This window comes from Prevotella sp. C0209C1 (assembly GCF_056583855.1).
The window spans coordinates 1-55,089 of the sequence record NZ_JBWPJP010000017.1; the positions used below are offsets into that span (position 1 = coordinate 1).

Sequence of the window (55,089 nt, forward strand, 5' to 3'; positions counted from 1 at the left end):
TTATAAAGGTGTGAAAGGAGATGCTATCAATGTATTATTAGTTGCGGCAGCATATAACTTCAAAAGAGCTATGAGAGTTCTTTTGTACCTTATAAAAAGAATCAGCATAAAGCTTGTCAATACAAACTTTATGCTGAAATATAGTTTTTAAGGGACGACTAAATAAGGCTTGAATCGCATTATATGGAGTTTTGTCGTGCTTCTTCGCAGTTTCTACAATCGAATGAAGTTCAAGGAAAGCGTCTGCTCCGAAGTCTGAACGAAATGTACAGGAGTTCTTCAGTTTGATTTTTAGCTTGCGTATTCCACGTTCACTTCCATTATTACCTTAGTTCGGGATAAGAAAACGCAAAAAAGTAAATAAAGAATAAGGTAGTCTCATAAATATTTTGTACCTTTATAGTTAATAATCAAACAGTTATAAATATACTTATGCAGACTACCTATTATAAAATTAGAGAATTATTCTGTGTTATAGATGATTTTTGCAAACATTTTGAAGCTGAAAATGGCGGGAAACTGCTTTTAGGTGACGATACCACGAAGCGTAGAAGGCGTAAGGCTTCCTTGTCCGACAGCGAAATCATGACTATTTTATTGTATTTCCATTTCGGAACATTTCGTAATTTCAAGCACTATTATCTATTCTTCATCAAGGGGACTTTTAAGACGTACTTCCCTAACGCTGTCTCTTACAACCGTTTTGTTGAACTTGAAAGTAGAGTGTTTTTCCCTCTTATGTTCTTTCTTAATCTGCGTGCATTTGGAAGATGTATAGGTATTATATTTGTTGACTCAACAATGATTCCTGTATGCCACAATCTTAGACGCTATGCCAACAAGGTGTTCAAAGGTGTTGCAACAAATGGGAAAGGAACAATGGGCTGGTGTCACGGATTCAAACTTCGTCTGGCATGTAATAACAGAGGGGAAATCATAGCTTTCGTTCTTACTGGAGCAAATGTCAGTGACAAAGATACAAAGGTTTTCAAGGTTCTTGTCAAACGTCTGTATGGCAAGCTGTTCGCTGATAAAGGATACATATCACAAAAACTTTTTGACTTTCTTTTTGAAGATGGTCTTCAGTTGGTGACGGGGCTCAGGGTAAATATGAAAAACAAACTCATGCCTTTTATGATAGAATGATGCTGCGCAAAAGATATATCATAGAAACCATCAATGATCTTCTGAAAAACACTGCCCAAATTGTACATTCACGCCATAGGTTTGTGACAAACTTTATCATGAATCTTGTATCTGCCTTGGGGGTATACTGCTTCTTTGAAAACAAGCAAGAAGCTCTCCAGGGATATTGCATAGAAGACACTAAACAGTTAGCGTTGTTTTAAGCAACATTTTTTATCTAAATCATATCCCATTCATGATAGAGTGGGATGTATTATCGTGCACATGATTCTAACAAGGAATAATGCTCCTAACTTATCAAAATATAGACGGCTTAACTCGAACTGGGGTATTTATTATATTGAGAAAACAAAGATAACCAAAAGGGCTGATGCCTCGTGAGATGTGTCAGCCCTAATTTATTTTGTTTGAAAAAGTTTTACCGGACAGCAATATACTTCATTTTAATGATTTTTTAGGTCTAACAATCAAGAAGGGGCTTGCTCGTGATGAGTCGGCCCCTTCAATTATGCAACCCTAATTATTATTTTTCACACAAGATTTTTCGAGCCACTCATACATCTTCTTGCCATGTTCGATAATCGTGTCTTTATTCCAACCAGATGGATAATCCTTATGAATCATCAATAGCTTCAAACTTTCTATAGTGCCTGATTTCGAACCATTATAGTAAGACTGAACATGTGCGGTCTTTATTTCATAAGATGCATTGCTCAAAGCTGAATTGAGACCTTGCGAAATCATCACGAGGTTGCCAAAACTATCCCGAAGCGTGGTATCTTCAGCTGTATCACCCCATTTTATCGTTGAGTCTGTTTGTGGCGTTTGAGGAGCAACATGTTCAATGCTACGATTTCGCTTGAAGATATAGTTTTCCACAATATTCAATTCTGGAGAGTCTTTGTCGAACAACTCCTTTCGATGTTGCCAGATATAGAAATCTAAGCGCCAGAACCAATATCGGTTGTCACCATTATAGGTAAGATCTTCGTAAGGTGGTAACGGGAACTCCTTATCAATGATGTCAAGGAGTGATGCTTTGAATTGTTCCACATTTGGCATTCCGTATTTCTCCACTTCGTCCATTAACCAGTTGAACCATCTGTAATGGGTATAGTTAGAGGATGACACAAAAATCATGGATTGAAGCATCATTAGTTCCTTTAACGCTGCGTTGTCTTCATCTTGATTTAAATCCAAAGAATAACCATAGTCTGTTGGACGAACGAAGCATATGTCAAGTGCTAAACGGGCTCTTACGAGATTTTCCAAAAAAGTCTTGATAGCCTCTTTATTCACATCATTACCGCTAAATGGCAAGTATTCTTCAAAGATACTTAGTAAGTTGCTCGGCTTGAAAAAATCATTTATTTTACAATTAATCTTCTTATCCAACTGACGATAGAGCACTTGAAGCAATAAGTACGGAAAAGACAAGGAACACCGAGAATCTTTGTTAATCTCGCGCTCCGTTTTTGGAGCCGAAGCAGATGGAGAAATTTGAGCTATTGGAAGCTCATTTTCAGCCTCCTCTAGTTGTATGCCGTTAATGAGATTGTTACTAATAATTTCTGCTACAGACGCTTTTAGTGCCTGACGCTTGTTTTCCGCAAGGTTTTCATCCTTTCTTCTTCTAATCAACAACGTATCAACATCTGAAATCTTATTCCAAAGCACCATGTACTTATCAATGTCTCCATCTAAGCAGCTCAATAGTTTCACTTTGAGAATTTCATGTTGCTCAAGATTCTTGCCAGAGGTGTTCATACGTTCAAAGTATTTGTTGAGGTCTCTAGGACTGTAGCCATCAGGTAGGTTTGAGATGAAGAAGCTCAAATGATAGTACACATATGAAGCAAAAGCTTTCTGATCATGTAATGGAAATTTTTCCTCATCCTGTATAAATTGTTGTATCTGCAAATACCCATTGGCCATCTTGTCATTCTGAGATTTTCCAAAATCCTCTTTATCCAAATCTATTAAAAAACCGAGATAGGTATTATCCAACGGACGGGCGGTAAAGTTGATACGCACTTTATTATCCACGATGAGGAACTTTTTCCATTCGTCATCGTAGACTTGTAGGACACTTCCTAACAGTATCATTACAGTGAATCGCTGTTGTCCATCCACAAGTTCATTGTCTTTGGTCGAGGTGAGCATTCCAATATAATAATCGTCTTTGCCATCTGAGAGTTCAAACGCTTTTTTTAAGTCCTCAAGAAGCGTAACAATATTATCCGTGTCCCACTCAAAAAGTCGCTGATAAATTGGAATAGAGTAGAAAAGTTTATTTTCGGTAATGGTATGTGGTGTATAATTCATCGATTTAAATTTTTAAAGGATTCAACAATTATCTTGCTTTTCAAACGCTTGGCGATGTTTGAGGCTTTCAGTCTCATGGCACGCATTATTGGCGACATGTTTTGCCGCGTTGGATAAGAAAGCTCTTTGGCAATGTTTCTTGCTTTGGCAAGGAAGAATGTAGGTGAGGTGGCTTGGTCGATAATGAGCACCAACTCGGAATCACTTGCATACTGTACTATTGATGACTTAATTGCTCTCTGACTAACATATCGATGTTGAAGCAGAATGCGCATTATTACGACAAGCGCATCTGATAGATAGAAATTGCCAAATTTGAGGAAATAGCAGAACAGGATGCTTTCAATGATGTCGCGATACCATTGATGGCTGCCGCCTTGGATAGTTGCGTGAAGCGTTTTGTATTCTATCGTTTGGTTGAACTGGTGATACTTGCTTAAGTGCTGTTCAACGTATGAGAAGAAATGCGTTCCACCTTGGATGGGCTCATTGAAGTAGAATCGTTCACCAAAAGGAGGTATTTCTTCAACGATTGGTGCTGCTTCATATTCTTTCTTCACTCTGTAGTTGCTCATACTATCGTCACATTCTTTCTTACGCATCCATCTTCTGAGGCGATAGATATAAGTATCAAGCGTTCGTACATAGTCAGGCACAGTTGTTTGATTATCATCTTGCCTACCATTTTCTATCATTTTGTTCCAGATTTCAGCGACAAGTTTCGATTGCTGCTCGCAAGTAGATGGAATATATCTGAGGTGATGTGCTTTCAAAAGATCATAATCAGTGAGTTCAACACCACGGGAGTTTTGATTAGAGAAGAAAGTATAAGCTAAATCGATAGAGGTGTTTTGAAGAACAAGTACGCTAAATTGTAATTGGCATAACAACTTCTCGCTCAGTTCTCGTAAGCTCAGACGGTGTTGCACATACTCATGAATGAGATGTTTATTATAAGCTACATAATCAATGGAGCGTTGAGACGAAAATTTTTCATTAAGGAGACTAGTATTCACACCTATTTCAGATAGAAGTAGCGCTAAGGTGACAAGACGTTGCTGTCCGTCTATTATATCATACTTACCGCCATGTGCATGAAGAATAATAGTACCTAAACGATAAGGCGTTTCGCTGGTATTACTGATATGCTCAAACACGTCGTCGAGTAGACATTTCACATTGCTTTCTTCCCAACAATAGATTCTTTGATAATTAGGGATAGACAAAGGAAGACGTAATACGTTATCCAAATTTTGCTCAAAGATATCAACTATTTCGTCTTGAGGCAGTACACCATCACAGGCTATTGTTTTCACATCTGCAGGCATCGTTGATGCAGAACACTTCAATAGTCCATCAAAAAGTTCCATCATATAAGTCATGATTTGGAACAGTTCATTTATTGAATTTATTTTCTTAGAATGTTGGCAACGATAACCATAAGTCCACTCAGACCATGTTAGTTCTTCACAGTTTTGTGTCGCATTCATTAGTCGATCAATTAGGGCACCGTATTTAGCATCCCAATCTCCTTCAAAATGAAGCTCCACGCGACCGTTCCAATGGCTATCAATACGATATTCATAATGTAAATCATCGTCATAACCATCAATAAAGATTTGGATATGACGTGATGTCTGCCATGACCCTGGTGGACTCCAGGAATCTATCTTATAGCTACAAAAATGTTTTTTGAGCTCTTTTATGCTCCAATTGTTTATATATAGCATAGTATTTCTGTTACATTTGTTCTTCTAATTCTTTGAGATACAGCCGTGCGCACATCTCCGCATCATCGCCGGCACGGTGGTGGGTACCTTCAGGGATGCCGAGCTGCTCACACAGGTAGTCGAGGGTGTTGCAGCCGAAGTCGTACACCTGTCGGGCTGTCTTTAACGAGCACTGCCAGTTGATTTCGGGTAAATGCAGACGATAAAGTTTTGCAGAGTGTTCAAGGCAGCTGCGGTCGAAGGGAGCGTTGTGCGCTACGAAGGTGTTAAACTCATCGAGGTATAGGCGCTCAATCTCTTCCCAAACTTCTGGGAAGGAAGGTGAATTCTCTATATCTTCAGGTCGAATGCCGTGGCATTGCATGTTCCAGTAGCTATATAGATTTTCTTCTGGCTGTACCAACCAAGAGCGAGTTTCTACCACTTCGCCACCCCGTACCACGCAGATGCCCACCTCGCAGATGGAGGCATGTTTAGGTGTAGCCGTTTCAAAGTCGATGGCGATAAAATTTAATCTGTCTTTCATTGCTCTTTCTCTTTATAGTACGACATCAGGTTCTTGGCAAAGTTGCGCATCTCATTACGCACCGATGCCGGCTCAAGTACTTCAATTTGATCGGCCTGAGCCAATAGGGCCTGATATAGGTCATAGTTTGGGCGTACGGTCAGCTCAAAATAGGAAGCTTCATCATCCTTCAGTTCTACAAGCTCACGTTGCGACTCGTGTATTGGTAGGGTACGAAGATAATCAGGACCACCATTGTAGGCTTTCAACATAACTCTTATGGGCTCTTCTTTAGAATGGATGATACCACAGCATCCACGGAAGTATTCATCGATGTCGAAGTCTTCCTTCATCTGGAAAGATGAGCCTGTAGGATGTCAGTCGAGAATGCGGTCGAGTGCATAGACCATATATACATCTTCTGGACGGTCGCCACTATCTTCTTTGTTTTTTTGGCGATTGCGATTGGAGTAATACGGACTTCGAGCCAATACATACCAACGACGCTTCACTACTTTGAGGTAGTAAGGCTCGATGTCGAAATACCAAGGCTCAGGTTTTCCAAAACCTTGATGCGTGACATTGAGCACCTGATTATTACGCATCGCATCGGTGATGACATTGAGCCATTTGTGACCAGAAGGAACATTCTCGAAAATGATACGTCCTTTCAGTTTTCGATCTGCCTGAATCTGATTCATAGCCGTATAGGAATCAATGAGTCAAATGCGAAGATTATCTTTCTCCAAGTCTTCGGAATGGTCGATATAATACTTATAACCACCCTTGATGTCACAAGCGATTTCCACCTCAAAAATGTCGAAGATGGCTTTGCGATGGTTATGAAAAGTGCGGAGGGCGAGATCATCATCGTCCCCATAGCTCAACCCGCTTCTATGCCAGAGGTCATTTACCTCCTCTTAGGTCAGTCGGCCATATCGCCTGAATTGTTCTATCAGCCATATGTAACGGCCAAAGATATTTGCTGCCATACGCTATTTGTTATTGTTTGCTTACAAAGGTATATAATATCCTATGAAATATTGTGGCATAGGATAAAAGCTTTGCTTTAGACGTTGATTTTTAACGTATTCGCCCTTTGCAAAACTGCTTCCGTCCACATTTTGCACAGTAATCTCCACGCCAAACTTCATCAAACTGTCCAATAGCAGCGTTTACCAAAGAAGGCTCGTTCGTGAGAATACCTGCTTCAAAGTTTCTTCTTTGAGCGCTTTTCATACCTATTCCAGCTCCTGTCAAGTTAGCTGAGCCGATGTAGGCTGTATCCATATCGAATATCATTAGTTTGAAATGAATGCGTGGACATAGGGTCATTTCCAAGGCCGGCCACAATGCTGGGAATTTATCAAAGTCATCTCGAAAGGCAGGTCCATGCTCTTTGGCATGGAGAATACGGATTGCAATCCCACGTTTAACCAATAAGTCAAGTACAGCAAGTAAAGGCATTGCTTTTGCACCAGCCTTTACATATACATCTTTGATGTCAGCTGTTCCTATCCATAATGTATGTTTGACCGACGCAACTCTTGCCAATACATCATCATAGAGTTGGGTATCAGTGATGTATTTGATAAAAGGCGTATCCATATCAGTAGATGTCGAGGTAGTTTATAATGTCAGGTTCTTGTTTCAGCAACCCTACAGCACCATTCATAATGGCTATACGCCGATGATCATTAGGTTTCCATATAGTGGTGTGACTGGCGAACTGGGTTAGTACATTGTACGTATCCCATATAGTACCTTCTCCTTTCATCAGATGTTCCTTTTTAGCATCGTAAAGACCGGCAATTTTGATATGAGGAGCACACTTCTGCATACGGTATAAGATGTTCAGCTTTTTCAGCATTAATATTTTCGGCAATAAGGATTTTCTGTGCTCTTTTCATTTCTGCTAATTACATTCTGGAAGAGGAAGCTCTTTTCAGTAACTTTCCAAACTGCTCAACGCCGATGGCGAAAAATGACTTGTTTTTCACCTTCCCGATTATAGAATGTATTTCGTTGGCTGAAAGTTTATAGACAGTGTTATCCTTTCGCTATTCCTTCACTGTTTGTCCATTTGAGCAGACTAACCTTTCGTAATAATGTCCCAGTTCCACATTGGTTGGAGTCCATGTGAGATAGAATCCATCCATCATGAAGTCTTCTCCTGGTTCAAATCTATGTGTTCTTCCATTAGGATTGGTATAGACCACCGTAATACGTGGCTTTCCAGCATTGTTGAACCTTACGTCTGAAATTTGATAACCTGTTTCATCGGCCATCATTTCAGCAAAAGCAAAGAAAACGGTAGGCGAAATATATTCATCAACAATGGGTACGATTTCGGCAAGTTGATGGTTCTCTGGCGAAGCTATAATTACCACCGATTTAGGTTTCTGCAGGTTGGAAGCTACATTGATATAGTTGCGGTAATTCGTCAATCCAGTCTCGCCAGATGCTTCCTTCACCATGGCACGTTGGCTGCTGTTTATCCCTAGTGTCTGGTCATACGAGGAAGTGAATTTATCGTCTGCGGGTAGTTCAATGGCATTGAGAGCAAATACTTTTCACCCACATGCTGGAGTTCGCTGAGCTCAATGGTCTTCTGTGCCCATAGCCCATTCATAAAGCGTTGCTTTTCTTGTTGAATATTTGAGTTGTTCATATCATTCTGGAGTGAATAGTTTATCAAATTGGTCAGCGAAGTCACGAATTTGTCCGGCAACTTCGCTTTGCATGTGCTTAATACGTTGGTCCTGACGAAAGCGCTGCTCATCAAAAGAAACATCCCCCGTACTACTCAGGCTATAGAAGAGTTTTACGTCAACATCTCCTCTACGATGCTTGGAAAAGGTGATGTAGCGGTCGGAATAAATGTTCTTTGGATTCTCCAAACGCAGTTCCATCATGGTCGTTATAGAGTGTTTCAAACGATTGGAACCTACAAAATTGCCCGACTTGGTCACTTGCTGGATAGTGAGAAACGTACAATTAAGGTGACGGTCGTTTTGTGCCTTGTTTTGCTTCTTGATGAGTTGTAGAAGCCAACTCTCGGCATCTTTCATTCGGATGTTTTCTTCATCTTTGATTATGCCCTGTAGTTCGTAAAAAGAGTCGATGGCTACAATGTCCCAACCCTGTTCCACAACCTCTTTTACTACCTCCCATTTGTGAATCTCATTGTCGAAATCCGTTTCCACGAATAGAATAGGCAATGTTTGGAATTTAGGATAGTGCTCCACATAAACGGTGAGATCTATTTCATTCATCTCGGTACTAATAAAAAGTATACGTGCCTTGGGATAATGGTTTTGCATATTTGTCAACATATCCAGTATGATGGTAGTCTTACCCACACCGGGGTTGCCTATAATCATGTAGTTCACACCACGAGGCAACCCACAATGAGAACTAAGCAACTCATCCAAGGCTGTTCCGTAGCTGAACGATTCGAAGAGTTTTGGGTCGAAACTCAAATCACACATTCTGACTACATGATCCATAAGGCTTATTTTATTGCTAAGTTTGTTGCCAAGATGCGCACTATAATAGTTTCACCTTTCACGTTCTCATTATCAATAGCCATGTCTGTAATAAGGAGTACCTCCTTCTCAAACATGTCTACAAAAGTATTCACCTCCGCTAATTCATCGACTAATAACGGTTTCTCGCTATTGTATTCAATATGAAGCAGTAGTTTATCGGTACTGAATAGTGTATACGGCTTGGCCGTTCCACAGCAGCGAATTTTAGCATCTTCTATGACATTAGACAAACGTCCGGAACCATTGCCAATGCCTTCAACCAAAATGAAGTTGGCCGCACTTCTCATCATGACTTTTACGCCATTTATATCACACGCCAACAAATGATGACCATTTCGGAAGAGACCAAGTTCATCTGCTACCTCCTTGATGTCCTCTTCTGTTGGCGCGTGGTAATAGAAATGATTCTTCATCTTACGCAATCACTTCTAACTTCAATTCTTTTTCTCTCTGTTCAACAAGGACTGTCCAGAGGCGAGAATCCTGTAACTTGCTTGACGGAATCTTATCTGCATAACGCTCCAAGAAGTCGATGTTGTAGAGATTATCCTCATGCCAACGGTTAATGAGTTCAGGCCAATCCCATTGATCAATGAATCTATCAATCAACTGATAGTTCATTTCGAGGTCTGTATTTTCAGACAACTCTGACCAACCCCAGTAGTCTTTATACTGTTCAAGAGTATCCCCAGTGAGAATGGTTTCGCACCCTGTGCTTGAAAGCTCCTTCCAGTCAATGAGTCTTTTGAACTTTTCCAGCAGGGCAAGTGTCCATACGATGTTACTGTTTTGGGAAATCAATTTCCAATTTACTTGGTTCTTATGCTTGTCAAGCATCTGCTCAGTCCATTCAAAGCTTTCAGAGAGCTCTTTCCAAGCTGAATCATTGAGAATCTTCTCCATGAATTCATTCGATAACTTTTTCATACGCTTTTCTGTTTTAAGTTCATATTATCCACGTTTACGACAAATCCAAGTTCTACCATCATTGGCTGAATAGTACAACCACTTGTTTATAGTTCCAAGGATTTCCTTGCCGGCATCCATCAAGTCGCTGAAGGCGCCAGTGTTCGACGAACCGCTATAGCGAACTATCCAAGTGCGACCTTGATTGGTTGAATACTCGATTTTCTTACTGTCTTTGGGCGAGATACGAAACATCTCTTTCTCACGATTGATCATAATTGGCATGATGTAGAGATTTAATTGTTGTTTGTCACTATTGACAGTGCAAAGGTACGGTGCCCGAATTGGGTTCAAGTACCGCTTCGCTACTACTCCAGAATTGTAATGGCTGCCTTCCGCAAATCAGAGATTTGGGTATTCCATCACAATTCGGGTTGAGTTCCTTGCCTACTCATTCTTTTCGCCCTGTCAGAAATGCACTTAAAATCAATCCCGATAGAGGAGTCGAAAAAGACTTCTAATAAGGGACGTTCTATAAATTAACTTATTATTAATCACTTAATTACTTGCGTATTTTCAAAAAAAAGTCGTACCTTTACATACAAATATTGATATTACTTTAGAAGTATTGGTAGTAAGCATTCTCACTCCATTGAAAAACAACCATTTCATCTGACACATTACGCAAATGTTTTAAAATTAAAAGACCACACATCAGGCGAATAGGATGAGCCGGGCGACCATTGTTGCTGCAATACAAAGGAGAAAAAGCATTTTCAAAACGTTCCCAATTAATCTTATTACTAAGTTGGAAAAGGGGATGTTGATGACTAAGCATGTCCTCTAAAGAAGAGAACATAGAGAGCTGTTTGGATGTACGTTTAAGCATAAATATCTGCAAGAATTATAATGTAAAGGTACAAAAACTTGCAGATATTTGCAAATAATTTATAGCATAATATACTATGAATCAGATGAATATTAGGCTTTTAAGGGTGGACTATTTAAGCTATATTGCATAGTAGTAAAAAGAATATCCAAAAGGCTGGTACTTTGTGAGCAGTATCAGCCATAATTTTGGAAATTTATAAAAGTTGTTACTTGTCAGTAATATAAAATTATTTTATCTTTTATCAGAATTGATTTATATTACTCTATTTGTAAAAATGAAGAAACGATAAGATAGTTATTTTTATCGTTAATATATAATTTTAACATATAATGCAAAGATGAAATATTTATAAGCACCTTTGGAAGCGAAAAAATATATAAAAGCTATGAAATTAGCATCAATTATTGCAAATTTTCGTAGTATCTACTGTAAAAGTTTTATCATCTAAAGGTGTAAATTTCCTTCTTTTTATAAGAAAATCTACAAGTTCGCTTGCACTCATATCAGTGCTTGAGCAAGTATAAAAACGTTCTTCTGCTCCAAAAGTTTTAATAATAGCTTCAATTAACTGTTCTTTGCTTTCATATTTATGTCCTTCCATCATGTGGAGAACTTCATGTCCATGTGTCATATATATATATATTCTTATTAATTAATAAAACAAAAAAAGCCTCACAATAAAATTGTAAGGCTAATCTTATGTGGGCGTTGACGGATTCGAACCGCCGACCCTCTGCTTGTAAGGCAGATGCTCTAAACCAACTGAGCTAAACGCCCTGAAAAGTTTTTCAGATAATTATATTTAGACTTTCTTTTAATGTGGGCGTTGACGGATTCGAACCGCCGACCCTCTGCTTGTAAGGCAGATGCTCTAAACCAACTGAGCTAAACGCCCTAATTATCTGAAAGGAAGCTGCAAAAAGGAATTAATTGATTAATTTATCTGTAACAATATATAAACAGAACTAATATGAGAAATAAATATTTATTCTCTTTTTTTCAATTAGCCTATACAGCAACTTTATGACCTTTGTAGCGGGACGGGGCTACGATCCCCGGACCTCCGGATTATGAATCCGACGCTCTAACCAACTGAGCTATCCCGCCATTTGTTTATGTTGTTTTGAATAACGAGTGCAAAGTTAAGAAAAAACTTAGGAATGACCAAAGTTTATTTAAAGAAAATATTTTCTTAATCTGTTTGTTGAATCAAATTAATACGTATTTAGCCTTATCTTATTATAGGATTATGATAAAAAAAATAGAACATTGCAGTATCGTTAAAGCATTTATAATATAACACTATGAAATGAATTAGATGCAATGCTGTTACAACCATATTATCTTCACTATAGTGTGAAGTTTCAATAATAGTTTCTTCATAACTCTAAACTTTCTCAATGAGAAAAGTACTATCTGTTAGCTAATTAAGTGCGTAGGCAACAGTGTTACACTACAAGAAGCGTATAAATACCATAATAATGGAGAATAGTTCTAAATTTGCAGTACATAAAGCGAAGACTTTATTACATTCTATATTTCTCTGAATTACCAGCTCCGCTTCCTTTGTAGCTGTTCTTTGACAGATTAAAATTATAACGTAGTGTGATACCAACCTCGCGACTGTCATGTCGATTGGTTTGCTGAATGTAGATGTGGTTGCCGTTGAGGTAGTTGGCTTCCTTGAGCAGATATAAAAGGTCAGAACCTTTAACGTTTACTTCTAATGCGCCCTTAAAGAATAGTTTGGTAACTGATAAATCGAGGGCATAAGTGGAGCGGGCAAGGTATACATTCTGGTAGTTTCCCTTTGATTGATAGTTCATTGCTAAGTTTATAGTTATGTTATGAGGCAATGACACGCTGTTGTTGAAGCCTATTTGCAGAATAGGTTTATTTAATGCAACTGTACCATAAGCTGTTTCCAGTTGTAGCCATTGCTTTATTATACCTACAGAAAGCTGTGGGTACCATGAGCCAAAAGCGGGTGCTAAGGCAATATTTGCCAAGAGTCTGTTTAAGCTATGAAGATTCTTGTATTCAAGCCGAGTAATGGCAGAATTGCCGGGTTCAGCTTCGTCCCAATGAATTATGGCATTATTATTGTGCTGCCAACTTACCATGAATTGCAGCATTTTCCATGCAGCCATAGCCGATACATCGTGGATATGTTCGGGTTTTAGCGTTGGGGTTCCAGTTTGAAGCGTAAAACGATTGAGGTATAAGGTATTGTTTGACAGCTGTCTGTATGTGGGACGCTTAGTTTTAACCGTATAGCTAAGGTTGAGTATTGTGTTGCCTATTTTGTTTGATAGCGAAAAATAGGGAAATAAATTGCTGAAAGAACGGCTCTGATCAGCTTTTAAAATGCCATTGTTGTAATATTTAAAATCCACATATTCATAACGGGTTCCAACATTTATCTGTCCTATGGGTGTGTTTCTTTCATATTCGGCAAAAGGAGCAATCTGTGTTTCTTTTAAGGTGCTATAAGTGTTTGATATGATAGCTGTGCCGTCTATGGTGTAATTATCACTACGATTAGTGTGGATAGTTTCTATGCCGATACGCATATTTCCTCCAAATAGCTGCCTGCCAAGCACCAATTTCGCGGCTAACATTTGGTTTTTAATATAGCTTTTTGAACTAATTTTGCTTATTGTAGCTTCACTAATTTCATCGCTGTTTTGCTGGCTACTGTTTTTGCTAAGCATATAATTAATATTTAAATCTATATTCGTGCCCCAAACCATTCCATTGTAAAAAGTGTTTATATTATGAGAAGGACTGGTGTCATGACTCATGTGTGTGCGGGTATCAATATTGTCAGATGGTATGTTGTTAGACAGTATTGATGTTGTTGTATGTGTATCTATAACATCTAATGGGCTGAATGAGAGTGTGTATTTCATACCCATGCTGTGTCTGTTGTTAATGTCATAATTAAACCCTACTGTTATGTTATGATTTTTATTTCTGGCGCTTGCTTCGAGCTTATCGGTTTTATTCCAAATCTTATCAGCTTTAACAGTCTGCTCTATTTGTGATTTTTGGTAGTTGTCAATTTTAGAGAAATTATAAGTGGCAAAACTATAGAATCCGTTTTTAAAGTATGTTAAATCTATTTGCTCGTTTAAATCGATGTTCTGCGATTGACTATAAGATGAACGTACGCTTGCGCCGAACCCCTCGCCGCTGGGGCGAAGAGTGCGAATTTTTATAACGGCACGAGTAGTTGCATCATACTGTGAACCAGGGTTTTGTATCACCTCAACGCTTTTTATTTTATCAGAACTTAAGCGGTAGAGCTCTGATAAGTCTTGCAATTGTCTGCCGTTAAGGTAGAAAGTAGGTTTGCCTTTACCAAAGACGTTAAAGCCATCGTTATTTTTAGAAATGCTGGGTACATATTTCAGCACGTCCTCAGCTGTTCCTATTTTGCTTAAAGGGGTATTAGAAACATTTGTAATAATGCCTTCTTTTCCCATTTTGAACATATTTCTATGGCCAGTAACAACGACCTCTGATAAAGTACTTGAATCTGCCTTTAATACTATTTTTCCCATATTGGGTTGCGATTCTAAGTATTTAGTTGCATATCCAATATAAGACACACGGACAAATACCTTTACATTGGGCTGTTGTATTGTGAAAGTGCCGTCGCTGTTGCTTGTGGTTCCTTTAATAAAAGAACTGTCAGACTGTTGTAATAATACAATGTTAGCAAACTCTAAAGGTTGACCGTTGGTGCCAATTACCTGTCCAGAAATGTTTTGTGCACTAACGGCAGTGACAAAACTTATATATAGCGACAGTATTAAAAGATATTTTTTCATAAGATTAATCTTTAGATAAGATTTTTCTGTTATTATTTTATTGCCCATTTTTTTATTGTGTTACATAGAAGTTGAATCTTACTAATTGATTGTTTTCGTTACAAAATTAGTTTTTTTTTTAAAATTTCGATATGTCAACAATAAAAAAACGAGTAGTTAGCTTAATTATTACACAAAAGTGTAATAATGTATTTAGAATTTCTCACCAATCTTATAAAAGAACACCTCTTCACCTTTTTTACATCAATACACAGCAACATCTTATATTATGCTTGGTAGTTTTATATGTATCTTCCTGTTTGATGTGTGTTAAAACTTAAGATTTTTATTATTGTTAATTGTCTGTTGTCAATCTTTTGCAAATATATCTGTAGCTTGTCTTTGTATAAATATTCTTCTTGGTTTTAAGCATGGATTTGATATTTTTGCTTTTTTATAGCAAAAGGTGTGTTCTTTTATTAGAAAGATGATAGTGTGTTTATTATAAAAAGATAAAGTGTTTGTAAAGAAAATAAATTATTTTTGTTGGAAATTTAATCTATTTTTGATATAAAAATAGGTTATTTTTCTAAGTTAAAGTTATCTTTTTGTATTTAAGAAAGTAGTTTTTCTTTTCTTGTTAGGTTATGTTTTATTTTAAATAAAGGTAAAAAGAGATATAGATGTTTTTATGTATGAGTGAATGTTTATAAAACAGAAATTCTTTTTTAAGAGATTATATATCTTTTAGAGGAATAAAAAGAAAATTATGACTACTTCTTTTTTTAACTCTTTGATTATATCATTATAAATGTATATCTTTGCATTATATAGAGTTTTAGGTAGAGTAAAATAAAATCTACGGTAAAGCAAATAGTTATAAATAAAAGAATAAATAAAAAAACTTATGAGTAAATTTTTAATTCTCTCAACTTTACTTTTTGGAACGCTTACAGTAAATGCACAAACAAGTAATGGTGGCATAGATCAGCAAATGTTACAAAAGATAGAGAGTAACATAACATCGTCTGGTTTTAAGGCTATAGCTACAGCAATGGCATCAAATTCTATAGATGACCTTGCACGCAACACTAAGAACAAGACTCTCTTTGACGATTATTTTAGTATAGAAACTCCTAAGCAAAATATTCATAATCAGAAAAGTTCAGGACGTTGTTGGCTATTTTCGGGATTGAACGTATTGCGCTCTCGTTTTGCTTTGGCTCATAAAGATAGCTTGAAGGTAGAATTTTCACATGTTTATCTTAGTTTTTATGACCAATTAGAGAAATCTAACTTAATGCTTCAAAGCATGATAGACTATGCTTCCAAGCCTTTGGAAGACCCTAAGGTTCAATTTTTTCTTAAGAATCCTATTTCCGATGGTGGAACTTTCTGCGGTGTAGCAGATTTAACAGAAAAATATGGAGTAGTACCTATGGAGGTTATGCCTGAAACTTATTCTTCGGAAAACACCTCTCGTATGGCAAAACTTATTTCTTCTAAGCTACGCGAATATGGGTTAGAATTAAGGAGAATGGTAGCAAGTAAAAAATCGAAGAAAGAGCTTAAATCGCGAAAAACAGAAATGTTAGGCACTATATATAGAATGCTTGCTTTGTCTTTAGGAGAACCTGTGAAAAAATTTGCTTATGCTTTTAAGAATAAAGATGGTAAGCAAGTATCTAAAGCTAAGGTTTATACCCCGCAAGAGTTTTATAAAGAAACAGTGGGAGCAACGTTAAATGGTACATTCCTTATGGTTATGAATGATCCACGAAGGCCATATTATAAGACGTATGAAGTGGAGTATGACAGGCATACCTATGATGGGCATAACTGGAAATACCTTAATCTGCCAACAGATGATATAGCAAAACTTGCAATAGCTTCATTAAAAGATGGGAGAAAAATGTATTCAAGCTATGATGTTGGGAAACAGTTAGATCGTAATTTAGGTTTTTTAGACACAGAGAATTATGATTATGCTACATTGTACAATACAGACTTTACAATGACTAAAGCAGAACGTATATCTACTTTTGATAGTGGATCTACTCATGCTATGACTTTAACGGCTGTAGATTTAGATGAAAATGGAAAGCCTAAGAAATGGAAAGTAGAAAATTCATGGGGATCTAAAAATGGGCATAATGGTTATCTTATCATGACTAATCGTTGGTTTGAGAATTATATGTTTCGTCTTGTTGTAGATAAGCAATATGCATCTGAAAGTATGATAAAAGCTTTTAACCAAAAACCTATAATGTTAACCTCTGATGATCCGCTTTTTGGAGAAGATAAATGAAAAAAATAAATAGATGATAATATGTGAAAAGGACATTTGGTAATATCGAAAGATCCAAATGTCCTTTTATTTGTTGTAGAAAATGTTATGTTATAAGTTGTTTCCAATTTGCCCTTTTTAGGTGGAGTAGGGCTTTCGTTATTTTCTAAAGATTGTGTTTTATTTAAAGAGTGCTGGTTTAAGGGGTGAAATCGGATAATAACCCTACATGGCATTGCTATATGGCTGTATGCCGATTTTTAGTAGGAACGAATATTATACCTTTTATAGTTTTGTAGTTTTTATGGATATGTTAGTACAGAGAAGGGAAAGGTAACATTTGAAATAGTATTTTCAGGCTGATATAAAACTTTATAATTTGATATTTTTTTTAATTTATCAACAAAGATTGAATATAAAAAGTAACAGAGATATTTAATATCTCTTTGATTTTTATTACCTTTGCGCATATAATTTTTACTTGATAATATAAACAAATAAACCTATATAATGAACAAAAAAAAATTATTATTTCTTACTTGCTTATTTATATGTAGCTATACGTTTGCACATTCGCAAGATGTGGAACCAACATTTAATGAACGGCAAAATTTACAGATTAATGCTGTTAATCGTTTTCCTTTACATACCAATTTCTTTGCTTTTAAGCCTAATGATAAAGGATTAGATAATATAAATCCTAAGGAGTCGGGTAATTATATGTCGTTAAATGGTAAATGGAAATTTAAGTGGGTAGAAAACGCTGATCAACGTCCAACTAATTTTTACGAAACAACTTTTAATGATTCTAAATGGGGTACTATAAACGTACCTGCTATATGGGAAGTAAATGGGTTTGGCGACCCTGTATATCTTAATGTGGGTTTTGCTTGGAGAGGAAATTTTAAGAACAACCCTCCATATACTCCTATAAAAGATAATCATGTAGGATCATATAGAAAAACTATAAATATTCCTGATAATTGGGACGGCAAGCAGGTGATAGCTCACTTTGGGTCTGTTACATCATGTATTTATCTATGGATAAATGGTAAGTATGTAGGTTACGCTGAGGATTCAAAGGTAGCAGCAGAATTTGATATAACTCCATATTTAAAAAAAGGTGAGAACCAAATAGCTTTTCAAGTGTTTAGATGGTGTGATGGAAGTTATTGCGAGGATCAGGATTTTTGGCGTTTGAGTGGTATAGCACGCGATTGTTATTTATATGCAAGGGACAAGAAAATTCATTTGGATAATATAAAGATAACCCCAGACTTAATTAACAACTATTCAGACGGAACGTTATATATTAAGGCTAATGTGAGTGGGAATGCTAAACTTCGTTTTACTTTAAAGGATAAGATGGGTAAAGAAGTAGCCTCTTCTTTGAAACTTGGAAATAAGAAAGGTATAGTTGAGACTTTATTTAAAGTAAGTAATCCAAATAAATGGACAGCAGAAACACCTTATTTATATAGATTGGAAGTTGCCACAATAGATCCTAAAAGTAATAAGGTGGTAGAGATTATCCCACAGCAAGTAGGATTTAGAAAAGTAGAGATAAAGAATAAACAAGTTTTGGTAAATGGGAAACCTATATTGATAAAAGGAGTAAATCGCCATGAGATGGATCCTGATGGAGGTTATAATGTTTCGCGTGAACGTATGTTGCAGGATTTGAAAATCATGAAGCAGCTTAATGTTAATGCTGTAAGAACATGCCATTATCCTGATGATCCACAGTGGTATGATCTTTGCGATGAGTTGGGTTTTTATGTTGTTGCAGAAGCTAACATGGAAAGTCATGGCTTTGGATATAGCAAAGATGCACCTACGGCTCAACCTATGTTCGCTAAACAAATAATGGAGAGAAATCAGCATAATGTAGAGACATTATTTAATCATCCCAGCATTATATTTTGGAGCTTGGGTAATGAAACTTGTTATAGTAAGAATTTTGATGTTGTTTTTGATTGGATAAAATCGCAGGATAAAAGTCGTGTAGTACAGTTTGAGCGAGCAGAAAGAAATGGTTATGCTACTGATATTTTTTGTCCTATGTATCTATCCCCTACAGATTGTGAGGCTTATGCGTTAGACGAAAGAAACACTCGGCCTTTAATACAGTGTGAGTATAATCATACTATGGGAAATTCTGGAGGAGGATTAAAAGAATACTGGGATTTAATACGAAAATATCCTATATATCAAGGTGGGTTTGATTGGGATTTTGTAGATCAAGCTCTACATTTAACCCCAAGATATGATGCAAATAAGTCGTTGGCACAGCTTGAACAAGAAGCTCAACAAGTATCAAGTAAAACTCAATATACCTATGGAGGAGATTTTAATAAGCATGATCCATCTGATAATAATTTCAACTGTAATGGTTTAATAGGTCCGGATAGACAGTTAAACCCTCATGCTTATGAGCTTGGTTATGAATATCAGAATATTTGGACAAAACCTATTGATCTTAAAAAAGGTAAGATAGTTGTATATAATGAGTTTTTCTTTCGTGATTTAAGTGATTATGCTCTTGTATGGACTCTTTTGATTGATGGTAAAAAGTTTTCTTCAGGCGTAATCAATAATATAGATGTTCAGCCCCAGCAAACTGTAGATTTTACTTTGCCTTATCAATTGCCAGAGGTGGCAGGAGAAGTTTTGTTAAATGTAGAATTTGTATTGAAAGAAGCTGAGCCATTAATGAAGAAAGGACAACGAGTGGCTTATAACCAGTTTTATATACAAGGAGAATATAGCCCATTAGCGAAAGATAAACCTACTACGGCAAAGGACAAGTTAAAGGTAATAGATAAACCTAAAAAACCAATTATTATTACAAATAAGAAAGGACTATATTTGGAATTTGATAGGACTACTGGATATATTTCACAATATGTTGTTAATGGTATAAGTTATTTAGGTAATAAAGGTACGTTAAAACCAAACTTTTGGCGTGCTGTTACAGACAATGATATGGGTAGTCAGTTTCAGATAAAGATGATACAATGGCATAATCCTATATTAAAATTAAAAGATATACATTATGATAAGGTACATAGAGGCGTTTTTGCAAAGTATCAAATAGAGAATACGGGCTGTAGTTTAGATATTTCTTATATTATTGATAATGAAAACAAACTGCTTGTTAATATGAATATGATTTCAGAAGGTAAACAAGAGTTTGGTTATATGCCTAGGTTTGGTATGATAATGCAAGTGCCATATGAAATGAGTAATATAACGTATTATGGTCGTGGTCCGATAGAAAATTATCCCGATAGAAAGAATTCTCAGCTCATAGGTATATATAATAGTAATGCAGATAAAGAGTTTTTCCCATATATAAGACCACAAGAAACAGGAACTAAGTCGGACGTAAGAGAATTAACTGTATATGATAATAAAAATAATGGTCTAACTTTCATTCCTTTGAAAGGAACAATGCTTACAAGTATCTTACATTATGATATAGACAATTTAGATGCAGGGCTTAATAAGTGTCAAGCTCATAGCTATCAAGTTCCACTTTCTAAATTTACTAATATAACCCTCGATGCTGATATGATGGGTGTTGGAGGTATTAATAGTTGGGGTGAATGGCCTCTAAAAGAATATATGCTACCTATAAAAAATAGGATTTTTGCTTTTTGGATAATTCCTAATAGGTGATAATAGATTATATAAAATGGTAGCGTGTATATATCTATAACAGGTATATATACGCTATTTTTAATGGTATAAGGAAAGGCATAATGAGAAAAAGTATAATTAATAGGAGTTGTAGAATTTTACATATTGGATAGATTTTTGTTTAAGAAAAAATCTTTTTAGTACATAATTTCTCTTTTTTCAAAAAAAACTACTACCTTTGCAGCTATAAAAATTATTTGCTGAAAATAATAAGTTAATATTAAACGTTTTATGAAAAAGTTATTTATCGCACTTTCAATGCTTGCAATGGGCGTTGTTTCGACAAGTGCACAAGTTGCTTATGAGAAGTCAAAGTTGTTAGACAATGTTTACGTTGGTGTAGAGGGTGGTGTTGTTACTCCTATGACATTCAAGACTATCTTCCCTTTAAACCCTGCAGCAGGGCTTAAGTTTGGTAAGTGGTTTAATCCAATGTTTGGTGCAAACTTAGAGGCTCTTGCTTTCTTTGGAAACAATGGTTTTTACACAGGTGCTCCAGGTAGTGGTATTGGTATGTTGGATTCTCATACAGTTGTACGTGGTTTAAATGTAGGTTTGAATGGTAATGTGAATTTCACAAACATCTTTTGTGAATACAATCCAGACCGTGCATTTGAGTTAATTGGTGAAGCTGGTATTGGTTACACTATTTTCTATGGAGACAATAGAGCTGTTAGCCCTGACAATACTCTTGATGACACAGAGCTAACTTCTAAGACTGGTTTGCAGTTCGCTTTTAATTTTGGTGATGAAAAGCAGTTCCAGTTCTATGTTGAGCCAGCAGTTCTTTGGAATCTAACTCATGGTCCTGGTGATGCTGTTCAGTTTAATAAGCACGCAGCACAGTTAGGCTTATTCCTTGGTGTTAATTATAAGTTCATGACTTCTAATGGTACTCATAATTTCAAGGTTTATGATGTAGCAGCAATGAATAAAGAAATCAATTCTTTACGCGATCAGCTTGCAGCTAAGCCAAAAGAGGTTATTAAAGAGGTTGTTAAGGAAGTTCCTGTAGAAGCTCAGAAAGAACTTTGTGTAGAAGATTTGATTTTTGTAACATTTGCACAGGGCAAACATTATCTAACAAATGATGCTAAAGCAGCTTTAGATAAGGTTCCAGAAGGTCGTCATGTACAGATCGTTGGTACAGCTTCTCCAGAAGGTCCTAAGGAGCTTAATGATCGCTTGTCTCAGGCTCGTGCTGATGAGGTAGCTAAGTATTTACAGAACAAGGGTGTTGTTATTGATAGCGCTACTGGTAAGGGTGTTCAAGGTGTAACCTCTAACCGTTTGGCTGTAATTTACGTTAAGTAATATATTTTAATAATAAATATTTAAGCGCATCGAGGTTATTCGATGCGCTTTTTTTTTACCTTTGCAAAAGATAAATATGTTATCCCTCTTTAAAGGCTAAAACGAGTTTTCTTAAACTTATAATTTTTCCAAAGAGTGTTAATATGCATATATACGATTAGTGATGATAGAATATATTAAAGGTGAGTTAATAGAGATGACTCCTGCTATAGCAATAGTAGAAGCATATGGTATAGGATATGCTATCAACATATCTTTAAATACTTATAGTGACATACAGGGAAAGAAAGATATAAAACTTTATATATATGAGGCTATTATAACTGGAGGACGAGATGATAGTTATACGCTTTATGGCTTTTCTTCAAAGCAGGAACGCTCTCTTTATAAGTTATTAATTACAGTTTCGGGTGTTGGAGCAAACACAGCTCGTATGATTTTATCTTCATTTACACCCTCAGAATTGTGTAATGTTATTTCTAATGGTGAAGAAAGAATGCTAAAATCGGTTAAAGGCATAGGATTAAAGACAGCTCAGCGCATTATAATAGATCTTAGAGATAAGATAATTCAAGCAGGTATTGCTAATGAGCTTTATGTAAATACTTCTTCTAACAATTTAAATATTGATACCGCAGTTAAGGACGAGGCTATATCTGCGCTTACGATGTTGGGATTTTCTCCAGTATCATCATCTAAGGTAGTGATAGAAGTTCTTACCAAAGATGCAAATTTACCTGTAGAGCAAGTGGTAAAACAAGCACTTAAAATAATAAAGTGATGAAAGAAATAGATGCTAAGATATTTGGATATAAAATTACATTTATAGATTATGTTAGTTTTCTTATTCTATTTTTTAGCGACTTGTATTGTTTTTGGTATTATGATAGAATGCTTCTTTTCTTATTAGGTCTGTTGATATTTATTATAATACTTTTTGCTGCTGATAGATGTTTACATACTATATATACGCTTACGTACAAAGAAATTATTATTAAAGAGGGTTGGTTTAGTAAAAAGAAAATATTACCGCTTGTAAATATAAAAAATATTACAACACGACCTTTAGTTTTTCAAATGGGACATATTGTTGTATTAACAAAAACAGATGAAACATATATAAGTTTCCAACCTAAGAATAGAATTAAATTTATAGTAGCTATGCAGAACAGAATGAATATATTAATATGTAATAGATATGAAAAATAAAAATATAGTAATATTATTTATTATAGCAATTATATCCTTTCCATTATCTGCAAAAAAACATTTTAATAGTGTAGATAGTATATGTGCTTATTCTTCTAAAAACAGTTCAGAAATAATCTCACAAAAGCAATTGTTTAAAGAGCTTTCCTCAGATACTACAGAAGAAGATGATGCTGATAGTGCTATTATTTCTTTTGAATATAATAATATAGGATCATGGAAAGAAAATATTATTAAACGATTGAATAATATTTTAACAAGTCCTATGCTTAAGACTGTTCAAGCAGGTATTATGATATGGGATTTAACAGAGGATTCTATACTTTTTAAATATAATGAGCGTCTTCTTTTACGTCCAGCATCAACTATGAAGTGTATAACAGCTATTGCTTCTCTTGATAAGCTATCTTCTGCTTATAATTACCAAACTACACTTTATTATACAGGGAACATAAACGATAGCACACAATCGTTAGAGGGGGATGTTTATGTTTTGGGAGGCATGGATCCTATGTTTGGCAAATCAGATATGACTTCATTTGTTTCTGCTATCAAAAATTTAGGCATACGTCATATAACAGGTACATTGTATGCTGATTTATCTTTTAAAGATAATAAAATTTTTGGACAGGGATGGTGTTGGGACGATAAAAATCCGATATTGACACCTTTATTATATAATAAAAAAGATGATTTTTTATATAGTTTTTATCATATGTTAAATTTGAATGGGATCACTATAGCTAATGGTTATGGCATTAGGAATCTCCCTACAAAAGGGAAAGAAATAATAAATATAACTCATAAAATTAGTGATATAATGGATCATATGATGAAGGCAAGTGATAATCTTTATGCGGAATCAATGTTTTATCAATTGGCATCTAATAAAGGAGTTAATAAGCAGTCATCTGCAAATAATGCTCGGTTTTATATTAAACAACTTATACGAAAGATAGGATTAGTTCCGTCAGTATATAAGATAGCAGATGGTAGCGGGTTGTCCCTTTATAATTATGTGAGTGCTGAGTTGGAGGTGAAATTATTACGTTATGCTTATCAACATTCTGATATTTATAACACGCTTCTTAATACTCTTCCTCTTGCAGGAGTTAGTGGAACTCTTAAAAAACGTATGCAAAATACACCTGCTGCGCGAAATGTTAGGGCTAAAACAGGAACTGTTATAGGTGTTAGTTCATTAGCAGGTTATTTAACTGCAGCTAATGGACATGTTATAGCTTTTTCTATTATTAATAATGGAGGGCTATCAAATAGAGTCATGCATAGCTTTCAAAATAAAATATGTATAGCTTTGTGCCAATAAAATACATTAATATTTCTGTGTTAATAATTTCTCAACATCAGCATTTAAGCGTTTATAAGGTGTTGAAATCATATAGCCGACATTACGTCGTAGCATAGGGATAATATCTTTTAGGCTGTGGTTATAACTAGATAACTCATTTCTACGTTGTGTATCATGTAAGGCTGTTTGATTAATTTCACGTTCACGCTCTCTTATAAGTTGATCACATAATTGTTTCATAATAGGTACTATTATTCTATCAAATAAGTGATGTCCTTGTATATATAGATATGTTTCATTTTGATTAACGCCAAGATTTAATATATCATGTTTTATTCTCAAATAGCTTTCTTTAGCATTAGGATAATGTTTTTGTAAAGTCTTGATTTTTTGTTTTACTTTGTGTCTTAATTTGTTTAAGCAGTTGTTAGGAGTTTCTATAGAGAATCTGCTTATGTCTATAATAAAATCAAAATCAGTTAAAGAGAATTCTTTAAACCTTCCTGTACGGTAAGCCCATACATTCCATACAAATAAAGGGAATATGATTTGACTGTAAGTATGTAAGAATGTAGGGAAATCGAATAAATGATGGTCGTTTAAAGTTACAGCTACACATACATCATGCAAGCTTTCTGCATAGCATTGTAAGTTTTCTATGGCATAAGCGTATGTGTGTAGTACATATGGATTATAACATACTTCTTCTGATGTTTCTGTAGCCCCTTGTAAGAGATAATCATAATCAGCATCTACGCAAGCTATCATATTTTCGCCAGCTTGTTTAGATACTATATTCATAAGTACAGATTTCTTCCCTCTTTTTAATACCATTTCCTTTGAAGGTAGCATAACTTCAAAGTAACGTTTATCATTCTCAAATCTTGTGAGCACCATGCGCCAAAAGAAAATATCATCATATGATTCTACATATACTACAATCCTTTTTCTTTTTTCTTGCCCATTTAGTTTATTAGCAGCTTGAATATATGCCGAAGAAATCTGCTCATTTAATCTCTTCCCCATAGTTTATTATTATATTGTTATTCTGTTTGAATAATATCACTCATTTCAGTTACTTTATCCATCCAGCCATTCATTATGACGGCAGGGCTATGTGTTACAAGGATTATCTGAACATTTGGATTAAGTTCTAAAATCATATCTACTAATCGTTTCTGCCACTCTATATGCAGACTAACTTCAGGCTCGTCCATAAAGAGGACATAAGGCAAATTGTCTTCTATTAGTACTGTTAATAGGATTACAAGGATTTGTTTCTCTCCACTTGAAAGCTGGTATGGATATAATATTTCATTAGATAGCATAAACCTTATCTCGTTTTCTGTTCTAACTATAGTCTTTCCAGTGTCAGTAAAAAGATCATCTATTAAGTCTTGGAAAAGCTTTTTTGGCATAGATTCTTTTTGAGCTTTCTGTGCAGCGTCAGTATCCCCAGATTGTAAGATAGAAATGATTCTGTTCCCTATATTTACCTGATAGTCTAAATATTTGCGTTGTAACTGAAATAGTTGCCAGTCTAATTCAGTAGTTAAATTTACGTCTACTTTAGGTATAATACCATTAGAGTTGATTAAAGGACGGTCAAAGGATCTAATAACATCATATCTCACAGTGGTAGCATTGTCTGGACTGACTTTTAATTTTACGTTAGATGGCATTTGATTTAATAAATGCTCTTTATGTGAAAGTCCTTTTACCACCTTATTTATAATAGTACTTTTTCCCATGCCATTAACACCACTAAGGACATTTACCTTACGATGTAATTTCCAAAGGATATGATGTGTACCGCTCCAAAGGTGGTCTATATCTATTTCTTTGATGTAGTCGGCATATATTTGCATAATTATTTTGTTTTTAGGTCTATGAGCAAAAATAAGGAAAAGTTTGTATTATCCCAAATTTTTAACTATTCTTCTTATAAGTAATGGTATTTTATATATAAATAGTATTATAAAAATACCACATATAAGGTATTTTATATATAATAAAAACATTCTACCTTTGTATCTCAAAATAAGTATTTAATATGATAAATATAACATTATGGAAAAGATAGCAAAACGATTAACAGACCTTGTTGGTAACACTCCGCTTGTAGAATTGTCAAAGTATTCTCTATTAGAGGGACTTAAAAAGCCTATAATAGCAAAGGTAGAATATTTTAATCCTGGTGGTAGTGTAAAGGATCGTATCGCCTTGGCAATGATAGAAGATGCAGAGCGGAAAGGTCTTTTGAAACCAGGAGGAACTATAATAGAGCCTACCAGTGGCAATACAGGTGTGGGATTAGCTTTAATATCTGCAGTGAAAGGTTATAAACTCATTCTTACTATGCCAGAAACGATGAGTATAGAACGTCGTAATCTATTGAAAGCATATGGAGCTGTAGTAAAATTAACACGTGGAATAGATGGTATGAAAGGGGCTATTAAGGCTGCAGAGGAATTACATAAAGCAACTTCTGATAGTATTATACTGCAACAGTTTGAAAATGTGGCAAACCCTGAGGTTCATTATCTTACAACAGGGCCAGAAATATGGAATGATGTAGACGGAAAAATAGACATCTTTGTAGCTGGTGTTGGAACAGGTGGCACAGTAAGTGGGGTAGCAAAATACCTTAAAGAGCAAAACTCTAAAGTGAAAATAGTTGCTGTAGAACCAGAAGATTCTCCAGTATTAAGCGGTGGGCATAGTGGTTCACATAAAATACAAGGTATAGGAGCAGGTTTTATTCCTAAGATATATAGTGGTAATCTTGTAGACGAAATATTTAAAGTAAGTAATGATAATGCTATTCTTACAAGTCGTCAGTTAGCCAAGCACGAGGGGCTTTTGGTAGGAATATCATCAGGAGCAGCAGCTTTTGCTGCTTGTGAAATTGCTAAACGCCCTGAAAATAAGGATAAAACGATTGTTACTTTGTTACCCGATACGGGCGAACGTTATCTTTCTACAGTCCTTTATGCTTTTGAGGAATATCCTCTTTAATATGAATGATTGCCAGCTATATAAGATAAAATTAAGTGAAATTATGCTTGATAAATGCTCTTTAGCTACTTATATATATGTAAAGAAACTGTAAAATGTAGTATAAATTCTGCAGATTCAATAAATTATGTATACCTTTGTAAAGCATACTAAGGGCTTGTATGGATTTGACGGCAAGACGGAATGGTATGTAAGCATGCGGAGGCTCGGCGGCTACCTCCTAAATCAGAGTGGTCAAAGAATTAATTGGCGAAAACAATTACGCTCTCGCTGCCTAATCGAAGTATAGTAGGTTACAGGCTTTATCCGGTTATTAGATAGCTGGACGAGACATCGCTCCAAGGATGTTGTTCCGAATCTGAGGGTTCAGCGGTGCAGGTAATCGGAAATAGTTTTTGTAAGTCCTCGCTGCAAAGATGAAATTAAGAGGATAAGGCATTGGTTGGTGGTTCAGGTCTTGCCAATGCTCGAAAACCAAAGACTGGAATAAGCATGTAGAAAGCATATGGTTTCCTTGTGCGGACCGGAGTTCGAGTCTCCGCAAGTCCACTAAAAGAGAAGGTTGATAGTTACTTTGCGTGGCTATCAACCTTTTTTACATTCTCTTTTGGAACATTATAATATGTGTAGGGTATTAAAATGGATAAACGAAGCTATATAGAAACGTTACTGCTTATTAAAGTTAAAAGCAATATAATAATATTGCTTTAAAGCCTTTATAAAAGGATAGCAATACTTCTTTTTATAACATTAGCCATCTGTTTTTATATTTTATCATACGAGCAATTATTTGATCTTTAGTTTTATTAGCACGATGTAAAACAAGATAAACATTAACTATGCTATCTTTAGTTAAAGCAGAAGTGTTAGAAATAGTAATGGAATCTATTTTTGCTTGATCTTTAAAACGTGCTTTTGAAAACTTTTCTAAATTTATTTTTAATTGTTTTTGGTATGATACTGGCAAATGTTGCGAACGGAATTCTCCTTTTATACAATAATTATAATGTCCTTTACGCAGTTGTTCATAATAATATTGTGCTTTCTGAGCAGCTTCTTGCTCATATTTAGATGCTTTATTGTTGTTTGTTCTACAATTTGTAAGCATAGTGAGGAGTAGTGCTGCTATAAAGAAAATTATTTTATAACGCCTATACATATTTATCTTTTTAATTATTTCTGACGAATAAAAATATTAATAGGGCACCCATGTAAGTTCCAGTTAGCACGAATCTGATTTTCTAAGAAACGACGATACTGCTCTTTTATATACTGAGGTAAGTTTGCATAGAAAACGAAAGATGGTATCTGTGTGTTAGGAAGCTGAGAACAATACTTTATTTTTATAAACTTTCCTTTAACCGACTGTGGCGGTGTACCTTCTATAATAGGTAACATAACCTCGTTAAGCTTGTTTGTTCCAATATGTATCTTTCTGTTTTTATATACTTCCTTAGCAGTTTCTAATACTTTAAAAATACGCTGCTTGGTTAATGCTGATGCAAATATGATGGGGAAATCTACAAAAGGAGCCATACGACAACGAATGGCATTAACAAAAGTATCTATTACCTTTTGATTTTTATCTTGCACTAAATCCCATTTATTTACTACTACGACAAGGCTTTTATTATTGCGTTGAATGAGTTGAAAGATATTCATATCTTGAGATTCAATACCACGAGTGGCATCAATCATAAGTATGCATACATCAGAATTTTCAATGCTGCGAATAGAACGCATAACAGAATAAAACTCTAAGTCTTCACTTACCTTGTTTTTACGGCGTATGCCTGCGGTATCTACAAGATAGAAATCGAATCCAAACTTATTATATCGAGTATATATACTGTCGCGTGTTGTACCTGCTATTTCTGTTACAATATTACGTTCTTCTCCAATAAAAGAATTTATAAGACTCGACTTTCCTGCGTTAGGTCGCCCCACTACGGCAAAGCGTGGTATATCATCATCAACCTCTTCTTCTGGAACGTCAGTCATCTTCTCAAGAAGAATATCTAACAAATCGCCTGTACCGCTACCTGTTTGTGCACTAATACAGATAGGATCTCCCAAACCAAGCTTGTAAAACTCTGCAGAAGTATAATATTCTCCCATATTATCTACTTTGTTAGCAACCAATAATACCGGTAAATTTGTGCGACGCAAAATAAGAGCAACGTCCTCGTCCCAATCGGTTATACCTGTTTCGGTGTCTACTAAAAAGAGTACTATGTCTGCCTCTTCTGTTGCCACAAGAACCTGCTGCCGAATAGCATCTTCAAAAATATCATCAGATTTTACTACCCAACCGCCTGTATCGACTACTGAAAACTCACGTCCATTCCATAAGCATTTACCATACTGACGGTCACGAGTTGTACCTGCCACATCGCTCACAATGGCATGGCGTGTCTTTGTTAATCTATTAAAAAGCGTTGATTTGCCTACATTAGGGCGACCAACTATTGCTACTAAATTTGCCATTCTCTTAATGAGTCTTATCCCTTCTCTTATTTCTAAAAGAGGCTAAGGTGAGGTCATTCACCTTTAATTATATAGCTAAGGATGACCATTCCTCAGCTCTCGCACTTTGCGAAAGTAAGCTCTATCTAATATTAGTTATAGCTTTCACTTGGAAAATTTTATAAAAATAAGTCTTAGATGATTGTAACTTCTTTTGAATATAAAAAAGAGTTTTATAAATTTACTCAGGATTATACCCAAAGTTGTTTAGCTCCTTTTGTGAATTACGCCAGTCTTTATCTACTTTTACAAATATTTCCATGAAAATTTTCTTGTTAAAGAATCTCTCTAAGCTCTTACGAGCCTCTGTAGAAACTTTTTTTAATGCATGTCCTTGATGTCCTATAATAATACCTTTCTGACTATTACGTTCTACATAGATGACAGCTCCAATATGTATCTGTTGTTCATTTTCTTTAAAAGAATCTACAACTACCTCTACAGAATAAGGTACTTCTTTATCATAATAACGAAGTATCTTTTCACGAATAATCTCTGATACAAAAAATTTTGCAGGCTTATCTGTTAGCTGATCTTTGTCAAAAAAAGCAGGACTTTCAGGTAATAGTTCATAAATACGTTTGAGGAGAATATCTGTTCCAAATTTGTTTTGTGCTGAAATAGGTAATATTTCTGCATTTGGTAAAAGACTATGCCAAATATCTACCAGCATAACCAGTCTTTGCTGATCGCTCTCATCTATCTTATTAATAAGTAGAATAACAGGTATTTGCATCTTTGAAACCTTCTCTAAGAAATCTATATTTTTCTTAGGATCTTCCACCACATCGGTAACATAAAGTAAAATATCAGCATCAGCTAATGCCGATTCGGAAAATTGTAACATCATTTCCTGCATCTTATAATTAGGTTTAAGCACTCCAGGGGTGTCAGAAAAAACAATCTGAGCATTATCAGTGTTTACAATACCCATGATGCGATGGCGAGTAGTTTGAGCCTTAAAAGTAGCAATGCTAAGCTTTTCGCCAACCAATTGATTCATAAGAGTGCTCTTCCCTACATTAGGGTTGCCAACGATATTTACAAAACCAGCCTTATGCATAATAAAGAAAATGAAATTCTACTATTTATTTTTACTTTTAAACGCACCTAACTTATAAAAAATAAGAAAGATGCGTTTAAAAGTAAATTATATTCAAACTATTTATATACTTACTTCTTTTCAGCTTTAGTTGAGCCGTCGTATGCCCACTTATATAGTGAAGCTCCGTTAACGAAACCTGCTCCAAACGCAGTAAAGAGAATATTATCCCCCTTTTTTAGCTGCGATTCAAAATCCCATAATACTAATGGCATACAAGCTGCACTGGTATTGCCATAGCGTTGAATATTAACCAAAACTTTTTCCATAGGCATATTGATTCGCTTTGCAACAGCTTCTATAATACGAAGATTAGCTTGATGACAAACAACATAATCAATATCGTCTTTAGTAAGATTGTTACGTTCTAACAAGGTAGTACAATCGTCTCCCATAGCTGTTACAGCATAGCGGAAAACAGTACGTCCCTCTTGGTAAGTATAATGTAAGCGGTGATCTACTGTAAATTGAGAAGCCGGACTTACAGACCCTCCACCTTTAACGTGAAGAAAAGGAAGTCCTTTGCCATCAGTTCGATGATATGAATCAATTAAGCCCACACCTTCTTCTGTAGTACCTTCTACCATAACAGCACCAGCACCATCGCCAAATAAAGCGCAGGTCTGCCGATCTGAATAATCGGTAATAGCTGACATCTTATCGGCACCGATTACAATGATGCGCTTATGACGTCCGCTCTGTATCATATTACAAGCAACGTCTAAAGCATACATGAACCCACAGCAAGCTGCAGAGAAATCAAAAGCATAGGCATTCTTTAGTCCTAATTTGCCCAGTACTATTGATGCTGTAGAAGGGTGGATGTAATCTGGTGTTGTTGTTGCAACAATAAGTGCATCTATAGTATCTAAATCGACACCTGTTTTCTTTACCAAAAGTTTTGCTGCCTTGCGAGCCATATATGAAGTACCAAGCCCTTCTTCCGTAAGGATACGTCGTTCTTTGATACCTGTACGGGTAGTTATCCATTCGTCGCTGGTATCTACCATGCGAGACAATTCCTCATTGTTGAGGACATAGTCGGGCACATAGCCAGCAACACCCGTTATGATCGCATTTATATTTTCCATGCTTTATTCAGCTGCTTCCTTCACAATAGCTACCTTACCGCGGTAATAACCACACGTAGGGCATACTGTGTGATATACATAATAAGCACTGCAATTAGGACATACTGCCAATGTAGGTGCTACTGCCTTATCATGAGTTCTTCTTTTAAGTGTACGAGTCTTTGACTGTCTTCTTTTAGGATGTGCCATAATTTCTTTTAATTTAATATATTCTTATTTCTTTAATTTTAATAGAGATTCCCATCGTGGGTCTATAGATCTATCAGTTTTTTTATCATTGCAAACTGAAGAATACTCTTCAAGTTTTTTTACCATAACAGGATTACATTCTCCTTTTGCATGTACATGCCTGATAGGAATGTCGAGTACTAACAATTCGTAAAGGATCCAGGTAAAATCAAATATACCGTTCTTATCGTTTACCACTATAAGACTATCCTCTTCTGAAGTTTTATTTCCAAAGGTTATATCTAGATGCTCTTTTACTTCAATTGACTGATTCATCGAGTCTAAGCAAATATCACAACTAATTACAACACAACCTTTCTCATGCACCTCAATGGAAAAAAAATCCTCTTTTACACGGGTTATATCAATATCCACGTGCACGCAACCACCTCTTACCTCATCTGCCTCAAACGAAGCGAAATAAGTATCGTCAAGGTCGAAAGAGAGCTTAGTAAGTCCATCTTTCAGTGCCTTTAAATTGATTTTGAGGTCTCGTAAATCCATAATCGGTTTGCAAAGTTACGAATATTTTTGTGATTATAAATAAATAAATAAGAAAAAACTATCAAATAATCTTGCATTTATAGTCAGATAAATAGTAAAAGGGCATAATACGCTTATGTTTTATAGTGAAAAAGCAGGCTGTTTTACTATAAAAAGAATAAGCATAGCTATTAAAAATAACTTATTTTTATGATAAAAATAGATTAAAAAGCAATCAAAAATAATTTATTTTTGCTACGCGTAGATATTGTTTTTTTGTTTAAATAGCTTCTTTTTATAGTAGAATAAGTGATTTTTAAGGACTAAAATATTACTTATTATTAAGATTAATGTGGTTATTTTTCTGTAAATATCTACTATGTTTTAATTTATATATGTATATGCCATTTTTTTAGAGAGTGAATATTTATGGTTTTGTCAACGTGCTGTAGTTTTTAGTAAAATAGCATATTAGTCATTTACATTAGGCTCTTCAGATATTTTTTTAATAGTAATCTCACGTTGTGGGAATGGTATTTCTATGTTGTTAGCATTGAGCGTTTCATATATACATTCCATAACCATACTGTCGGCAGCAAAATGTGTAAGTACGCTAACCCAAACATAGATTTGTAGAGTTATTGAGCTATCATCAAAACTTTTAACTCCCACAACTGCAGGCTTATTTTTGCGCACACAAGGTAGTTTGGAAATAGCATCTATAAGTAGCTTTTTAACCTCTTTTAGGTTAGAGCCATAAGCAATGCCCACCTGCATACCATCTAATTCATACCCATGGTTTTTTGTCATGTTTTTATAGCTTTTCGTAAATAATTGAGAATTTTGGAAAGCTATAATTGAGCCATCTGTGGCTTCAAGTAGGGTAGAGGTGTAACTAATGGAGCTAACTCGTCCGCGTATGCCATCGCATATAATATAGTCGCCTATCTTAATACGCCCTGCCATTAAAGATATACCATAGTAAATATTTTCAAGTATATCTTTCATAGCAAATCCGATACCTGTAGACAAACCACCAGATACGACAACTATCCACGTACTGCTTATTTCAAGAATGTTTAGGGAAATAAGTAGCCAGCCACCCCATACTATTACTTGCACTACGTTTATAAGCATAACACTGCGTGAGGAAGCGGAGGTAGGATATTTTATTTCAAGATATAGCCTAACACCATCACATATTGTTTTATTAATGTAGTTGAATAAAAACCACAACGATGCTACTATGGCAAGAGAATAGAAACTTACTTTAAAATTAGAGCCATTAATAAAGTTTACATTAAATAGATGTTTTGAAATTTCGCCCAGATTGAAAACATCAGCAGCCCATAGTATAGATACTATGAAAGAAATTATTAAAGCTATAGGTAAAATGACATAATATATAAAGCGTAAAGCCCATCTTTTTTGTACAGGAACGTTTTTAGAATCGTATTTTTCTCTATATATGTCAAGATAATTGCGAAAGCAAGTTAGTGTAAGAATACATGTTTGCTGCATCATCCACCATATAATACATTGTACGGCTAAGAAAGAATATCCTATCCATGAGCAACAAAGAGCAAACACAAAGACAGCTTGTGAGGCATATGCTAAATAAAGATCTTTGTTAGAAACATGAGAATGGTATCGATAAAGTAAGGTAGCTTGCCAAAGTGTAGCAATAACAAGGATAATGGGGAAAGAAAAAATAACTAACGCACTGGGCATAAAAGTTATGCGATAGATAATAACAACACCACTAACGAGCATGACAGGGAAGTAAAGCCTGTTAGTATATCTTACTTCCTTTGATCTTACGCGTAGTAGTAGTGAGCCAAAGATGACCGCTGTTAGCCAAATAAATTCTAATAACAAGCCACTTGCCATGTATACTAAATCATTAGTTGCTAAAAAGCGTATAATTAGCAGTATGACACCAAAAAATATTAAAGTAGATGTTATAAGTATGTCGCGTCTTCTTGTTAGAAAACCTTCTTGTAGTGATTTGAAACGTTTAAGATTAAAGAGGCGTGTAAGGATATATTTTATAAATAGAAGATTGAGGATAAATATAATTATACCATATAAGACTAAAGAAAGCAAGAACATACTTATTCGTCTTACGTCCCATTGAGAGTATACCATATTTTGTGGGGTATACTTTTCGAGTAAGTTGTTTTTGAGCTGTGAAAGCTTGTAGGTAAAGGTACTTAAGAATTTGATATAGTTTTGTCCATTACTTGTAAAAATGCTTGATTGTATTTCAGAATAACGTTTCTGTGCATAAGTTTCAAGTGATTGTAATTGTCCTTTATTGTAGTCATAATATTGTATAAATTCGCGATAAGAGTCGTTGCGTTCTATGAGCATTCTTCTATTGCTTGTAGCAAGAGTAAGGCACACGTTACGATCTATCTTCATGTGTTTATCCATATTAAAGGTGTACATTGTACTAAGTACATTTATAAGAGAGTCGTAGCGGGCAATATCTTCATTGCTTTTTATAACAACCTCGTGGAAAGGGTGAGTTTGTATTTGGAAATTTTGCCAAAGGTCTATGGCTTTTTGGCAAGCATAAGTAAGGTCAAAGATATTATCATTACTTTGAGAATATAACATCAGTGAGACTTGAGAAGACATATCTCCAAACTCTTTAAGCTGACTTATGACGCGTTCATTAAATATTTTAGAGGTGTTTAGCTGCTTTGTTAGCTCTAAATGTTCGTTTATAAGCTCATGGCGAAGTACAGATAGCGAATTTTTTAAAGAATCCTCCTGTAATACAGCCTTAGAGGGCAAACATAGTAGCGTTATAAAAAAGCAAAGAATATATAAACGTCTTAGCATAACTGAATGTGGTTTTAAGTAAGTTGCAAAGGTAAGCAAAGTATTATTTTTAGTCTTTCTATTTTGAAAATATTTTTTATTTTAACAACAAAATGCTGTTTTGCAAAAGGTAATATAGTAAAATAAAAAAAAATGTGTAGCTTTGTGTCTAAAATTCAGATAATATGATATTAATAGCCGATAGCGGTAGTACAAAGACCGATTGGGCTTTATGTCCTAAAACTATAGATTATAAAGCAAAAGATACGACTTGTGTTCGTTTTAAGACACAAGGTATAAATCCTTTTTATCAGGGAAAAGAAGAAATAGTAAGTATTTTGCAAAACGAATTATTTTGCAAATTTAGCAATGAGCTAAGTGATATAGATGAGGTTTATTTTTATGGTGCAGGTTGTACAGGTGATAAAGCTATTGTATTGGAACTTGCTATAAAGGAGTCGTTTACATATCCTTTTATGCAAAATATAGATAGAGAGATAAACGTTGCAACCGATTTGCTTGGAGCTGCACGTGCGGCTTGTGGTAAGCTGCCTGGTCTTGTCTGTATAATGGGAACAGGCTCAAACACAGGGATATATGACGGATATAAAATAGTTAAGAATATTCCTCCATTAGGTTTTATTCTTGGCGATGAAGGAAGTGGGGCAGCATTAGGAAAACTTTTTTTAAATGCTCTTTTTAAAGAGAAACTTTCCTCAAAGATAAAAGATGTTTTTTTAGAAGAAACACATCAAACTTACTCTGAAATAATAGAACGCGTTTATAGTAAAACATTACCTAACAGGTATCTTGCAAATATATCTAAATTTATAGCCAAATATTTGTATGAATTTGGTTTACATGATATTGTGCAGCAAAATTTTAATGCTTTTTTTGAAAATAATATCATGCGTTATGAAAAAAGTAAGGACTATAACATAGCAGTAGTTGGGAGTATAGGAAAAGTGTTTGAGAAGATTTTAAGGGAATGTGCTGAAAAGTATGGTTATAATTTGACAAATGTATTAGCAGCACCTATAGATGGATTAATAAAATATCATTTAGATAGATGAAAAAAAATGCCCTTAGCTTCACAGCTATGGGGCATTCATTTCAATAGGTATTAGCTTTTTAAGGCAAAAAGATTGTATTCAGGATAACAATACAAAGGTAATAAATTGTTTTTATAATTCCAAACAGAGGTGTTTCTTAAAATTATAAAAAATATTTATAAGATAAGATTTTAACATATCATACATACCTTATATGAAATAAGTAGCAAAACAAACTTTTAAGATGTGAAATATTCTTCATATACTTTTATAGATTAAAGTGGAAATTGTAACTTTGTATATTCTAAAGATAAAAAAAGAAGATAAAAAAAATATGATAAAAGTATATAGTATGCCAACATGCCCTGATTGCGAGGCTATAGATAAGCTTGTGGCAGGAAATCCAAAGTTTCAAGTAATTAATATAGGTGAGCATGTGCGTTATCTTAAAGAGTTTCTTAAGTTAAGAGATAGTAGGAAAGAGTTTGATAGATTAAAAAAGATAAACGACGTTTGTATCCCTTGTTTTGTTTTAGAAGATGGTAGTATTACGTTTAATCCAGAAGAAGTGGGTCTTCATGTAGAGAGTAAAGGTGCTTCGTGTAGCTTAAACGGTAGTGGCTGTTAGGTTGTAATGTTATATAATAGCATTAAGATAATTATCTGTTTCTATATATTTATAATATATACTATTCATCTGTTATGATTTATCCTAATAATTTTGAGAACAAGATAGGGTTTCATGAGGTTCGCTTAAAGCTCCGTGCGTGCTGCTTGTCGCCTTTAGGAGAAGAACAAGTAGATGCTATGGAGTTTTCTACAGATGTTGCTATTATTAATAAATGGTTGGCAGAGATACGTGAGTTTAGAAGTATAGAGAAAGGTAATGAGGAATTTCCGCTAAGCTATTTCTTTGATATGCGCCAAAGCGTATCACGTATACGTTTAGAAGGCACTATGATGGAGATAGAAGAGCTGTTTGACCTGAAGCGTTCTTTAGAAACTATCATAGCAATAGTTGCTTTTTTAAGTCGTAGCAATTCTACTGAGGGTGGAGAAGAAAAACACCTTTTTCCAGCACTTTATAATTTAGTAGATGGCATTTCTACATTTCCATTGCTTGTTAAAAGAATAGCACAGATTATAGATAGGTTTGGTAAGATGCGAGACGCGGCATCTCCTGAGCTATTGCGTATTCGTAGAGATTTGGAACAGACAGAGAGAAGTATTTCAGGAGTATTATATAATATATTACGTACATCGCAAGCAGAAGGCTTAGTTGACAAAGATGTTGTCCCTACAATGCGCGATGGTAGGTTAGTAATACCAGTGGCTCCGGCTCTTAAGCGACGGTTATCTGGCATTGTTCATGACGAGAGTGCTACGGGTAAGACCGTCTTTATAGAGCCTGCAGAAGTAGTGGAAGCTAACAACAAAGTGCGTGAATTGAAAAACGAGGAGCGTCGTGAGATAGTGCGTATTTTAAAGGAATTTGCTAATAATGTACGTCCCTATGTTTCAGAAATATTAGATAGTTATAGCCTGTTAGGGCAGATAGATTTTATTCGTGCTAAAGCTCAACTGGCTAATATCTTTAATAGCTATGAGCCTGAAGTAAGCGAGAGTCCTATTATTGATTGGATACATGCTTATCATCCGCTCCTTGAGCAAAGATTGGGTAAAGAGAAGATAGTCCCTCTTGATATTCATCTTACTGATGAGGGGCATTTACTTATAATTTCAGGTCCTAATGCTGGTGGTAAATCGGTGTGTTTGAAAACAGTAGGTCTGATACAATATATGTTGCAATGTGGCTTATCTGTTCCCATAGGTGATAGGTCTAAGGTAGGTGTTTTTCATGATATTATGATAGATATAGGCGATGAGCAGAGTATAGAAAACGATCTTAGTACTTATTCTTCTCATCTAATGAATATGAAGCTGATGATGCGACAATCTTCAGAACGAACACTTATACTTATAGATGAGTTTGGTACAGGCACAGAGCCACAGATAGGTGGTGCTATAGCGGAAGCAGTATTAAAGCAGTTTTGGAAGAAAAAGGTATGGGCAGTTATAACTACTCATTATCAGAATCTTAAGCATTTTGCTAAAGTGCATAAAGGGGTTATGAATGGTGCTATGCTTTATGATCGTCATGAGATGAAGCCTTTGTTTCAGTTGTCAATAGGGCGTCCTGGCTCTTCATTTGCCATAGAGATAGCACGTAAAACGGGTCTTTCAGAGGAAGTAATAAAAGATGCGTCTAAGATAGTTGGTTCCGATTATATTCAAAGCGATAAGTATTTGCAAGATATAGTGCGTGATAAGCGTTATTGGGAAGGTAAACGACAGGAAATACATGCACATGAAAAAGAACTGGAAAAGCGTATAACGCAATATGAAAAGGATATAGCACTATTAGAAAAGAGTAAGAAGGAAATTCTTGACAAAGCTAAGAAGCAAGCCGAAGAGATTATTCGTCAGAGTAATAAACGGATAGAAAACGTTATAAAGGAAATTCGTGAGCAACAAGCAGATAAGAAAGAGACAAAGCGTATCAGAGAGCAATTGGCACAATATGAGGCTAATCTTTTAGAAGAACCTCTTTCAGTAGTAAAGAGCGATAGAAATAACAGAAAAGGAGCCTCTATGGTTAAAGCTCATGGACTACTTACTGATGATGAATTCCAAAAGAAAGCAGACAGTATTAAAAGTCGTAAAGAGCGTCATAAACAACATCTTTTAGAGAAAAATATTAAGCAGAATGTTACTTTAAGTGGGAATAAGGAATCTGTTTTGCGACCTTGTTCAGACGAAGAAATTACTATAGGTAGCACCGTACATATAAAAGGGCTTACCACAGAGGGTAGGGTAGAGACTATTAAAGGTAAGCAGGCAGTGGTTATTTTTGGAGGAATGCGTTCTACGATAGCTATCAATCGCCTCGAAAGAGTTTCGTCTTCTGTTTCTGGTAAAGAACAAAAAGAGTTGCAATCTTATCATTATAGCAAGCTAACGCGCAATACTATTGATGAACATCGTAATAACTTTCGACAGGAGATTGATGTACGGGGAATGAGAACAGATGATGCTATTCTTCGTGTACAGCAGTTTATAGATGATGCTATTCTTGTGGGAGGAGGTCATTTTCGTATTATTCACGGCAAAGGAAATGGTATTTTGCGCATAATGATTCGTAAATATTTACAGACTATTCCTAATGTGTTATCATTCCGTGATGAGCATATACAGTTTGGTGGTACTGGTATCACTGTAGTAGAAATATAAATGTTATAATAAAAAAATAAATATCATTGAAACGTCTTATTTTACATTATATTATTTGGCTTTTTCTTTTTGTGTTGCAAAAACCATGTTTTATGTTATTTAATTATGGTGTTTTTAAAAATTGTAGCATAACTAATTATTTTCAGGTGATGTGGCATGGCATTTCGCTTGATATGTCAATGGCAGGTTATTTTTTATTGTTGCCTTGCTTGCTTTCTGTTTTTTCTGTATGGTTTTCAGGTAAAACAATGCTATGGATATGGCGTATAGTGATAGCTTTTCTTTCATTACTCTTTTCGTTATCTTTTTGTCTTAATCTTGCTCTTTATCCATATTGGAAGTTTCCTCTTGATACTACTCCTTTCTTTTATTTTATATCTTCACCTTCTGATGCCTTTGCAAGTGTTAGTTTGTTGAGAGTTGTTTTAGGTTTTGTTATAGTATTTGTTTTGGCAAGTGGTATATATGTGCTTTTTGTACGTATAATTCCTATTTTTAAGGTAAGAGACAGTTTGCAAAAAGTGGGGCAAATGTTTGTAGTCTTGTTATTTATGGGAGTACTAATAATTCCTATTCGTGGTGGTGTGAAGGTGTCGGTAATGAATATAGGTGAGGCATATTTCAGTACAAATATGAAGCTAAATCATGCGGCTGTAAATCCTCTTTTTAGTTTGATGGAGAGTTATAGTAAGGAAGAAGATTTTGCTTCTCAATATCGTTTTATGGATAAAGAAAAGGCAGATAGTATTTTTAAGACTATGGTAAGTACTGTTAGTAAAAATACCAAACCATTATTAAAATCGAAGAAGTTAGACATTTATATTTTTATTTTAGAGAGCTTCTCTATAAAGATAATGCAAACAGAGGCGACTCCTTGTCTTAATAGATTAAAAAAAGAGGGCATTTTCTTTGATAATTTTTATGCAAATAGTTTTAGAACAGATCGTGGTATAGTGTCTGTTTTGAGTGGTTATCCTGCTCAGCCTACAACAAGTATTATGAAGTTTACAAAGAAAGTAGGTACGCTTCCATCTATATCCAGTGTTCTAAAGCAACAAAAATATCGTTTAAAATATTATTATGGAGGAGATGCTAACTTTACAAATATGCGTTCTTATCTTACAAGTCAGGATTTTGTAAATATTGTTTCGGATGTTGATTTTCCTTTAAAATATCGTCTAAGTAAGTGGGGAGTTCCTGATGGATATGTATTTGATAAGTTAATATCTGATATTAAGCACCGTAATCCTTCTGACGAACAACTTACTTTTCAGGTGTTACAAACGAGTAGCTCGCATGAGCCTTTTGATGTGCCATATCATCATTTGAAAGATAAGGTGCTAAACGCTTTTGCGTATACCGACAATTGTATAGGAAAATTTATAGATTTTTTAAAGAAAAGTGGTCGTTGGAACAAGTCTCTTGTCGTCCTTGTGCCAGATCATCTTGGTTGTTATCCTGAAGATATAAGTAGTTCTACTCTTGAGCGTTACCAGATACCTATGCTCTGGTTAGGAGGATCTATTAAGGAGCCTCAACGTATTAGTGTTTATGGTTCTCAGCAAGATATTGCGGCTACCTTACTTGCACAGTTAGGCTTATCTCATAAGGAGTTTTTGTTCTCTAAGGATTTACTCGACACAGAGAGTCCTCATTTCGCTTTCTTTACTTTCCCTGACCTTTGGGGTATAGCAACATCTACAAGTAAGATTATTTATGATAATACTTCTAATAAGATGATTCTTAAGCGCGGTATAAATATTAGGCATTACAATAATATAGGTAAGGCTTATTTGCAATGTCTTTATGATGATTTGGCAGAAAGATAATTATTTTTACACGCCATCTTCTTCTGTGTCTTTGGCTTTTTCAGTAGCTTTACTATTATTTTTATCCTTCTGTTGATCGCCGTCTGTATCTAATGTTTGTGCTTTTGTCATGGATAGATGTCCTAAGTTATCTATTACGATATCAATAGGAATATATTCATCGCTCGATGGAGCAGGCGAGCCAATGCTGGCTCCGAAGCGTAAAGTTTTAAGATATACACTGTCGAACATAAAACCTAACAAAGCTCCATTTTTACCATATTGCTCATTAGAAAATTGGATAAAATCTTTCTTTGTAAATTCTTTTTGGTAAAACTTTGTACCATCTTCACGCTTTATGTTTATTATAATCTTATTATCGTAATATTTTTTACCGTCTTCATCATAAGCTAAAGGTAATCCTTTATCAGCTTTGCGAATAATGGTAATGATGTATTGCGTACCAAGCCAATCTATCTTTTTAGTATAAGTAAAGCCTTGTAGCTCAATAGGACCTTTTGGTAGTTTAGGTTTTGGAGCTATCTTTGTAATAATGTCATGTGTATGCTTTTCTTTTTTGCAACCTGTAAGCGAAAAGAGTGCTATCCCAAGCACAGTGAGTAAAATATATTTCTGTATCATAAAATTTTATGTTATTGTGAGACAAAAGTACTTAAAAAAAATCAGACTTCATAAAAAAAACATTATCTTTGCACTGTTGAAGGATTAAAATACGGGTCGTATCGATAGATTGGGATAGTCTTCAAATAAATTAGAAAAACCCGAGATGACTTCTTTTGTTAATGGCGGGCCACAAATATCATGAAATGATAAAGTCGTAAGACCAGTGGATTACAAAGGCAAGAAGCTCTCTTATCATTGATACTCGGACTTTTCATCATATCATCGATGCGGCTCTTTTTCCTTTTTACATTTTGTTTTAATTATACTATACATATTTCTAAACAATTTTTTATACTATGTTTTCAGGTATTATAGAAGAAATGGCCACTATAGTTGCCATTAAACATGAAAAAGAAAATATACATCTTACTCTTACTTGTTCTTTTGTTAATGAGTTAGGCATTGATCAAAGCATTTCTCATAATGGTGTATGCCTTACGGTAGTGTGTATTGAAGGAGAGTGCTATACCGTTACAGCAATGAGGGAAACAATAGAACGCTCAAATTTAGGCTTATTAAAAGTAGGAGATAGCGTAAATGTAGAACGTTCAATGATTATGAATGGTAGGCTCGATGGACATATAGTTCAAGGTCATGTTGATGAAACTGCTACGTGTGTTGAAATAAAAGATGCTAATGGTAGTACTTATTATACATTTGAATATCCTTTTAATAAAGCTATGGCTGCGCGTGGTTATTTTACCGTTGATAAAGGTTCTGTAACGGTTAATGGAGTTTCTCTTACTGTATGTCAGCCTACGGATAATACTTTTACTGTAGCTATTATTCCTTATACAAAAGAAAATACTAATTTTAAATATATTAGTGTAGGTACTATTGTAAATATAGAGTTTGACATTTTAGGTAAGTATATAGCTCGATTACAATCTATAATAAAATAAGTGAACGTTTTTATTTGTATTTTATATCATTAATATTATAATATATATAAAAAACGTAGATAAAAATAATTGCCATAAGTAGTGCTTATAAGATATAAGGCTGCTTATGGCAAATTATTTTATTTATGCTTTAATATCAGAAGAGGGAATGTCGAGCGAAGAATAAACACTATTTTTACTAATATATTCTGGTACTATAGCTTTCATCTTTGCTACAATAGCCATATCATCATAAGTATGAGCAATAGAAATTAAATCGTTAATATCTTTCTCAACTTCAGCAAAACTATATTCGCGTACCTTTGCAATACGAATTTTGTTATGGAAACTTGGCAATGTGTTTTCTGTAGAACTTAAAACCTCCTCGTATAGCTTTTCACCAGCGCGTAATCCTGTGTATTCTATTTTTATGTTTTTAGCTCCTGAAAGGTTTATCATTCGTTTTGCCAAATCTGATATTTTAACAGGCTTACCCATATCAAATACAAATATCTCTCCTCCTTTACCATGTACTCCAGCTTCTAATACAAGTTTGCAAGCCTCTGGAATTAACATAAAGAAACGTATAATATTAGGATCTGTAACTGTGACAGGACCGCCTTCTTTTATTTGTTTCTCAAATAATGGAATAACAGAACCATTTGAGCCTAATACATTGCCAAAGCGGGTAGTTACAAATTGAGTAGCACTTTCTTTATCCTTGCTTTTATTAATGTATTGATTAAGACTTTGGCAATAAATTTCACAAATACGCTTAGAGCAGCCCATAACATTAGTAGGATTTACAGCTTTATCAGTAGAAATCATTACAAACTTTTTAACACCATACTTAACACTAAGGTCTGCTATGATTTTTGTTCCACGAACATTATTTAATATGCTTTCAGATGGGTTATCCTCCATCATAGGGACATGTTTGTAGGCTGCTGCATGAAAAAGATAGTGTGGCTTATACTTGGCAAAAATATTATCCATACGCTCTTCGTTAGTAATACTTGTTACTATAGTTTCTGCTGCAATGTCAGGATAATCATTGCGCATCATTAACCGTATATCATGTTGAGGCGTTTCTGCTTGGTCTATTAATATAAGTTTAGCAGGTTTATAAACTGCTATTTGGCGTATCATTTCAGACCCTATGCTACCAGCTGATCCTGTTATAATAATATTTTTGCCATTAAGCAAAGCACCTATAGCGTTCATGTCTACTTGAATTTGGGTACGAGGCAATAAGTCTTCTATGTTGATTTCTTTTAAATCTATATTAGAATAGTCGTCATCAGGAGTCCATATACGTGTGTCTGAACTCATGTAAATCTTTACACCTAAATTCAGAAGAATATCTTGTAGAGCTACATCATTGCGAAACCTATCATTTTGAAGAGGTGAAACAAGTACAGCTTGAATATTAAGTTCTTTAATGATATTAGAAAAGTTTTTATTGTAAATAAAAACTTTTTCTCCCATTAGAACATGACCTTTCATTTTGTCGTCATGAGAAATAAAACCTTTTAAGATGAAACGTCGTGGCCTCTCATCACGAATATTTTTAGCTAACCCTATACCTCCGCTATTCATTCCATAGATAAGTGTACGAATACCATTTTTATTAGAATATATAGTATCATAAAATGATTTTACTAAAACACGAAATAATATCATGCCAATCATAGCAAGTATATACATTACAAATATTTGCTTGCCATTCATTGGATAAAATTCTATACCAGCAAAACGCCAATTATAAATGACATAATGCATAGCTTCAGCAATTATTAAAGATAGTAATATAGCAAAGAAGACTCTACGAATATCTACAAAAGAAGAATATCTTACTATACCAGAATAGGTTTTAAAAGCTCTAATACCTATAAGGACAAATATCATATAAATAATTATAGAGCACGAAATACTTTTGAAATTTGTTAGGCTTATAAAATTGCCGCGGTAAGATAACCAAAAAACTATAAGCCCAGAAAGGTAACATATTATACCATCTATTATAAGTATGACCCAATAAGGCAAGGCATTTGCAGAAAAATACCAATTAAAAATTTTCTTTAAAGCTTTCATTTTTCAAAATAAATTGACTCTATAAAAGTGTGGTAGCATTAATGTAATAACCACATCATAATGATTTTATATGGCAAAGGTACTAAAAAATGAGGATTAAATATTATTCTTTTAATTTAAAAATTGTTTAAACAGCAAATAAACGTTTGTTTGTTTTTTATTATTTTAAGTCCATTTGTATATGATATAATCCAGCATACAGATTACTTTTGTGTATAAAGCTAATAACGATATGGTTTGTTCCGCTGTTTTTATTAATCCTTTTAGGTTCTAATACGAAATTACCATCTAACATTAGATAATTATCTCCCCCTAAAACATGATAGCCTTCCTTTATAGCATCATTAGCAAAACATAGCATTTCTTCTTTTGACCATGTGAATAGGTTTATTCGTTGAATGGTTAGTTGGTTGTTAGTAAACGTTCCATAAAATCCTATTTGCCTTGGATAGTTACCAGTAATTCTATCTACTCCTTTATTTTCATCATAGTCCATGTTATAGTGATATATTAATTCTTTTTGAGAACCAAAACCTTTTATAACTTGAGCTATGTTAAGATTATAACTTAGTGCAATATTATCATATACTTGAAAGCTATTAGTTTGATATTGTGTATTAGAAATGAGGTTATAAAGATATGAGAAAGAAAATGGTTTAGCTTTATTATTATGTGGTATAACGTTTTTATTAACAGAGCGTTGAGGCTCTTTTAAATGAGAAAAGTTATTTTGTTTTGTTGTAATAGATTTGGCTTGTTTCATGATTAAAGGTTCATCAGCTTTATAACGATTACAAAATAAATCAATTTTTGTGGTTTTATTAATGTAAGAATCTTCTCCTCCATTTTTACTATCTATCATTCTACCTTTATACCACTTAGTGGTATTTTCTATATTACCATTTTTATTATAAATAAAGACGTTACCGTTTAACACTCCGTTTTCATAATTAAGTTTCATACTAACCTTGCCAGTAGGATAAAAAGAAACAGCTCTTCCATGTGCAATTCCTTTTTTATATTGCATAATAGATTCTACTCTGCCCGATTTAAAGAATGTACGACAAATACCGTCGAGTATAGTTTTTCTATCATTTATTTTATCAATAGTAATATATTGTTTTTCTGCCTTGAGCTGACCTGTAATGTAATAATCATAAAAAACTTTTTTGCCAGCATCGTTTCTTCCTGTAAGGCGATAGTAAGCTGCTTGTGTAGCATGAGTAACGCCATACCCATTGATGTCATAAAATAAAGCATTTGGTGGTATGTTTAAACTTTTGTGTTGTTGGGCAAAGACAAAAACAACACTTGTTAATATGTAAGCAAAGAGAAATATCTTCTTCATGATCTTTTTTTGTGGAGCAAAAATACATTATGTCTGTGTAAAAAACAAATTTATTAATAATTTTTCTATATCAAAATACGAATTACAAAACTAATTTGTATCTTTGTTTCTGAAAATACTAACTTGCTAATACATAAAATATAATGTTTAATACATCTGAAGAGATTGTTAGTTTTAAAGAACTTATAAACCTACTTCTAAAAAGGAATATAAAAAAGCGCATAGCCATAGTATGGCCTGAAGAAAAGCATACTCAAGAGGCTGTTATATTAGCGGTAAAGAAAGGGTTTATAGATCCTATTCTAATATGTTCTCAATCTGTCGCGAATAAGTTTTCTACAAATAATTTATTTAAATGTTATGTGGAAATCGATCCTATCAAAGCTGCACGAAAGGCAGTTGACTTAGTAAAAATAGGAGAAGCAGAAGCTATTATGAAAGGGTTTGTTTCTACTGATATTTTATTAAAAGCTATTTTAGATAAAGAGAATGGCATCTTGCCTAAAGAAACTGTAATGACACATATAACTGTAGCAGAAATACCAAATTATAAAAGGCTTTTAGTATTTACTGATTCTGCTGTAATTCCATTCCCAACAGATAAACAACGTGAGCAGCAGATTAAATATGTTGTAGAGATATGTCATAAGTTTCAAATTAAAGAGCCTAAGATATCGTTGATTCATTGCTCTGAAAAGGTAGATAAACGTCATTTCCCATATACTGAACACTATGTTATATTAAAGGAAAAATGTCAAAAGGGTGAGTTTGGTAGCTGTATTATAGATGGCCCACTCGATCTAAAGACATCTTGTTCGTTAGAAGCACTACAATATAAACTTATTAAATCACCTATAAATGGTGAGGCAAACGCATTAATTATGCCAAATATAGAAGCGGGTAATATCTTTTATAAGACGATAACACTTTTCTCTAAAGCTGAAACAGCTGCTATTTTGCAAGGTCCGTTAGTACCTATAATACTTACAAGTAGAGGAGATTCGATAACAACTAAGCTTAATAGTTTAGCATTAGCTACTTTAATATCTGATAAGCATGGGATATAAGATTCTTGCAATTAATCCAGGGTCTACATCAACTAAGATTTCTGTATCTAATGATGATAAGTTTATTCTTGTAGAAGATATTGTTCATACACAGGAAGAATTAAAATCTTTTGCGCGAATTAGCGATCAGTTGAATTATCGTAAGGAAGTAATCTTGGAAAAGTTAAAAGAGAAAGGGATACCATTTAAGTTTGATGCTATAATAGGAAGAGGAGGGTTAGCAAAAGCTGTAGAAAGTGGTGTGTATAAAGTTACTACAGAAATGATTAATGCCCAACTTACGGCTTTTCATCAGCATGCTTGTGATTTAGGTTGTGCTATTGCATATGAAATAGGTAAGGAAGTAGGTTGTTGTAATTGTTTTATTGCTGATCCTGGCGTTGTAGACGAAATGCTTCCAGAGGCTCACATATCTGGAACACCACTTATTTCGCGAGTTTGTATCTGGCATGCACTTAATCAGAAAGCCATTGCTCGTCGTTTTGCAAATGACATAGGTAAACGATACGAGGAACTTAACCTTATAGTATGTCATTTAGGTGGTGGTATTTCTATTGCTGCTCACGAGAGAGGTAAGGCGGTAGATGCTAATAATGCATTAAATGGAGAAGGTCCTTTTTCGCCAGAGCGTACAGGTAGTTTGCCAGTAGCAGATCTAATACATTTATGTTATTCTGGGAAATTTACAGAACAGGAGCTAATTACTTATATTTCTAGTAAAGCTGGTCTTACAGCGCATCTTGGAACAAATAATTGTTTAGAAATAGAAAGACGTATAAAATGTGGTGATAAGCATGCAGAGCTGATATTTAAAGCCATGGCTTATCATATTGCTAAAAGTGTGGCTGCTGAGGGAGCTGTACTCTGTGGGAATATAGATGCTGTTATATTTACAGGAGGTATAGCACGTAGCACTTATATGATGGATATATTTAAGAAGCGTTTATCATATCTTGCACCTATATATATATATCCAGGTCAAGATGAAATGCTTGCTTTAACTGAAAATGCAATAGCAGTCCTTAAAGGAAATAGAGATGCAAAAGACTATTAGATTTAGATATACTTTTAACATAAAAAATAAAGGCCTATGAAGGTACATGAATTTCAAGCAAAAAAAATTTTTGCTGATTATGGATTACCAGTTGAAAGGAGTATTTTGTGTAAAACTCCTGATGAAGCTGTAGCTGCTTATAAACAACTATGTGTTAAAAAGGTTGTTGTTAAAGCGCAAGTACATATTGGCGGACGTGGTAAGGCAGGAGGTGTAAAGCTATGTTCAAATGAAAAAGAAGTTAGGGAACATGCTACTGCTATTTTAGGAATGAATATCAAGGGGTATACCGTTGAGAAGATTCTTGTGGGTGAAGCTGTAGATATTTCTGCAGAATATTATACAAGTATATTAGTTGATCGTACAACAAAGTGTCCTATTTTAATGCTTAGTCGTTCTGGAGGCATGGACATAGAACAGGTAGCTAAAGATACACCAGAGAAGATAGCTAAAATTGTTATTGATCCATTGGTTGGTTTGAGTGATTATGTAGCTCGCGAGGCTGCTTTTAAGCTATTTGATAACATGGAACAAGTAAAACAAGCGGTTCCGTTATTTAAAAATTTATATAGGCTCTTTGTAGATAAAGATGCATCATTGGCAGAAATTAATCCACTTGTAAAGTTAAATGATGGTACTTTAAAAGCGATTGATGCTAAAATGACCTTTGATGATAATGCTCTTTTCCGTCATTCTGATGTAGCAGAGCTGTTTGAACCAACAGAAGAAGAGAAAAAAGAGCGTGCTGCTAAGGAAAAAGGATTTAGTTATGTTAATCTTGGTGGTAATATAGGTTGCATGGTTAATGGCGCAGGTCTTGCTATGGCTACAATGGATATGATAAAGCTTTACGGTGGAGAGCCTGCTAACTTCTTAGATATTGGTGGTAGTTCTAATCCAGAAAAGATAGTAGAAGCAATGAAATTATTGCTTAGTGATAAGCATGTGAAGGTAGTCCTTATCAATATTTTTGGTGGTATTACTCGTTGTGATGATGTAGCAAAAGGTTTGTTAGAAGCTTTTAAAATTATTCAAACAGATATTCCTATAGTTATTCGTCTTACTGGTACAAATGAGAAAGAGGGTAGAGCTTTATTAGAAGGTACCCATTTTACAGTAGGTAAAAGTATGGCAGATGCTGGTCATAAAGCAGTAGAGCTTAGTAAGTAACATTAAAAATAATCGAAGCTATGAGTATTTTAATAAATAAGAATACACGATTAATAGTGCAAGGTATAACAGGTAGAGATGGAAGTTTTCATGCTACCAAGATGAAAGAATATGGTACTAATGTTGTAGGTGGAACTTCTCCTGGAAAAGGAGGACAAAAGGTTAATGACATACCTGTTTTTAATACTGTAAAAGAAGCCGTAAAAGCAACAAGAGCGAATACTTCTATAATATTTGTTCCTGCTGCATTTGCTAAAGATGCAATGTTTGAAGCCATCGATGGTGGTATAGAACTTGTTGTTTGTATAACAGAGGGTGTACCTACTTTAGATGCAGTAGCAGCACAGCGTTATGCTAAATTACGTGGAGTTAAGGTTATAGGTCCTAATTGCCCAGGGCTTATTTCTCCAGATGAAAGTATGGTAGGTATTATGCCTGCTAATATTTTTAAGAAGGGGCATACAGGTGTTATTAGTCGTAGTGGTACGCTTACTTACGAGGTAGTTTATAATCTTACTCAGGAAGGTTTAGGATTGTCATCAGCTATTGGTGTAGGTGGCGACCCTGTAGTAGGGCTTTACTTTGAAGATCTTCTTCAGATGTTCCAAGACGACCCTGAAACAGATTCCATTGCGCTTATTGGTGAAATAGGTGGTGATGCAGAAGAACGTGCTGCTAAATTTATTAAAGAACATGTAACAAAGCCTGTTGCAGTCTTTATATCTGGTCAGCAAGCTCCTCCTGGAAAACAAATGGGGCATGCAGGTGCTATTATATCAAGCGGGTCAGGTACGGCTAAAGAAAAAATAGCAGCATTTGAAGCTGTAGGAGTGCCTGTGGCTAAGGAAACTAAAGAGATACCAATATTATTAAAGAAGCAACTAAGATAAGAAAAACTTCTTCTTGGTTTAAAGCCCTAACTTGAAAATGTTAGGGCTTTATTATGGCAGAATGTTAGCTAATTATGGTATGAGACCTCTGCAAGCCTGAAAGGATTTGGACGGATGGGTAGGTCTTCGGCTACGGCTACCACCTTTTCCTTGCCGGTCTCCTGCTTCTTGTCAGGATTCCACTTGTAAAAGCGGGGGCGGTTCTGTTCCTTGTCCATCTTGACGTAGGCATTGAAGGATTGCCCTTCCTTGTCCACCATATTCTTCAGATAGAGCGTGCGACCGCTGTCCAAGGCTTCACGCTGTTTTTCGCTCAGTTCCAAACCGCAGAGTTTATGTGGTGCGCCTTGTTGCTGCGTGTGCTGCTGTCGCTCTTTCAATCCTTGCTTGCCATCGAAGATAAACTCGATGCCTTTCTTCTCGGCATTGACTTGCAGGGTGGCATCAAAGGACTTACCGCTCTTGGCGGTCATTCCTTCCACTTTCACAGCTTTGCCTTCTACAAGGTCTTTATACTGTGCATCGGAAAGCGTAACGCCTTTGATTTCCTTTGGGATAGCCACACGGTCGGCACGAAGGGCGATGAGTTCGTTGGTCTGTGGGTCAATAGAGACATAGGCAGCAAATGGCTCTCTATTCTTGGGCGTAATCTCAATGGTCTTGCCAAGATTGCCCGTTACAAGGAGTTGTTCTTTCTCTTCGGGCGAGAACTTGTGTCCCATATAAGGGAAATCGAGCTGTGGCTCTTTGCGGAGTGGATGAACTGCCAAACCGATGTTGCCATCGCTATCGGTACGAAATGCCAAACGGGCATCGGTGTAGATGGTGGTGTCACCAAAAGGTATGGCAATCGTTATAAGATTGCTCTTCTGCCAGTTGAGCATTTTTGCCAACTCTCCGCTTTGTTCCAACCGCTCACGGGTAAGTCCAAGGCTGTCAAGTTGCTTCCAATCAATCTTCGATTCGTCAATGGCAGTGGCATTCTTCTGCTTGGGCAGAAAGTCCTCAAAGCGCACCTGACTGTCTGCCAACTGCTGCTTGTTCTCTGGCTTCTCTCGATTTTGCAGCATCGAGTGTAGTGATGCCACGCCTTGCTCCACATTGTTAGCCACTACCTTGTAGAGCCCAAACCGAGTTGGCTCGTTGAACTGTTTGAGGAAATTGGTCATGAAGTTTTTCAGCAAGCCGTCCTTGTTGTTGAACTTCAAGAAGGCCGCTTGATGCACATCTTGGGCTTCCGTGGTTTGGAGTTTGCCTTTGTCATCAATACCTGAAACTACTGAGAGCTTTCCTGCTTCATTCTCGCTCTTCACTTCCGTGCGGTCTTCCAATACCAGAACATAGTTGTCATTGTTGTTCGATTCCATAATCATTTGTTATTGAGTGAATAAATTGTTATCAAGCAGCAAAGTTACACGTATAATAGAAGTAAATTTTGATATCGGGACATCACGAGAAAAACAAGGAAATAAAAAGAAAGAAAAAAGTTATATAAAAATTTGGAAGTTTGATTTTAATTATTTACATTTGCGACCAATAACAATAGTATTTGTAACCAAACAACTCAAATCCATGAACCTATGAATATGAAAAAGAGTTCTACATTTTTTATTATGTTACTATTAGCACTGTCTGCACATGCACAAATTGACAATGGCTCATTAATGGTGGACAGCATTATCCGCACATTGCCCGAAGTGATGGTTAAAGGTCAACGCCCAATTGTGAAGACAGATGGGACAAAACTAATCTATAATATCTCTAAGTTAATCGAAAATAAAGGCATTGACAATGCATACGACGCAATTAGGTTGCTACCAGCCGTAAATGATCATAATGGTGTGTTATCCCTCTCAGGCAAGAGCGTGACAGTCATGTTGAATGGGAAAAAATTAACGATAGATGCCGATCAGTTAAACACACTGCTCAAGTCTATCCCTGCCGATCAGATTAAGTCTACAGAAGTAATATATACGGCTCCGGCAAAATACTTGGTGAGAGGGGCTGTCATAAATATTTTACTTAATCATGCTCATAACAATATACAAGGTAATATAATAACTTCATATAATCAAAGCCATTATGCAAAATTTAATGATCAAATAGTATTAAATTACAACAAAGGTAAGTTTTCGGCTAATTTAATCTATAAATTTGATAAAGGCAAGAGATTCTCCAAGGAAAGAGAAGAGGCAATCCATCAATTAAGTGACGGAAATATTTATAACATCAACACAAAATCGTCATTGTTAAGCAAATATACAGAAAACTCAATACGATTTGGCATTGACTATAATTGGAGCGACTATCATTACTTATCTTTTGCCTATAATGGAAGTTTCAAGAGATTAAATGGAGAAAATAACATTTCAGGAAATATAGAGTCAAAAATATTCAACAAGACAGAAAGCACACTGCATAATTTCAGTTTAAGCTATGCCCTGCCTTGCGGTCTAAGCCTTGCCACTGAATATACATATTACAATTTACCATCAAGTCAGTTGTTAAATAGTACCTTGCCTAATCGTATCCTCAACTTTTCAAGTGAAGAAAGACAAAAAATAAATCGTGTGGAGTTTGATGTTGTGAAAAATAACCAATTATCAGAGGCTCTTTCACTAAACTTTGGTGCATATTACACATTGAGTAGAGATCACAGTAATCAATATTACTCCTCCACTGGAAATAATACAGAAAACTTCCCTGTGAATGATTCTTTCCTTGCTAACGAGGATATAGTGAATATTTTTGTGGGCACAGATTACAATATATCTAAAATGTTTACAATAAATTTATCCTTAGCGGCAGAGTATTATCATAATCCAAGTTGGAATAAATGGTGTATGTATCCTTCTGTTATAATGACGTATGCTCCCAAAAGTCCTCATTTTGTTCAATTGGGTTTTAGCAGTCAAAGTGTATTCCCTAATTATTGGGAGGTTAAGAATTTTACCGACTATACTAATGGTGGGTATGATCTCATAGTAGGCAATCCTGCTCTAAAACCTTCAAGAGAATATAACATTAACTTATTGTACCTCTTTCGTAAAAAATACAATCTTAATGTTTGGTATAATTATGTTGACGACTATTTTAAGCAGATTCCTTATCAAATGCCTGATGAGTTAAAAGTAATATATAAAAGCCTAAATTTTAATTATCAACAACAGTTGGGCTTCCAATTATCAGCACCTTTAAATATAGGGACTAAATATTCCTCAAATTTTGACATTATGATAGCTTGGCAAAAAGAAAAATGCACCCAATTTTATGATATACCATTTAATCGTAATAAACTATGGGCGCGATTCAATCTAAGAAATACATTTATTGTTATTCCGAATAAGTTATTTGTCAATTTAAATGGAGTAATACGGACGAAAGCAATACAAGCCATATATGATTTGCCGGCTTCTGGCAGTGTAGATGCAAATGTTGTTTATCAGTTCTGGCAAAAGAAATGTATGTTAAAGATATATTGCAATGATATTTTCGAAACTTCGTCCATTAATCCGGAGATACATTATAGAAACCAAAAATTGAAAATGGATTTTACTGCATTTAGAAATTGGGGTATCACATTTTCCTATAAATTTGGTAGCTTTACCCATAAGGATTATGACGAGGTTGATACTTCACGATTTAAGAAATAAAAGATAAAGTCCACAAATAACCAAAGACTTAAAACTTATGGTTTGGTATTTATAAATAGTCCACCCTTAAAAGCCTAATATTCATCTGATTCATAGTATATTATGCTATAAATTATTTGCAAATATCTG

General features: G+C 34.9%; 43 protein-coding genes, 3 tRNA genes, 1 other RNA gene and 5 pseudogenes. 20 read left to right on the forward strand and 32 right to left on the reverse strand.

Going from position 1 to position 55,089, the window contains the following annotated elements; translation table 11 throughout:
• Positions 1 to 151 (forward strand): annotated as a pseudogene (locus AC1DCD_RS05915) (IS5/IS1182 family transposase); the annotation flags it as partial.
• A gap of 9 nt (positions 152 to 160) precedes the next feature.
• Here the strand turns inward: AC1DCD_RS05915 and AC1DCD_RS05920 are convergent.
• Positions 161 to 325, reverse strand: a pseudogene (locus AC1DCD_RS05920) (IS66 family transposase); the annotation flags it as partial.
• A gap of 260 nt (positions 326 to 585) precedes the next feature.
• Between AC1DCD_RS05920 and AC1DCD_RS05925 the strand changes: the two are divergent.
• Positions 586 to 1,349, forward strand: a pseudogene (locus AC1DCD_RS05925) (IS982 family transposase).
• A 313-nt stretch (positions 1,350 to 1,662) separates the two neighbouring features.
• On the opposite strand, the gene AC1DCD_RS05930 reads toward AC1DCD_RS05925, so the two are convergent.
• The 18 genes and pseudogenes from AC1DCD_RS05930 to AC1DCD_RS06015 form a co-directional block, all read right to left on the reverse strand.
• Positions 1,663 to 3,471 (reverse strand): DUF262 domain-containing protein, encoded by a 1,809-nt coding sequence (locus AC1DCD_RS05930; protein ID WP_464640818.1) that lies wholly within the window; start codon positions 3,469 to 3,471, stop codon positions 1,663 to 1,665.
• On the reverse strand, positions 3,468 to 5,201 hold the full coding sequence (locus AC1DCD_RS05935; protein WP_464640820.1) for a DUF262 domain-containing protein: 1,734 nt from the start codon (positions 5,199 to 5,201) through the stop codon (positions 3,468 to 3,470). The genes AC1DCD_RS05930 and AC1DCD_RS05935 overlap by 4 nt, the downstream gene beginning before the upstream one ends.
• 10 nt (positions 5,202 to 5,211) lie before the next feature.
• Positions 5,212 to 5,727: a 3'-5' exonuclease gene (locus AC1DCD_RS05940; protein WP_464640822.1), complete on the reverse strand. Its 516-nt coding sequence runs from the start codon at positions 5,725 to 5,727 to the stop codon at positions 5,212 to 5,214.
• Entirely contained in the window at positions 5,724 to 6,059 is a 336-nt protein-coding gene (locus tag AC1DCD_RS05945) for a WCX domain-containing protein (RefSeq protein ID WP_464640824.1), read from the reverse strand. The genes AC1DCD_RS05940 and AC1DCD_RS05945 overlap by 4 nt, the downstream gene beginning before the upstream one ends.
• A 24-nt stretch (positions 6,060 to 6,083) precedes the next feature.
• Positions 6,084 to 6,407 carry a WYL domain-containing protein gene (locus AC1DCD_RS05950; RefSeq protein ID WP_464640826.1) on the reverse strand — a complete coding sequence of 108 codons (324 nt, stop codon included), beginning with the start codon at positions 6,405 to 6,407 and terminating at the stop codon, positions 6,084 to 6,086.
• Between the two features lie 21 nt (positions 6,408 to 6,428).
• Positions 6,429 to 6,593, reverse strand: a complete 165-nt coding sequence (locus AC1DCD_RS05955) for a hypothetical protein (protein ID WP_353585604.1) — start codon at positions 6,591 to 6,593, stop codon at positions 6,429 to 6,431.
• Positions 6,594 to 6,789: 196 nt separating this feature from the next.
• Positions 6,790 to 7,314, reverse strand: a complete 525-nt coding sequence (locus AC1DCD_RS05960; RefSeq protein WP_353585605.1) for a phospholipase D-like domain-containing protein — start codon at positions 7,312 to 7,314, stop codon at positions 6,790 to 6,792.
• Position 7,315: 1 nt separating this feature from the next.
• A complete protein-coding gene (locus AC1DCD_RS05965) occupies positions 7,316 to 7,546 on the reverse strand; it encodes a hypothetical protein (protein ID WP_353585606.1) in 231 nt (76 codons plus the stop codon).
• A gap of 220 nt (positions 7,547 to 7,766) precedes the next feature.
• Positions 7,767 to 8,183, reverse strand: coding sequence for a hypothetical protein (locus AC1DCD_RS05970; RefSeq protein WP_353585607.1), 417 nt, complete (start codon positions 8,181 to 8,183; stop codon positions 7,767 to 7,769).
• Positions 8,184 to 8,378: 195 nt separating this feature from the next.
• The gene (locus AC1DCD_RS05975) at positions 8,379 to 9,215 is read right to left on the reverse strand and encodes an RAD55 family ATPase (protein ID WP_464640829.1); all 837 of its coding nucleotides are present in this window, start codon (positions 9,213 to 9,215) and stop codon (positions 8,379 to 8,381) included.
• A gap of 5 nt (positions 9,216 to 9,220) precedes the next feature.
• Positions 9,221 to 9,670: a hypothetical protein gene (locus AC1DCD_RS05980; protein ID WP_464640831.1), complete on the reverse strand. Its 450-nt coding sequence runs from the start codon at positions 9,668 to 9,670 to the stop codon at positions 9,221 to 9,223.
• Position 9,671: 1 nt separating this feature from the next.
• Positions 9,672 to 10,184, reverse strand: a complete 513-nt coding sequence (locus AC1DCD_RS05985; RefSeq protein ID WP_464640833.1) for a hypothetical protein — start codon at positions 10,182 to 10,184, stop codon at positions 9,672 to 9,674.
• Between the two features lie 601 nt (positions 10,185 to 10,785).
• Positions 10,786 to 11,052: pseudogene (locus AC1DCD_RS05990) on the reverse strand (transposase); the annotation flags it as partial.
• Positions 11,053 to 11,452: 400 nt separating this feature from the next.
• Positions 11,453 to 11,686 carry a YecH family metal-binding protein gene (locus tag AC1DCD_RS05995; RefSeq protein WP_008446801.1) on the reverse strand — a complete coding sequence of 78 codons (234 nt, stop codon included), beginning with the start codon at positions 11,684 to 11,686 and terminating at the stop codon, positions 11,453 to 11,455.
• A gap of 71 nt (positions 11,687 to 11,757) precedes the next feature.
• Positions 11,758 to 11,832, reverse strand: a tRNA-Val gene (locus tag AC1DCD_RS06000).
• Positions 11,833 to 11,875: 43 nt separating this feature from the next.
• Positions 11,876 to 11,950, reverse strand: a tRNA-Val gene (locus AC1DCD_RS06005).
• Positions 11,951 to 12,088: 138 nt separating this feature from the next.
• Positions 12,089 to 12,162, reverse strand: a tRNA-Met gene (locus AC1DCD_RS06010).
• A gap of 419 nt (positions 12,163 to 12,581) precedes the next feature.
• Positions 12,582 to 14,939: an outer membrane beta-barrel protein gene (locus AC1DCD_RS06015; protein WP_464653006.1), complete on the reverse strand. Its 2,358-nt coding sequence runs from the start codon at positions 14,937 to 14,939 to the stop codon at positions 12,582 to 12,584.
• Positions 14,940 to 15,777: 838 nt separating this feature from the next.
• Between AC1DCD_RS06015 and AC1DCD_RS06020 the strand changes: the two genes are divergently transcribed.
• From AC1DCD_RS06020 to dacB, 6 genes are all read left to right on the forward strand, one after another.
• On the forward strand, positions 15,778 to 17,178 hold the full coding sequence (locus AC1DCD_RS06020) for a C1 family peptidase (RefSeq protein WP_464640837.1): 1,401 nt from the start codon (positions 15,778 to 15,780) through the stop codon (positions 17,176 to 17,178).
• Between the two features lie 489 nt (positions 17,179 to 17,667).
• The gene (locus AC1DCD_RS06025) at positions 17,668 to 20,838 is read left to right on the forward strand and encodes a glycoside hydrolase family 2 TIM barrel-domain containing protein (RefSeq protein WP_464640839.1); all 3,171 of its coding nucleotides are present in this window, start codon (positions 17,668 to 17,670) and stop codon (positions 20,836 to 20,838) included.
• Positions 20,839 to 21,090: 252 nt separating this feature from the next.
• Positions 21,091 to 22,173 (forward strand): OmpA family protein, encoded by a 1,083-nt coding sequence (locus tag AC1DCD_RS06030; RefSeq protein WP_353585614.1) that lies wholly within the window; start codon positions 21,091 to 21,093, stop codon positions 22,171 to 22,173.
• A 163-nt stretch (positions 22,174 to 22,336) separates the two neighbouring features.
• The gene (gene ruvA / locus AC1DCD_RS06035; RefSeq protein ID WP_353585615.1) at positions 22,337 to 22,954 is read left to right on the forward strand and encodes a Holliday junction branch migration protein RuvA; all 618 of its coding nucleotides are present in this window, start codon (positions 22,337 to 22,339) and stop codon (positions 22,952 to 22,954) included.
• Positions 22,954 to 23,382 (forward strand): PH domain-containing protein, encoded by a 429-nt coding sequence (locus AC1DCD_RS06040; RefSeq protein WP_353585616.1) that lies wholly within the window; start codon positions 22,954 to 22,956, stop codon positions 23,380 to 23,382. The genes ruvA and AC1DCD_RS06040 overlap by 1 nt, the downstream gene beginning before the upstream one ends.
• Positions 23,372 to 24,709 (forward strand): D-alanyl-D-alanine carboxypeptidase/D-alanyl-D-alanine endopeptidase, encoded by a 1,338-nt coding sequence (dacB, locus tag AC1DCD_RS06045; RefSeq protein ID WP_464640842.1) that lies wholly within the window; start codon positions 23,372 to 23,374, stop codon positions 24,707 to 24,709. Before AC1DCD_RS06040 ends, dacB begins: the two co-directional genes overlap by 11 nt.
• Before the next feature lie 6 nt (positions 24,710 to 24,715).
• Here dacB and AC1DCD_RS06050 read toward each other — a convergent pair whose 3' ends face one another.
• Positions 24,716 to 25,717, reverse strand: coding sequence for a DUF4435 domain-containing protein (locus AC1DCD_RS06050; RefSeq protein ID WP_036855614.1), 1,002 nt, complete (start codon positions 25,715 to 25,717; stop codon positions 24,716 to 24,718).
• 17 nt (positions 25,718 to 25,734) lie between these two features.
• Positions 25,735 to 26,559 carry an AAA family ATPase gene (locus AC1DCD_RS06055; RefSeq protein WP_019035979.1) on the reverse strand — a complete coding sequence of 275 codons (825 nt, stop codon included), beginning with the start codon at positions 26,557 to 26,559 and terminating at the stop codon, positions 25,735 to 25,737.
• A 202-nt stretch (positions 26,560 to 26,761) separates the two neighbouring features.
• Between AC1DCD_RS06055 and cysK the strand changes: the two genes are divergently transcribed.
• Together cysK and ssrA are read left to right on the forward strand one after the other, a co-directional pair.
• On the forward strand, positions 26,762 to 27,709 hold the full coding sequence (gene cysK, locus AC1DCD_RS06060) for a cysteine synthase A (RefSeq protein WP_464640844.1): 948 nt from the start codon (positions 26,762 to 26,764) through the stop codon (positions 27,707 to 27,709).
• A 153-nt stretch (positions 27,710 to 27,862) separates the two neighbouring features.
• Positions 27,863 to 28,261, forward strand: a transfer-messenger RNA (tmRNA) gene (gene ssrA, locus AC1DCD_RS06065).
• 190 nt (positions 28,262 to 28,451) lie between these two features.
• On the opposite strand, the gene AC1DCD_RS06070 is transcribed toward ssrA, so the two are convergent.
• The 7 genes from AC1DCD_RS06070 to AC1DCD_RS06100 all read right to left on the reverse strand — a co-directional run bounded on the left by AC1DCD_RS06070 (position 28,452) and on the right by AC1DCD_RS06100 (position 35,989).
• A complete protein-coding gene (locus tag AC1DCD_RS06070) occupies positions 28,452 to 28,817 on the reverse strand; it encodes a hypothetical protein (RefSeq protein ID WP_464653008.1) in 366 nt (121 codons plus the stop codon).
• A gap of 65 nt (positions 28,818 to 28,882) precedes the next feature.
• Positions 28,883 to 30,196, reverse strand: a complete 1,314-nt coding sequence (gene der / locus AC1DCD_RS06075; RefSeq protein ID WP_019035976.1) for a ribosome biogenesis GTPase Der — start codon at positions 30,194 to 30,196, stop codon at positions 28,883 to 28,885.
• Between the two features lie 220 nt (positions 30,197 to 30,416).
• Positions 30,417 to 31,298 carry a GTPase Era gene (gene era, locus AC1DCD_RS06080; RefSeq protein WP_019035975.1) on the reverse strand — a complete coding sequence of 294 codons (882 nt, stop codon included), beginning with the start codon at positions 31,296 to 31,298 and terminating at the stop codon, positions 30,417 to 30,419.
• A 110-nt stretch (positions 31,299 to 31,408) separates the two neighbouring features.
• Positions 31,409 to 32,428, reverse strand: coding sequence for a beta-ketoacyl-ACP synthase III (locus tag AC1DCD_RS06085; RefSeq protein ID WP_008446830.1), 1,020 nt, complete (start codon positions 32,426 to 32,428; stop codon positions 31,409 to 31,411).
• Positions 32,429 to 32,431: 3 nt separating this feature from the next.
• The gene (gene rpmF / locus AC1DCD_RS06090) at positions 32,432 to 32,617 is read right to left on the reverse strand and encodes a 50S ribosomal protein L32 (RefSeq protein WP_008446760.1); all 186 of its coding nucleotides are present in this window, start codon (positions 32,615 to 32,617) and stop codon (positions 32,432 to 32,434) included.
• A gap of 24 nt (positions 32,618 to 32,641) precedes the next feature.
• Positions 32,642 to 33,160 carry a YceD family protein gene (locus tag AC1DCD_RS06095; RefSeq protein ID WP_464640849.1) on the reverse strand — a complete coding sequence of 173 codons (519 nt, stop codon included), beginning with the start codon at positions 33,158 to 33,160 and terminating at the stop codon, positions 32,642 to 32,644.
• 450 nt (positions 33,161 to 33,610) lie between these two features.
• Positions 33,611 to 35,989 carry a mechanosensitive ion channel family protein gene (locus tag AC1DCD_RS06100; protein ID WP_464640851.1) on the reverse strand — a complete coding sequence of 793 codons (2,379 nt, stop codon included), beginning with the start codon at positions 35,987 to 35,989 and terminating at the stop codon, positions 33,611 to 33,613.
• A 164-nt stretch (positions 35,990 to 36,153) separates the two neighbouring features.
• Between AC1DCD_RS06100 and AC1DCD_RS06105 the strand changes: the two genes are divergently transcribed.
• From AC1DCD_RS06105 to AC1DCD_RS06120, 4 genes are all read left to right on the forward strand, one after another.
• Positions 36,154 to 37,041, forward strand: a complete 888-nt coding sequence (locus AC1DCD_RS06105; RefSeq protein ID WP_464640853.1) for an ATPase — start codon at positions 36,154 to 36,156, stop codon at positions 37,039 to 37,041.
• A gap of 313 nt (positions 37,042 to 37,354) precedes the next feature.
• Positions 37,355 to 37,648, forward strand: coding sequence for a glutaredoxin (locus tag AC1DCD_RS06110; RefSeq protein WP_008446780.1), 294 nt, complete (start codon positions 37,355 to 37,357; stop codon positions 37,646 to 37,648).
• Positions 37,649 to 37,722: 74 nt separating this feature from the next.
• Positions 37,723 to 40,311 (forward strand): endonuclease MutS2, encoded by a 2,589-nt coding sequence (locus AC1DCD_RS06115; protein WP_464640855.1) that lies wholly within the window; start codon positions 37,723 to 37,725, stop codon positions 40,309 to 40,311.
• Between the two features lie 92 nt (positions 40,312 to 40,403).
• Positions 40,404 to 42,140: an LTA synthase family protein gene (locus AC1DCD_RS06120; protein ID WP_464640857.1), complete on the forward strand. Its 1,737-nt coding sequence runs from the start codon at positions 40,404 to 40,406 to the stop codon at positions 42,138 to 42,140.
• A 6-nt stretch (positions 42,141 to 42,146) separates the two neighbouring features.
• On the opposite strand, the gene AC1DCD_RS06125 is transcribed toward AC1DCD_RS06120, so the two are convergent.
• Entirely contained in the window at positions 42,147 to 42,761 is a 615-nt protein-coding gene (locus tag AC1DCD_RS06125; protein WP_019036368.1) for a DUF4738 domain-containing protein, read from the reverse strand.
• Positions 42,762 to 43,099: 338 nt separating this feature from the next.
• Between AC1DCD_RS06125 and AC1DCD_RS06130 the strand changes: the two genes are divergently transcribed.
• Positions 43,100 to 43,705 carry a riboflavin synthase gene (locus AC1DCD_RS06130; RefSeq protein WP_036855594.1) on the forward strand — a complete coding sequence of 202 codons (606 nt, stop codon included), beginning with the start codon at positions 43,100 to 43,102 and terminating at the stop codon, positions 43,703 to 43,705.
• A 123-nt stretch (positions 43,706 to 43,828) separates the two neighbouring features.
• On the opposite strand, the gene AC1DCD_RS06135 is transcribed toward AC1DCD_RS06130, so the two are convergent.
• A complete protein-coding gene (locus AC1DCD_RS06135; protein ID WP_464640860.1) occupies positions 43,829 to 45,778 on the reverse strand; it encodes a polysaccharide biosynthesis protein in 1,950 nt (649 codons plus the stop codon).
• A 160-nt stretch (positions 45,779 to 45,938) separates the two neighbouring features.
• The gene (locus AC1DCD_RS06140) at positions 45,939 to 47,126 is read right to left on the reverse strand and encodes a toxin-antitoxin system YwqK family antitoxin (protein ID WP_464640862.1); all 1,188 of its coding nucleotides are present in this window, start codon (positions 47,124 to 47,126) and stop codon (positions 45,939 to 45,941) included.
• 143 nt (positions 47,127 to 47,269) lie between these two features.
• On the opposite strand from AC1DCD_RS06140, the gene AC1DCD_RS06145 reads away from it, so the two are divergent.
• Genes AC1DCD_RS06145 through sucD form a run of 4 tightly spaced genes read left to right on the forward strand, consistent with a single transcriptional unit; the run spans position 47,270 to position 51,307 of the window.
• On the forward strand, positions 47,270 to 48,193 hold the full coding sequence (locus AC1DCD_RS06145) for a phosphate acyltransferase (RefSeq protein ID WP_464640864.1): 924 nt from the start codon (positions 47,270 to 47,272) through the stop codon (positions 48,191 to 48,193).
• A complete protein-coding gene (gene buk / locus AC1DCD_RS06150) occupies positions 48,183 to 49,247 on the forward strand; it encodes a butyrate kinase (protein ID WP_464640866.1) in 1,065 nt (354 codons plus the stop codon). The genes AC1DCD_RS06145 and buk overlap by 11 nt, the downstream gene beginning before the upstream one ends.
• 36 nt (positions 49,248 to 49,283) lie before the next feature.
• Complete coding sequence (sucC, locus tag AC1DCD_RS06155) at positions 49,284 to 50,417, forward strand: ADP-forming succinate--CoA ligase subunit beta (protein WP_464640868.1); 1,134 nt, start codon at positions 49,284 to 49,286, stop codon at positions 50,415 to 50,417.
• A gap of 20 nt (positions 50,418 to 50,437) precedes the next feature.
• Positions 50,438 to 51,307, forward strand: a complete 870-nt coding sequence (gene sucD / locus AC1DCD_RS06160) for a succinate--CoA ligase subunit alpha (RefSeq protein ID WP_353585631.1) — start codon at positions 50,438 to 50,440, stop codon at positions 51,305 to 51,307.
• Between the two features lie 122 nt (positions 51,308 to 51,429).
• Here the strand turns inward: sucD and AC1DCD_RS06165 are convergent.
• Positions 51,430 to 52,674, reverse strand: a pseudogene (locus AC1DCD_RS06165) (DUF3945 domain-containing protein); the annotation flags it as partial.
• A 213-nt stretch (positions 52,675 to 52,887) separates the two neighbouring features.
• Here AC1DCD_RS06165 and AC1DCD_RS06170 point away from each other — a divergent pair.
• A complete protein-coding gene (locus AC1DCD_RS06170) occupies positions 52,888 to 54,960 on the forward strand; it encodes an outer membrane beta-barrel protein (RefSeq protein ID WP_050773468.1) in 2,073 nt (690 codons plus the stop codon).
• The last annotated feature ends 129 nt before the right edge of the window (positions 54,961 to 55,089 follow it).

Excerpts from the sequence above, each read along its gene's own strand:
- ruvA (WP_353585615.1), top strand. The coding sequence starts at position 22,337 with ATGATAGAATATATTAAAGGTGAGTTAATAGAGATGACTCCTGCTATA.
- AC1DCD_RS05970 (WP_353585607.1), bottom strand. The coding sequence starts at position 8,183 with ATGGTGAAGGAAGCATCTGGCGAGACTGGATTGACGAATTACCGCAAC.
- AC1DCD_RS05995 (WP_008446801.1), bottom strand. The coding sequence starts at position 11,686 with ATGACACATGGACATGAAGTTCTCCACATGATGGAAGGACATAAATAT.
- AC1DCD_RS05980 (WP_464640831.1), bottom strand. The coding sequence starts at position 9,670 with ATGAAGAATCATTTCTATTACCACGCGCCAACAGAAGAGGACATCAAG.
- AC1DCD_RS05975 (WP_464640829.1), bottom strand. The coding sequence starts at position 9,215 with ATGGATCATGTAGTCAGAATGTGTGATTTGAGTTTCGACCCAAAACTC.
- AC1DCD_RS05950 (WP_464640826.1), bottom strand. The coding sequence starts at position 6,407 with ATGAATCAGATTCAGGCAGATCGAAAACTGAAAGGACGTATCATTTTC.
- AC1DCD_RS06120 (WP_464640857.1), top strand. The coding sequence starts at position 40,404 with ATGTTATTTAATTATGGTGTTTTTAAAAATTGTAGCATAACTAATTAT.
- AC1DCD_RS06110 (WP_008446780.1), top strand. The coding sequence starts at position 37,355 with ATGATAAAAGTATATAGTATGCCAACATGCCCTGATTGCGAGGCTATA.
- AC1DCD_RS06135 (WP_464640860.1), bottom strand. The coding sequence starts at position 45,778 with ATGAAAGCTTTAAAGAAAATTTTTAATTGGTATTTTTCTGCAAATGCC.
- AC1DCD_RS05985 (WP_464640833.1), bottom strand. The coding sequence starts at position 10,184 with ATGAAAAAGTTATCGAATGAATTCATGGAGAAGATTCTCAATGATTCA.
- AC1DCD_RS06070 (WP_464653008.1), bottom strand. The coding sequence starts at position 28,817 with ATGCTTACAAATTGTAGAACAAACAACAATAAAGCATCTAAATATGAG.
- AC1DCD_RS06040 (WP_353585616.1), top strand. The coding sequence starts at position 22,954 with ATGAAAGAAATAGATGCTAAGATATTTGGATATAAAATTACATTTATA.
- rpmF (WP_008446760.1), bottom strand. The coding sequence starts at position 32,617 with ATGGCACATCCTAAAAGAAGACAGTCAAAGACTCGTACACTTAAAAGA.
- AC1DCD_RS06170 (WP_050773468.1), top strand. The coding sequence starts at position 52,888 with ATGAATATGAAAAAGAGTTCTACATTTTTTATTATGTTACTATTAGCA.
- AC1DCD_RS06020 (WP_464640837.1), top strand. The coding sequence starts at position 15,778 with ATGAGTAAATTTTTAATTCTCTCAACTTTACTTTTTGGAACGCTTACA.
- AC1DCD_RS06125 (WP_019036368.1), bottom strand. The coding sequence starts at position 42,761 with ATGATACAGAAATATATTTTACTCACTGTGCTTGGGATAGCACTCTTT.
- AC1DCD_RS05930 (WP_464640818.1), bottom strand. The coding sequence starts at position 3,471 with ATGAATTATACACCACATACCATTACCGAAAATAAACTTTTCTACTCT.
- AC1DCD_RS06115 (WP_464640855.1), top strand. The coding sequence starts at position 37,723 with ATGATTTATCCTAATAATTTTGAGAACAAGATAGGGTTTCATGAGGTT.
- AC1DCD_RS05945 (WP_464640824.1), bottom strand. The coding sequence starts at position 6,059 with ATGAAGGAAGACTTCGACATCGATGAATACTTCCGTGGATGCTGTGGT.
- dacB (WP_464640842.1), top strand. The coding sequence starts at position 23,372 with ATGAAAAATAAAAATATAGTAATATTATTTATTATAGCAATTATATCC.
- AC1DCD_RS06085 (WP_008446830.1), bottom strand. The coding sequence starts at position 32,428 with ATGGAAAATATAAATGCGATCATAACGGGTGTTGCTGGCTATGTGCCC.
- sucD (WP_353585631.1), top strand. The coding sequence starts at position 50,438 with ATGAGTATTTTAATAAATAAGAATACACGATTAATAGTGCAAGGTATA.
- AC1DCD_RS06140 (WP_464640862.1), bottom strand. The coding sequence starts at position 47,126 with ATGAAGAAGATATTTCTCTTTGCTTACATATTAACAAGTGTTGTTTTT.
- AC1DCD_RS06145 (WP_464640864.1), top strand. The coding sequence starts at position 47,270 with ATGTTTAATACATCTGAAGAGATTGTTAGTTTTAAAGAACTTATAAAC.
- der (WP_019035976.1), bottom strand. The coding sequence starts at position 30,196 with ATGGCAAATTTAGTAGCAATAGTTGGTCGCCCTAATGTAGGCAAATCA.
- AC1DCD_RS06025 (WP_464640839.1), top strand. The coding sequence starts at position 17,668 with ATGAACAAAAAAAAATTATTATTTCTTACTTGCTTATTTATATGTAGC.
- AC1DCD_RS06050 (WP_036855614.1), bottom strand. The coding sequence starts at position 25,717 with ATGGGGAAGAGATTAAATGAGCAGATTTCTTCGGCATATATTCAAGCT.
- AC1DCD_RS05960 (WP_353585605.1), bottom strand. The coding sequence starts at position 7,314 with ATGGATACGCCTTTTATCAAATACATCACTGATACCCAACTCTATGAT.
- AC1DCD_RS05965 (WP_353585606.1), bottom strand. The coding sequence starts at position 7,546 with ATGCAGAAGTGTGCTCCTCATATCAAAATTGCCGGTCTTTACGATGCT.
- AC1DCD_RS06095 (WP_464640849.1), bottom strand. The coding sequence starts at position 33,160 with ATGGATTTACGAGACCTCAAAATCAATTTAAAGGCACTGAAAGATGGA.
- AC1DCD_RS06130 (WP_036855594.1), top strand. The coding sequence starts at position 43,100 with ATGTTTTCAGGTATTATAGAAGAAATGGCCACTATAGTTGCCATTAAA.
- buk (WP_464640866.1), top strand. The coding sequence starts at position 48,183 with ATGGGATATAAGATTCTTGCAATTAATCCAGGGTCTACATCAACTAAG.
- cysK (WP_464640844.1), top strand. The coding sequence starts at position 26,762 with ATGGAAAAGATAGCAAAACGATTAACAGACCTTGTTGGTAACACTCCG.
- sucC (WP_464640868.1), top strand. The coding sequence starts at position 49,284 with ATGAAGGTACATGAATTTCAAGCAAAAAAAATTTTTGCTGATTATGGA.
- AC1DCD_RS06100 (WP_464640851.1), bottom strand. The coding sequence starts at position 35,989 with ATGCTAAGACGTTTATATATTCTTTGCTTTTTTATAACGCTACTATGT.
- AC1DCD_RS06030 (WP_353585614.1), top strand. The coding sequence starts at position 21,091 with ATGAAAAAGTTATTTATCGCACTTTCAATGCTTGCAATGGGCGTTGTT.
- AC1DCD_RS06105 (WP_464640853.1), top strand. The coding sequence starts at position 36,154 with ATGATATTAATAGCCGATAGCGGTAGTACAAAGACCGATTGGGCTTTA.
- AC1DCD_RS06015 (WP_464653006.1), bottom strand. The coding sequence starts at position 14,939 with ATGGGCAATAAAATAATAACAGAAAAATCTTATCTAAAGATTAATCTT.
- era (WP_019035975.1), bottom strand. The coding sequence starts at position 31,298 with ATGCATAAGGCTGGTTTTGTAAATATCGTTGGCAACCCTAATGTAGGG.
- AC1DCD_RS05935 (WP_464640820.1), bottom strand. The coding sequence starts at position 5,201 with ATGCTATATATAAACAATTGGAGCATAAAAGAGCTCAAAAAACATTTT.
- AC1DCD_RS05940 (WP_464640822.1), bottom strand. The coding sequence starts at position 5,727 with ATGAAAGACAGATTAAATTTTATCGCCATCGACTTTGAAACGGCTACA.
- AC1DCD_RS06055 (WP_019035979.1), bottom strand. The coding sequence starts at position 26,559 with ATGCAAATATATGCCGACTACATCAAAGAAATAGATATAGACCACCTT.